The sequence below is a fragment of the Rhodohalobacter sp. 614A genome, assembly GCF_021462415.1.
Lineage (GTDB): Bacteria > Bacteroidota > Rhodothermia > Balneolales > Balneolaceae > Rhodohalobacter.
Window position 1 is genome coordinate 115,343 of sequence record NZ_JAKEDS010000004.1, and the last position, 57,671, is coordinate 173,013.

Genomic DNA, 57,671 nt, shown 5'->3' on the forward strand with positions numbered 1-57,671 from the left:
ATTCCACAGGTATAAATCAGAATGGTTCAGGTAAACGGGAATATCAAATTCCTTCAGTACTTTATGAAGGCCGAGGATATGATCGACATGGGCATGAGTCAGACATACGGCAAGCAACTCTTCTCCTGAATCTTCCAACTCACCTTTAAATGATCTGAACTCCCGTTCGTCATAAAATCCGGGATCAATCAAAATGGCATGATCATTTTCGGTGAGTAAATAGGTATTTTCTGAAAATGGTCCTACGGTAAATGTCTTTAGTTCCATCGGCAGTTCATAAAAAAAGGATGCAATGAACTTCACTGCATCCTTTAATTTGAAATTGGTGTCGCTTACTTATTCTTATTGTAACGTTTGTTAAAGCGGTCGATTCGGTCAGCTTTCTTCTGAATCTTCTGATCTTTGTTATAGAAAGGGTGATTTTTTGAATCTACCTCGCTCTTGTAAACCCCCTCCTTAACATTCATGGTACTGCGCGTTGTAAACTCGCTACCATCGCTCATTACAACTGTAATTTCTTTGTATTCGGGATGAATTCCTTTCTTCATGGCTATTTGGCTGTTGTTCAAAATCTTTTCAGACACCAAAGATAAGGATATCCTCTTCGCTATGCAATTGATTTGATTTGAGAAAATCTTGTCTGCAGTTACCGATCTTTCTTCCGGTACATAAACTTCAATCCCGACCAATCTTCATCCACCGCGCAGATTTTAATATCTACCAATCCGATTTCCAGCCCTAAACGCCGTACGTCAGATTCTAAAATATCCGTTTCCAATTTGGATGATTTTTTGATCCAGGAAACCCAAAGCATTCCGCCTTTTTCTAATCTCTTTTTTGCGATAGGAAAATATTCGTGAAGAACGGCTGCATTTTTTGCGAAGAGGTGGATAAAAGGCACCAGCCCGTCAGATTTTTCATCCGCGATGGTTACCTCTGCTGGTAACTCACCCAACAAATCAAAAAAATGTGACGGTGCATTTAGCAAAAGAATAGTATTACCAGCTTTAATACCGAGTTTTTTGACAAGAGGTGTTTTGGAATAACCAGATGGCATTGATCAACTTTTTATAAGAAAATACTCGGTTTTATATTAAAACAGAATCAATGATTCTTAAACCTGAAAGTGACTGGAATCTGCCCTTCATTGGGTGTACCGATATGATAAATCTCCCATTCGGCATCGTAATTTGTGATTCGGTCCCGCAGAATGGTTACCAGATTTTCTGAGCTTCCATTATCGGCATCGAAATCAAATTTCTCGACACGAAATCGCATCTTTCGGTTTTCTCCATTCACAAATACTTCAAGGTTCACAACTTTCTCTACATTCGGGACGGTAAATTGTACACGGACGTTTTGCATGGTTTTTCAATTTAGGGATTCATACACATGAATTTATAATCAAGAAATGTGCCAACCCTGATTTAGCGATCATATACACGGTTGTGCTGTCAAATAAAATCTATCTTGTTCGAAAACAAACAGTTACTGTTCGAAAACAAACAGTTACTGTTCGAATTTGGACACAACACCTCAAAAACTACCTGTCAACTCTTTTCAGGTAATCGCTTAACCGATGAGGCGCTTCTTCTTCAGATTCCTGCTCATCCCTTTCTATATTTTCTTTCCGATCCCACTTATCGAGAAGATATTTTACGGCCATATGCGTGCTTTCGTGGAAATGAGTTCCGCCAAGGCTTCTCGCCAATCCAGATCGGGTTAACAATTTCTGAACCGGGGTTTTCATCCCTGCAAAATGAAACTCGATATTCCAGGTTTCCAGCGTTTCCATGACAGATCGAAGAGCTTCGATTGCTGTCGTATCCAGATCGTTAATACTTTTTGCATCTACAATAACCGCACGAATTTTCTTATTTCTCTCTTCACTTTTATGGATGATAAAATCCTTGATGAATTCTGCATTGTTAAAGTTAATGGATGCATCAAACCGGAGGATCAGTATTTCCTCAATGGGCGATGCATTTGGGTTTCGGGACAGATCACGATACGTACGTGTCCCTCCTACATGGCCAAGTACAGCAAGATTAGGACGGCTGGAACGATAGAGCACCATAAGCAACGATCCGCCGATACCTAACAAGATCCCCTCCTGAATACCGATAAAAAGCACACTGAAAAAAGTAAAAATAGCGATATACCCATCTTCCGGTTTGGTTCTGAAGAAATACTTCAGCTCGTCAATATCAATCAGTGATAGCACAGCCAGGATAATAATAGAAGAAAGCGCCGCAATCGGGATGTAATAGAATAGCGGCGTTAAAAACAGAAGTGTAAGGCAAATGACCGCAGCACAAACCACATTCGACAGGGTTGTTTTCGTTCCCGCCTGCTCACTAACCACGGTCCGTGAAAAACTCCCGGAAATCGGCGGACTTTGAAAAAAGCTGCCCACAAAATTTGCCGCACCTATCGCAAAAAACTCCCGGTTTGGATTGATGGGATATTTGTACTTGCTGGCATATGTTTTACCCAGTGAAATAACTGTCATCAACTGTACTACAACGAGTGTTGTTACCGTTGGGATGAGTCTGCGGAAATTCTCAAGAGAAATATCCGGAAATTCAAAGGAAGGAAGCCCTGAAGGTATCGGACCAATCAAATCCAGATTGTATAGTTGAAGCTTAAATCCCCAAACTACGAGTCCGCTGCTAACCAGCAAAACCAATGCCCTGGGAAACATCGGTTTCCATTTTTTTAGGAGATACAGCATCAGGAAACCGGTAAGCCCGATGGCTAACGCAACAATATTTACGGATTCGATCTTTTCGATTAAATCGATTAGTAAAATTCCTACATATTGGGAGTTCTCAGTGTCGATCCCGAGAATATTCCCCAACTGACTGAAACCAATGATCAATGGTGCCGCTGCCGTAAAACCAAAAATTACGGGCTTTGACAGCAGGTTCACCAAAAAACCCATCCGCAGTAATGAAAGAGCAATGTGAACCAATCCTGCAAACATGGTAAGCAAAATCACAACAGAAACGTATCCGCTTGTACCCGGTTCCGCTATATTGCTTGCGCCTGAAACAATAATAATCATGTCGGTAGCTACAACTCCCAGAGACAGATGTCTTGAGGTTCCAAATAACGGATAAATAAGAAGTGGGATAAGCGAACCGTATAACCCGTATATGGGCGATAAACCGGCAATAACCGCGTAAGCCATCACTTGCGGGATCACAATTACCCCAATGGTTAATCCCGCTTTGGTGTCGGCCGTAAACTCATCTTTTGTATAATCTGAGATCCAGATAAGAATGGTAAATTTATTCCTGATCCAGGAGAGTACAGCCTTCAGGTCCATATCCGGTGATTGAAACCTTGATTGTTGTGATTAGGGGTTGGCTTTATGAATTAGAAATCAAATGCCTTCCATACACGTCAAAAATACAAATAATTCTTCTGATTATGCGCTCTGATTCTTTTTAATCCATCGTGAAAATAGAAAAATAGATATCGATTCCGTACCAGATATTTCCGATGCGAATATTCTCATCCGGAGCATGCTGATTGTTGTCATGATTGGCAATCGGAACGATGACAATCGGCTTTTGCATGATTTGTTCAAAATGGTACAGCGGCAGCGTTCCTCCCATCGTTGGGTACAGAATCAAATCATCTGAAGTGGCTTTTTTGAGGGCATCGACAACCTGCTGTGTCATGGGATTCTCAACAGACGTTCGCATAGCCGGATATCCGCCGCCACGTGTTACCTTGGCTATTTTTTGATGCTGAAGACGGGTTTCCATATCCGGATCATCCCGAACAATATAATATCCCTGCTTTCTGATATGAGCTTCCACTTTGTCTTTCATATCCTCGGGATTATTTCCTTTTGCCAGACGAATTCCAAGTGTTGCTGTAGCCGTGGTTGGGATTACATTTCTCGCCAGTTCGCCGGTATTTCCACTCGAAAGTCCACGAATTGTCAATGTGGGATACATGTAACTTTCGATGAGCGACCGTCCTTCGTTCTCTGTCCATGTTAATCCAAGGTCTTCCATAATTTCATCATCCACATCCGGCAGTGTGGCAAACGCTTCTTTATCGGCCTGTGTGATAGGTGCTGTGCTGTCGTTAAATCCATCAATTAAAATTTCACCGGTCTCCTTTTTCATACTGGCGAGTAATTCGGCAAGCATCTGTCCGGGAACGGGCGACCAACCTCCATAATGGCCACTATGCAACGGACGCGATGGCCCGTACACAGTTACTTCCATTCCCGTCACACCCCGTACACCAAATACAACCTGAGGCCTTCCGCTCTGATGCATTGGCCCATCAAAAAAGAGCCAGAGATCGCCATCCAGTTTTTCCTTATATCGCTCCAAAATTTGTCGAACGTGGGGCGAGCCGTTTTCCTCTTCCCCATCAAAGAAGAATTTCAGGTTTGATGTGAGTTCAATATCATTTTCCTGGAATGCATCCAATGTTGACAACATTGCTGCAAATGGCGCTTTATCATCGGATGCAGATCGCCCATAAATTCTCCATTCCGGGTTGATGGATTCATCGGCTTCAGGAAACTCAATCGGTTCTCCCTTATCTTCCATGGAAGCAGAGTACAAAGTCGGTTTCCACGGGGCATGCGTCCAGTTGTTCGGATCAGCAGGCTGGCCGTCATAATGAACATATAAAATCAGTGTTCGTTCGGCTCCGGGTGTATTCAGTTCTCCATAGATAACGGGAGGAACATCCGGCTGCCCGGGCAGTGTTAAGAGTTCCATTTCGGCACCCCGTTCTTCAAACGCATTCATGATCCACTCAGCATTTTTGTGGATATTCTCAATATCAGACGCCACATTCGGAATGCTCAAAAATTCCAGATAATTCTCAAGAATCGAATGCGCGTTATCGTCCCTGTATTCCTGTGCAACTTTCACAGCCTGTGACTGGGCAAAAAGTGAAGTGGATAAGGCTACCAGAAAAAAGATGGAAAGCGTAAAAATTCTATACATGAAAATAAATTTAATGGCGGTGATAAAAGCCTTTAAGCGTTTCGTTATCGGGTAAATTCGAAATCATCTGATCGCTTTTTAAAAAAGTATTCACAGATTGAAAGGCATCTTGTAAGATATCGTATTCGCCCTCTTTCGCAAAAACGGTAAAGCTGAACAGACGCTCTTCCCCTTCAAAAATGCAGATTCGCCCGTTGTGTGTAATATCACGGTCGAACCGGATTTCCAATCCGTTATAATCAAATGCAGCAATTTTTTTTCCAAGCGGCACTTGACCATCTTTCTCTCTCTGCTCGATTGTTGAAACGATGGTTTTGATATCGAGGTCCGGTGATTGCTCTGCAACTTTTTCCTTCTTCGAAAACAAATTTGAAAAGAAACTCATTATCTAAATCAATCTGTCACTTTTTTAGCAGAAAAATGAATGTAACGGATATCAAACAGGGAATGAAGTTTTCATTCGAAATAATTGCAAGATATCTACTCTGCGTGGTAAGGATCTTTTTCGACCAGTGCTCCGTCTTTAAGCCTTATGATGCGTTTGCTGTAAGCCGCCATTTTTTCCGAATGAGTTACCTGCACAATGGTTACACCTTCCTCGTTTAGTTTCGTAAACATTTCCATGATCTGTTCGCTCTGTTCAGAGTGAAGGTTTCCGGTTGGTTCATCAGCCAGCAACAATTTTGGACTGCCAATAATGGCTCTCGCCACTCCCACAACTTGTTGTTGTCCACCTGAGAGCTGTGGCGGAAAAAGATCTTTTTTCGCCACAATGTTAAACCGGTCCAGCATTTCGGCCACCATTGCCTTCCGCTGTTTGGATTTCACTTTTCGATAGAGCAGTGGCATCTCGATATTTTCGTATACGGTCAATTCGTCAATCAGATGATAGGCTTGAAAGACAAACCCGATATGCGATTTATGATAGTCCGATTTTCGTTTCTCGTTGAGGTTATGAACCGGATCACCCAGAAAAAGATATTCTCCTTCAGAAGCATCATCCAAAAAACCAAGAATGTTTAACAGGGTTGATTTCCCTGCACCACTGGGTCCCATAATCGTTATAAATTCGCCTTCCTTGATTTCCAGGTTAATATCTTTCAAAATGAAGGTTCGCTGGAACCGTTTGTCGATGTATTTGTAGATGTTATTTAGTTGGATCATAGTTTTTTAAGCTGTCAGTCGTCAGCTATCAGCTTTCAGTTTCACCACTCTGATGACTGACAGCTAAGTATTGACGACTTATTATTATTCACTTCTGATAGCGACCTGTTAGTTTATAGTGCTTAATCGAAGTTTGGCACATATAAATTTTATTTAGTAGAATCATAAGTTTTTAAGCTATCAACCAATCTTTACTGAAAGCTGACGGCTGAGAGCTGGTAATCATTCACTCCTTAAACTTTCCACGGGATTTACCAGTGTTGCTTTGATGGATTGATAACTCACCGTCAGCCACGCAATAGTAAGCGCTGAAATACCGGCTAATAGTATTATACCAATTCCAATATCAATTCTGTACGCAAAATTTTGTAGCCATCTGCTCATGACATACCATACGATAGGTACGGCAATCAGGAATGCAATTCCAACGAGGTTTGTGAATTCTTTATTCACCAGTAATACAATGTTGGAGGATGAAGCTCCCAGCACTTTACGAACGCCAATCTCTTTTGTTCGCCGCACAATCATCAGAGAAGCCAATCCGAATAATCCCAAACAGGCAATAACGATCGCAAGTACAGAACCAAACAAAACAATTTGGCTAAGCCTCTGCTCCTGTCGGTATTGATTATCAACCGCCTGATCTACAAATGTATAATTAAATGGAGTTCCACTAGCTACGGTTGCCCAGCTCTCCTCGATCTTGTCCATAAGCGCTGGAAGATCCTGCGAAGAAAACTGAACAGAAATGCGCGGAGTGGGAGATGCAGAGAAGTTTACATTATCAATTCCGCTGAATATTAACCCTGGATTGATGGTTAAAACCAATGGCTCCACCGCTGTATGAAGCGATTCATAATTGAAATTTTCAACGACACCTATAATTTCATGTTCTTCAAAGTTGGGGCCCGGCAACCGCATTCCAATTGGATTTTCCCAGCCGTAATCATCCACCAATGCCTGGTTGACGAGAATAGCGCGGCGCTGATCGGATGGATTTTCTTCCGAAAAATCACGCCCATTTACAATTTGAATTCCGTACGCCTCAACAAAATCGTGGTCCACGATATTAAAATGGAACTCACGTTTTCGATCATTGGATTCTTTGTAATCCGCGCCGATCCATCCTCCCGCCTGAACAGGTGTAAATGATGACATGCTGATTTGCGAAATCTCTGAAGAACCGGATAGTTCAGATTCTAGGCGATCTTTCAATTGGCCTGCCTCCCCAAGTACATTTGAAAGTGGATTTCCCGGCCCTGCATTCATATCGGTATTTAAAACAACAACTTGGTCTTTTTGATAACCCAAGTCTTTTGATCTCATGTAATCAAGCTGGTTTCCGATAATCAAAGTGCCGGCAATGAGTGCGATGGAGAGAGTAAATTGAAATACCACCATCGACTGGCGAAAAAGGTTTTTGTCACCGGCCACTTTTACTTGTCCTTTAAAAATCTGTACAGGTTTAAATCCGGATAAAATTAAGGCCGGATAACTTCCCGAAATAAAGCTGATAAAAAATGCTGTACCCAGCAGTACAAGGAAAAGATTAAAACTAAATACCATTTTCAATTCGGTGCCAGACAATGCGTTAAAACTCGGTAAAAGTAATTCAGCAATAAATATTCCAATACCGAGAGCAATGGTCGTCATCAGGAAAGCTTCACCCCAAAACTGGTACATCAGATGAGTCCGCTCGGCTCCGATTGTTTTTCGGATTCCAACCTCCTTAGCTCGTGAAGTTGAACGGCTCAAAGACAACGTCATAAAATTCACACAAGCAATGAGGAGTACAAGAATGGCAATCGCTCCAAGAATATAGGAATAGGTAGGATCGCTGACAGGAGCAATGCCCACGGGAATATCCGTATTCAAATGAATATCAGTAATTGGCTGAAGTCCAACGGTGTAGACTAAATCTCCGGGATTAAACTCGTCGCCATAACGCTCGCCCAAAACAGTGACCATCATAGAGGCCAACTTAGACTCTAATTGTTCGGCCGTTGAATTTTCCTCCAACAGAACATACGTTTCCGGAGAGACATTAAACCAACTTACATGTGCGCCTTCACTAAAAATTTTAGGGCTGTTTGAATAGGGAATCAGCGCATTAAACTGGATACTGGAATTAACCGGAGGATCTTCAACAACTCCTGTGACAAGAAAATCCTCGAATCCTTCCCCAATCTGTATGCTCAATACTTGTTGAAGCGGATTTTGATTCCCAAAATATCGATCTGCTGTTTCTTGGGTGAGAATAATAGAACCAGGGTTTTGAAAAACGACATCAGGATTTCCTTGTATGAGAGAAAAATCAAACATCTTAAAAAACGTAGGATCCACCATAGAAATCGTTTCTGATGTTGATTCATCCTGATCGGGACGTTTTACAAGGTTTGTAAGATTGCTGAATCGGCTGGTGGCTTCTACCTCGGGAATATTATTTTCAAGAGTTGAGGCAAGAATGATAGGAGTAGTCGAATTAAAATAAATTTCATCATTTCCATAATCCTCGTGAGACCAAGCCCGATAAATACGATCGGATTTTGAATGGAAACTGTCATAACTCCACTCATTTTGAACATACAACCCAATCAACAAACAGCAAGCAATTCCAACCGCCAGGCCAAAGATGTTGATAAAAGAGTACACCTTGTGTTTAAACAGGTTTCTGAAGGCAATTTTGAAGTAGTTTTTGAGCATTTTATGTGTTGTTTGTTGTCAGTTGTTCGTAGCTATCTGTGGCACGTCTACAACTGACAACGATCCACCAACCACTAACTAAATTCATTCACTCCGCAAACTTTTTACGGGATTCATAAGTGCTACTTTTATTAATTGAAAACTGATCGTTAAAAACGTAATCAGTAACAACCCAATCCCTGTTGCTGCAAATATTTGCCACGATAAATTCGTGCTATATTGGTAATTCTGTAACCATTGGTGCATCAGATAATAAGCAACCGGCGTAGCGATGAATAACGAAATAATTACCAGCATGATGAACTCGCCTGATAACAATCTCCAAAGAGCAAGGTTCGATGCGCCTAAAACTTTCCGCACACCGATCTCTTTTGTACGCTGTTCCGCAACGAAAGTGGTGAGTCCGAACAGTCCCAAACACGAAATAAAAATGGCTAATACGGCGAAAATCGTAGCAAGATTACCTAACCTCTTTTCGTCCGAAAATTTTTGGGCGTATTCAGTATCCACAAATTGATACTCGAATGGCTGACCCGGACTGAACTCTTCAAATATTTTTTTTATAGTATCCAACGCTGTACCTGCACTAACCGATGGATTTAATCGGAGATTTACGATGGGAGGTACATTTCTGTTGAGGAAGTAAAAAGTGGGCCGGATCGATGCATAAGGTGATTCCATAATCATATCTTTCACAACTCCGATCACCTTGAACGCCACCCCATCACTCCACCTGATGGTTTTTCCAACGGGATCTTCCAAGCCCATGTATTTCACCGCGGTTTCATTCAGAATAAACGCCGACGAATCTGATGGAAAATCTTTTGAAAAATCTCGTCCCTCTTTAATTTCCCAGCCAATGGTTTTTCCGTATTCATAAGAAACCCCACATGTAGGAAACATTACGGTTTGATTGGCTTCTTTTCCCTCCCAATAAAAACCACCATTTGTCCGCCAAACCTGTGTGAGCGGATTGGCAGATTCCGCCATTTCCGTAATCGCTCCCGAATTTTTTAATGTATTTCGTACCGTATCAAAATGATTATGAATATCTGCTGAATGCATTGTAACCGATATCAATCCGGCATGATTGTAACCCAGCGGACGATTTTCAGCGAATTGAATCTGGCGAAAAACAATGAGAGTAGCGATGATTAAAATCACAGAAACAGTGAACTGTACAACAACCAACAGCTTTCTCGGAATTGAGGCGAATCGTCCTGTCCGAAAGCTCCCTTTTAATATTTTAACCGTATTAAGTTCTGATAAATAGAAAGATGGATAACTGCCTGCAATCAGCCCCAGGAACAAGGCAGATCCCACCATCATCAACCAAAAGAAAATATTGCTCCAGGGAACAGATAGTTGTTTATCTGCTAAACTGTTAAAAAATGGAAGAGATATCTCGGCAAATAAGAGTGATAAAATCAACGCGAGGAAAACAACCAGGAATGATTCAATTAAAAATTGATGAATCAATTGTGTTTTAAGAGATCCGATAGCCTTTCTAACTCCTACTTCCCTGGCTCGTCTTTCACTTTTAGCGGTAGACAAATTCATAAAATTGATGCACGCCAGTAACAGGATAAACACGCCAATCATCCCAAATAACCAAACAAATGTAATTCGTCCGCCGGTATTTATTCCTCCTTTAAATTCGGAATACAAATGCCATTTACTCATCGGTTGCAGAAAAAGCCGGGGGTTGCTGGATAATTGTTCTCTGCGAATATTGTTTGACTTGACATCCGCTATCTGTGATGAGACATTCGCCAAATCAACATTTTCGGCAAGCTGTACAAAAACCTGGAATGAATTATTTCCCCACGGGTCGTCCATCTCTTCAATCCATTTGTCTATGGCAAGTTTGAGCTGCCAGGGACCAATAAAATCGATGCCTGCAAATGCAGAATTGTTGGGAATATCCTTGTAAATCCCTGAAATGCTTGCTGTTACTTTTCCCTCAATCTCAATAATTTTGTCCAAAGGATTGGCATCACCAAATATCGCTTCTGCAGCAGACTTGGAAATCAAAACAGAAGTAGGATCTGTTAATCCTGAATTTGCTCCTTCTAATATTTGAAGATCAAGCATATCCGGAGCACCCGGTTCCATATATGCTCCTCTTTTTGATATTGCTTTTTCATTGGTCTTAATGATCTGATCGTACGCACCGGAAGACAATATCACATGTTTAAAATTGCTTCCGTACTCTTTGCGAAGTTCTTCTGCCAATGGATACGGTACGCCTCCCCAAGTTGCAATATTATCATTAAGGGTCTGATTTTGCAGAACCTGGGCTATGCAGCCATAGTTTTTATTGTACTTGTCGTAACTGATTTTATTCCAAATCCAAAGACCTATCAAAATGGCTACAGCTATTCCTACAGAAAGCCCCGTAATATTAATAAAGGAGTGCGTCTTGTTTTTTACAAGATTACGCCACGCTGTTTTGATGTAGTTTTTGAACATTTTGTGTGTTGTTTGTTGTCAGTTATTTGTAGTTATCTGTGGCACGTCTGCAACTGACAACGAACCACCTACAATCAACTAAATTCATTCACTCCTCAAGCTGTTTACAGGATTTACAATGGCGGCTTTGATCGATTGATAACTGATCGTCAGCCATGCAATAAGAATCGCTGAACCGCCGGCGATGATGAACGACCAAACCGGCATATCAATTTGGTATGCGAATGTGTCCAGCCATTGAGCCATGGAATACCAGGCTATTGGCGTAGCGATGGCAATGGCCAATATCACCAGTAGTGTAAACCGGGTGGAAAGCAGCCAGACAATTTGTGAAACTTTGGCTCCGAGTACTTTTCGAATGCCAATCTCTTTAATTCTCTGTTGTGCCGTAAATGATGCAAGACCGAATAAACCCAATGCAGCAATGATGATCGCAATCATCGAAAAGAAACCAAATAACGTGCCCAGTCTCTCTTCTGAATTGTACTGCTCATCGAAACTATCCTGCACAAAAAAGTAAGTGAACGGATAGCCGGGACGGAGCGTAGCCCACTGCTCTTCGAGAAAACTGAGAACTTCTTCACGCGAGTTATCCCTGATTTTTATGGATACGTTGTTGATGAGCTCATCAGGTATCAAAAATACCATGGGGGCGATAGACTGGTGTAGTGATTCAAAATTGAAATCATTCACCACACCAATGACCCGACCCCTCCGGTTACCATACAAAAATTGCTTATCAATGGCTTCTTCGGGTGAATTCCAGCCGATGGTTTCAATAGCAGTTTCATTCAGGATAAACGCTTCGGTTGAATCACTGGCAAGATTGATATTAAAATTTCGGCCGGCAAGAAGGGTAATATCAAACGTTTGCAGATAATCGTGACCAATATGAATTTCGGCGATTCGAAAATTGATATTCTGCAATTCGCCATTTACTTCTGCCTGTGTGCCTTGCGAGTCCAATAGCCGACCGGATGGAACCCGGCTGGCGAGTGACACATTTAACACCCCCGGATGTCCCAAAAGCCTTTCCCGAATATTCTCATAATTTGATGTGATCTGTTCACTGACCGGCAATACAACGATATTTTCTTTATCAAAGCCAAGGTCCTTCGTTCGCATAAAATCGAGCTGGGTGTACACAATGATCATACAAGAGATTAATGCAATGGAAATAGCGAATTGTGTAACAACCAACACCGACCGAAATCGCTCATGGATTTTCCCGGCTTTGAATGATCCCTTCAACACAGAAGCCGGTTGAAATCCGGAAAGGAAAAACGCTGGATAACTGCCCGCAACCAAACCCACAAAAAATACAATTGCCAAAAGCCACAAAAGTTGAGCGTAGTTCTGAAGAAGATTTAACCTCAGGTTGAGATTAATAAAATCGTTAACGACTGGAAGCATCAGCTCAACGATCAGAATGGCAAAAAGCAAGGAAAGTAAGGCCATCACCACAGATTCACCTATAAACTGCCGAACCAGTGACCATCGATTTGCACCAATCACTTTTCGGAGCCCCACTTCCACTGCTCGTTTGACTGACCGGGCCGTACTCAAATTCATAAAATTGATGCATGCAATAATCAGAATAAAAAGAGCAATCGCACTATAGATATACACATATTCGATGCGGCTGTTGGCTTCAATTTCAGAGTCCAGATTTGAATGGAGATGAATATCGGTAAGTGGCTGCAGGAATAGCATAGTGCCATCGGACGCTGTGACCGGCTTGCCATCTGGCCCTAAATAAGTTTCATCGGTACTAAGATGCCGATCTATAAATGCAGGAATTTGAAGCTGTAACTTCTGATAGTCATATCCTTCAGGCAGAAGCAGATAGGTAGCGAAATTATTACTACCGTAGTTTTCCATGAATGCTTCTTGCCCACCATAAAACTGGATGACTGGCTCCATAGACGCCAAAAAATCAAACTGGAAATGAGAATTCTCGGGAATATCCTCCATAATTCCCCGAACCTGAAACTGCAAATTCGTTCCTCCTATTTCTGCCTCAAGCGCTTTCCCCATTGGATCTTCCTCACCAAAATATTTCTCAGCCATACTTTCGGTAAGAACAATTCCGTCGGGATACGTGAGTGCTGTTTCGGGATCCCCCTCAATCATATCCCAGGAAAACATATTAAATACATCCGCATCCGTGAAGAAAAAATGGTCTTCAACAAAGGAGTTCTCTTCATATCTCAGCAGTGGACTGACTTCAAAAAAACGAACCATTTCCTGAATGGTTCCTTCAAAATCCTGTTCCAAAAGTGGCCCAAACGGAGGAGCGGCATGACCAAGATGAAGACTAACCTCGCCATCTTGATTGAACCAGGCACGGGTAGCCCGCACAATCCGGTCTGAATTTTCATGATACTTATCATAACTCAGTTCATGCTGAACATAAAGTAAAATGAGAATACAGATTCCCATTCCCAGAGCCAACCCAAAAATATTGATAAACGAATACCCCGGGTTTTTTTTGAGATTTCTGAGTGCAATTTTTATGTAATTTTTGATCATATATTTTTAGTTCTCTGCTGTTTGATATCAGCTGCCAGACATCAGCTACCAGTATGCACTCTGGTAACTGAATACTGACAGCTTTTGTTGGTAATCATTGAGAACGGTAAACTCAATGTTCTTCGATCTGCCACTGCTACATGTTATGTTTATCAACTATCGTACCAATTTGTTGAAAATGGGTCACAAGCTTTAAAACAAAGCTACTTATTGAAATCTCTGTACGTATTTAAACATCGGGTGTTCGGATTCGGACAGTGTTCGTATCTCTTCAATATCATAAATATTACGAGGAAGGGTACTTTTAAAAACATGGCACCTCCTTTCAAAAATTGGCATTCAGAAAAACCAAAACTGCCATGACATACTTGTTTCATGTCCATAGAATGGTTAGTAGCAGAGCAATTTATGTGTACGCGGCGCCGTTCATCCGAATTCAATCCCAGGTATCTTTTAGATTGGATGTACAGTTTTTTTATTCACTCCTCAGACTGTCTACGGGATTCATTCTGCCAGCTTTAAAGGATTGGTAGCTAACCGTTACAAGACAAATAATGACACTGAGAATTCCGGTTGCCGCAAATACCATGATGAGGTTCCATCCCATTTCTATGCGGTAAGGAAAATCCTGGAGCCAGCGGTTGATCAGCAGGTATACAAATGGCCAGGCAATAATGTTAGCGAGCAAAATAAGTTTGATGTACTCTTTTGACAGTAAAATTAAAATTCCACCAAGTGTGGCTCCCAGAGTTTTCCGGATACCAATCTCCTTGGTTCGTTTTGAGGCTGTAAATGATGCAAGTCCGAAAAGGCCAAGACAAGCAACCAAAATGCAAAGAAGCGTGAATGCACCCGTAACTTTCCCCAGGGTCATTTCAGAAGCATAGACTTTTGCCAATTCCTCATCCTGGAACGAGAATTCAAAGGGATCCACCCAGTTAATTTCGTACCAGACAGTTTCCAAATAATCAATAGCATGAGCCATACCGCCTGGCGCCACTTTCACGGCGGCATGATCAAGGGTTCTGAGTATCGGCATTGTGCCGCTGGAAAGCCGTATCACGAGGGGTTTTACTTCCTGCTTTATCGTTGTGAAGTTAAAATTTTCTACCACCCCCACTACGGATAATGTATGACGTTCATCGTTACTATCGTCGTAATAAAAAAGTTCACCGAGGGCATCTTCAGGTGTCTCAACTCCAAGCACCTCAACCATTTGACGGTTAATCAGGACAGCCTGCTCATTGTCCGTTGTGAACTCTTCAGAAAAATCACGGCCTGCGATCACATCAATTCCAAAGGTTTCAACAAAATCGTGATTTACGTGGAGTGTAAGAGTTGATTTTTCTTCGCCCTGTGAGATGTTTGCAGGATAAATCTTCCAGCTTTCTCCATCTCTTTCCCCCAGAACGTGACTTATCCCCGTAACTGCCAGAATATTGGGGTTTTGCAACGCTCTCTCTTTAAACTGATCGTACTCCCAGGCAATCAGATTTTGACTCATTGGAAGGATAATAATTCTCTCTTTTTCAAAACCGAGATCCCTGGTTTGCATGTGCTGAAGTTGCAGGTACACCACAATGGAACCAATAATGAGAATGATAGAGAGACAAAACTGAAAAGTAACTAAACTTTTTCTGAAGAAAGCTCCTTTTGAGTCGAGCGAAGCATCCCCTTTTAAAACTCTTGTGGGTTTCAGGCCGGATAAAAACATGGACGGGTAAATCCCCGCAAAAAATCCAACTCCAACAACAATCACAGACAGTAAAGAGAAGAAAAACAGATTATCAAAGAGGTGGAGAGCCAGATCTTTCCCGATGAAATTATTGAAAAAGGGAAGCGTCAGATACACCAGGAAAACCGCAATCAGAACAGCCAGAAAACTCACCAGGATAGATTCTCCCATAAACTGCAAAAAAAGCTGGCCACGATCGGCACCCAAAGCTTTGCGCATCCCCACTTCTCGTGCCCGTTCGCTTGATCGGGCTGTAGCAAGATTCATAAAATTCACACAAGCAATAATCAGGATAAGAACGGCTACTGCGGAAAAAAGGTAAATGGAAAAAACAGAACCGTTCGCATCAATTTCATTGTCGAGGTTCGAGTAGAGATGAATTTCCGTAATGGGTTGCAATTCAAGCCTTACCGTCTCCCCTTCTGGCCGGTTGGGGTAATAATATTTATCAGCAAACGCCGGTAGTTGATCCTCCAATTCTGATGCCGTAACATCTTCGTTAAGCTTGATATACGTCCAAATAGGATTCCACCACCAGTTATCTTCATAATCAGGATTTTGTGAATAGAGGATATCGAGGCTTGTAAAAGAAGCAAGCATATTCGGCGAAATGTGTGACTCCTCCGGCCAGTTTTTCATTACACCGGTAATCATCATTTCCATTGATGAAATTCCCTTATAGCGAAGTGTTTTCCCTATCGGATCGCTATCCGGATATAAAGTAGTGGCCAGTGCTTCTGATATGACCAGGGATAGCGGTGCGTCCAATACATTCTCCGGATTTCCACGAATCAAATCGATACTGAAAACATCAAAGAAAGTAGAATCAGTAAAAAAGAAATCAGGTGTTCTGAAAGAGATATCATCCGCTCTGCTCAGAAAGGTGTGGGCGGCATCTTGTGTATCAAACAAACGCACCTGCTGCTGCACCAAATGAGGGTATTCCGCTTTTAAAAAAGGTCCTGTTCGGAAAGGGCTGCTTGCTGCCGGAAGCTGGTCACTCGATGAGGTGGGAATCTGGGTAATACGATAAATACGATCAGAATCGTCAATAAAACGATCATAACTCAACTCATTTAGTACGTAAATACTAATAAGAAGACAGCAAGCTACCCCTATTGCCAAGCCTGCTACGTTGATAAATGTATAGCCAATTCGCTTCCTGAAGTTACGAAAAGCAATCTTCGCGTAGTTCTCTATCATGTTGCCTGGAGGAAGGATCTTTTTTATAAACTTAAGTACGCAAATCCGCAAATGAATGACAAGAGGTAACTTGGCTTTTTTGACCGGCAGTCAAAAGAATTCCCTGTAATTATTTACAGTTTTCTATCAGTCTCACCCCTCTCCGAAAATGCTCATAACTGAATACTGTGCGTTTGATATCATTCGTTTCTCAAGCTTTTCACGGGATTCATTAACGCTGCTTTGATGGATTGCCAACTTACAGTTAGCAAAGCAATCACCAATGTTACAGCACCGGCTCCGATAAACATCCAGATGTTGATATCAATTCTGTAGGCGAAATCCTTAAGCCATCCGCTCATTGTATACCAGGCTATGGGCACAGCAATTGCAAATCCAATCAGCACCAAAAGTATGTAGTCTTTGGAAAGTAAAGACACAATATCGGTTACAGTCGCGCCCAGTACTTTTCGCACACCAATTTCCTTGGTTCGCTGCTCGGCACTGAAAGCTGCCATGGCAAATAATCCCAGGCATGCAACAAAAATGGCCAGTGCAGAAAATATCGTCATGATCGTTCCCATCCGTTGTTCAGCGCGATACATTGATTCGAAACTGCTGTTCATAAAGGTATAGCTGAAAGGCTGATCCGGAGCCAGTTTATCCCATTCTCTTCTTGCCGTCTGTATAATTTCTGATGCGCCGGCTGCATCAAACCGGATCGCCGCAAGTCCGCTACTTCGGCCCAAGCGAAGTCCCAGAGCACCGATATTTTGATGCATTGATTCAAAATGAAAATCCTCAACTACGCCTATCACGTGATAGGCCGTATACCCCTCATCTTCTCCAAACTCATTTAATGTGCGTATTTCTTCCCCAATGGGATTTTCAAATCCAAATAAATCTGCCGCTTTTTGATTGATCACAATAGCCGATGAATCGGTTCCCATATCCCGGCTAAAATTTCGTCCGTCAGCCATTTCCATTTTCAGAGTGGGGATGTAGTCGTAATCCACATTCCAGATTTGCATAGAAACACTATTCTCGTTCGTCATTTGAGAACCTGTATAGAAAGGTGTGTCTGTTCGCGACGACGGAACGGGCAAAAAACTGCTAATGGTTACATTCTCCACCTGCGGAAGACGTTTCATATTTTCCTTAAAGACCGGCAAATTTTGTTCCAGACCGTATGCATTTTCAACAATTAACACCTGGCTTTTTTCATAACCGGGGTTTTTCTGTTGTACAAACTGAAGCTGCTGGTAAATAACAACGGTCCCAATAATCAGGATGATTGAGATTGCAAATTGAGTAACTACCAGGCCGCTTCGGAGTTTTTTGCTTTTGGCTCCCTGCGATACACTTCCCTTTAAAACTTTAACCGGCTGAAAGGAAGAGAGGAAAAACGCAGGATAAATACCGGCCAGCAGACCAATCATCAGTGATGATGCGATCAGAAAAATCATCAATTCCGGATTGGTGAAAAGTGCAGGATCGAAGCTTTTTCCGGACAATTCATTAAAATACGGCATGGCTATTTGCACGCCGGCCATCGCGATCAAAAAAGCAATCATACTGAGTAGCACCGACTCAAAAAGAAATTGTCCTATAAGGCTGCTCTTTCCCGATCCCAGAACTTTACGAACCCCAACTTCGCGAGCACGACCCGCCGAACGAGCCGTTGAAAGGTTCATAAAATTGATGCAGGCAATCAAAAGAACAAAAATCGCGATGGCAGAGAATATGTAAACGTATTGGATACTTCCGTTTACACCCAATTCTACCGTCAGATTGGAATGCAAATGAATGTCGGTAAGGGACTGCAGGTAATAGTGAATATCCGTACCTGAAGAAGCGATATCTTCTTCAGTAACATTTAGAAGTTGTAAAGCCTGAGGCAGCACATAATTTTTTAAAACATGATTATTCAGCTTTTGCTCGAATTCAGCTGCATCGGTGCCTTCAGCAAGCAGCAAATATGTATTGTAGTTGTTACTTAGCCACCATGTGTTTTTGCTGTCGGCAAAGGTGGACATGGAAACATAGATAGGAAAATGAAAATGAGAATTTTGAGGTAGATCTTTTACAACTCCGGTAACCGTCATATCTGAAGAATTATCAAACCGGAGCGTTTTCCCTATGGGATCTTCGCTGCCAAAATATTTTTCGGCTGCTGTTTGAGTGATGACGACCGAATGTGGAGCGGTCAGCGCCGTGTTGGGATCTCCTTCAATAAACTGAAATGTTAACACTTTGAAAATGGTGGAATCGGCAAATACAACATTGTCTTCCTTAAAAACCTGCTCTTTATATCTGACTAAATAATCTCCCTGATTATTGAAGCGAGTGACTTCTCTAACTTCAGGAAAATCATCTTTCAATGTATAGGCCATCGGAGCCGGTGCTGTTGCCAACTCAAAATGATTTCCTCCAAATGTGATATCGGAAGCTACCCGGTAAATCCGGTCAGAATGGGTATTAAATTTGTCGTAGCTCAGTTCATCCTGCACATACAAAAAAATGAAAATACAGCAAAAAATCCCGACAGCTAATCCCAACACATTGATCAGCGAATAGAACTTTTTCTTCCAAAGATTTCTAACAGCAATTTTGATGTAGTTTTTTAGCATTTCTTTGTCTGTTGTAGGTTGTCAGTTGTCTGTAGTTCAGGATAGTTGCTTCCAACTGACAACGAACCACCAACTACGAACCAGTTTATTCACTCCTCAAACTTTCGGCGGGATTTATCATCGCAGTTTTGATAGAATGATAACTAACTGTGAGAAGCCCTATCAACACAGCTATTATCCCCGCCTGGAAGAAAACTTCCATACTGAATTCTATTCTATAGGCAAAGTCGGTCAGCCATTGGTTCATTACGTACCATGCAACAGGTACCGCGATGAGAAAGCCTGTGACAATAAGGATCAAAAAATCTTTGCTTAGCAAATTCACTATATCCGATATAGTTGCGCCTAAAACCTTACGAATGCCGATTTCTTTTATACGTTGGGTGGACGTAAAAGTGCTCAATCCAAATAATCCGAGACAAGATATAAGTATTGCCAGAGCTGCAAATATGTCAATCAGTTTACCCATTGTAATCTGCTGGTTATACAGTGCCTCAATACTTTCATCCATAAAATGATAGTCGAAAGGGTACTCCGGATCGAACTCTTTAAAAACGTTCCCGATAGTAGCCAGGCTTTCCTGCATATTTCCCGGAGCTATTTTTATTGAAATAAAGTTTTTAAACATCTCGGGCGAGTTTCTTAGCATCAATGGCTCTATCGGTTTAAAAGCCGATTGAAAATTAAAGTCTTTCACCACACCTACAATTTTTCCCTCTTCCAGTCTTTTTCCTACTGGATCTTTCAATTGCATTACTTTTAGCGCCGTCTCGTTCACGAGATAATATGTAAGTGTATCACCCGGATTACGAGGTTGAAAATTTTTCCCTTTCGAAATTTCCAAACCGAACGTTTCAGCGAATGAGTCATCTACTTCTAAATAATTCATCAAAAAATCTTCCCGGCCTTCAGGCATTCCTTCCCATTCAATACCTGAATAGGAGCCCTCGTGATTAATGGGCAGACTATTAGATTGAGTTACCTGCAAAACAGATGATTGCTGTAGCAAAGTTGATTTCAAACTCTCATATCTAACATCATTTCTTAATTCTGCTTTTACAGGTGTAAAGATTACATGCTCCTGATCAAAACCTACATTTCGTTCCAAAACGTAATCCATCTGTTGCCTGATGATGATAGCACCAATAATCAGCATAACCGAGAGAGCAAACTGGCTTACAACCAGTATTTTTCTTAATGAAAGACGGCGCTTTCCCAGTCCTTCGATAGTTTTGAACGACCCTTTAAGAATATTAGTGGTACTAAATGCAGAAAGGAAAAATGATGGATAAAGCCCTGATAAGACTCCAACAGAAAATAAAATGATAAGAATAAGGGGTATTAAATATTCTGGTGGAAGAAGATGTAGCGATAGAGGAATACCACTTAAACTTGCAAAATATGAAATAGATACCTGGGTAATAGCCAGAGCAATAAAAGTGGAAAGAAAAGCAAAAATCATGGACTCCCCTATCAACTGGTAAACTAACTGTTTACGGCTGGCTCCCATTACTTTTCGAACCCCTATTTCTTTACCCCGCTCGAATGACCTTGCAGTGCTGAGGTTTACAAAATTGATACAAGAGATAAAAATAATGATAAGCCCAATAGCTCCGAACAAATAAATCGTTTGGAGATCACTTGTTTTAGCAAACTCCGTATTAAAATCGAAGTCAGAATATAAATGAATATCCGTAAGTGGCTGCAAATATAGCTGAGGCTGCCAGGCCGGGTTATCTATATTATCACTGAGTAAAGGACGGATTTTTTGCTCAAATGCATCCGGATTTGCCGATTCTTTCAGTACGATATATGTGTACATCCAGTTCATTCCCCAATTTTCAAAGTCCCGGCGTCCCTGCAAGTTTTGCATAGGCAACAGGTAATTGAATGTTAAATGGATGTTTGATGGCAAATCCTCCAATACCGCCTGAACAACAACATCTTCCCGTTGATTAATTGTAATTCGTTTTCCGATAGGATTTTCATCAGCAAAATATTTATGGGCCATTTGTTGCGTAATAATGATTGAACCGGGAGAAGCAAAAAAGGCCGAAATACTTCCTTTAGATATGGAAAGAGGAAACAGTTCAAAAAAGTTGGAATCTATATGGAAACCACCATCTTCTTCAAAATTCTTGTCCCGATATTGAAATAGACGTTCACCGTTAATCCTGCTGAAACCAGTCGCAAGTTCAACCTCTGGATAGTCGGTTCCCAGTTTTTCTACAAGAGGAGCAGGCGTACTGGCTACCTGATATAAATCCCCAGCCTGGTTTTGCTCCTGGAAAACTCGATATATATGATCAGCGCGCGGGAAGAACCTGTCATAACTCACTTCATTTAAAATATAAATCCCAATAATCACCCCGCACATGATACCAATACTCAAACCCACCACATTAATGGTGGAATAGGTTTTGTTGCGGACAAGATTCCGCCAGGCAATTTTGATGTAGTTTTTAATCATAATTGTAAGCATTCAGCTGTCAGTCATCAGCTATCAGCTTACTGAAAGCTGACGGCTGATCGCTGATAGCTTGTTAATCATTCACTCCTCAAACTCTTTACCGGGTTAATTAACGCAGCTTTGATGGATTGCCAGCTCACGGTCAGTATGGCAATCAGCAGCGCGGCTCCCCCGGCGATTCCAAAGATTCCCAACCCGATGTCAATTCGGTAAGCAAAACCCGTGAGCCATTGATGCATCAAATACCAGGCAACTGGAACTGCTATGACAAATCCGCTCACTACCAACAGCAAAAAATCACGGCTCAAAAGTGTGACAACGCTATACACTGTAGCTCCCAAAATCTTACGGATGCCAATCTCTTTTTGGCGGCGTTCGGCTGTGAAAGCGGCCAGACCAAATAGCCCGAGGCAGGAAATGACAATGGCAATAATCGCAAAATATTTTGAGAGGGTTGCCACCCGATCTTCCGCAATATAGAGTGACTCGTAAGCCTGGTCTAAAAAGTTGTAGGAGAATGTAAAACCGGGATTAAATTCCTGGTAAAAACCTTCGAGTTGTTCGATGGTTTCCTGCTCCATACCGGGGGCAATTTTAGCGTATACTTTTTGAGTCTGGTCCGGATTTAAAAGAAAGAAAAGCGGGTCGACATTGGAATGAAGCGATTCGAAGTGAAAATTTTGAACGACTCCGATAAGCTCAAAATTCTTTTCTTCATACTGTATAATTTTTCCAACAGGATTGTCGAGTCCCATAACATTAATTGCAGCTTCATTAAAAATGATTTTGGACTCTTCGGCACTGAAATCCTTGGAAAAACTTCGTCCGGCCGCCATCTTCATGTCCATCATTTCTAACAGACCGTAGTTTACGAACCTGCGTGCAAATGGAAATTCAGTTGCGGGAGATTTCCCTTCCCATTGAATATCATTCACCGTATTTCCTCCTCCCAAAACTCCCCGTTCACTAATGGTGGATGCAGCCATTATTCCCGGAATATTTTCGATCTGGTATAAGAAAGTTTCCCGATTCTCCGCAACTCTGCCTTCCACATTAAAAAAGAGGACGTGTTCCTTTTCATAACCAAGGTTCTTAGATTGAACAAATGCAGTCTGCTTGTATACTACGAGCACAGCTATAATCAGAACAATGGAAACTGCAAACTGGAATACCACCAAGCCTTTTCGGGCCCACATCTCACCAGTCGATCGTTCGAGTTTGCCTTTGAGAACAGATATAGGCTTAAAGCCGGATAGGTATAACGCAGGATAACTGCCGGCGATCAACCCTGTAACCAACGTTCCACCGCAAAGCGAAAGGATCAAAGTACTGTTTAATGAAAGCGATAACTGTTTTCCGGCGATGATGTTAAATTGCGGGAGGAAAAGTTCCACCATCACGATGGATAAAATCATGGACAGTGTTACCATCAACAACGATTCGCCGAGATATTGAAAAATAAGAGAACCTCGATGCGCACCAATCGCTTTTTTAACTCCCACCTCTTTCATTCTTCTCGAAGCTTTTGCCGTCGACAGATTCATGAAATTGATACAGGCAATGAAAATGATAAAGATGGCTACGATGGAAAAAAGCCGAACATATTCAATCCGTCCGCCTGTTTGAACACCATTTTCGTAATTTCCATAGAGGTAGGCATCTGAATAATGCCGTGTGAACAGAGTTCGGTTTTCAGCGTTCTCTATTTTGGTGCTGATGTAGTTTTTTATTTTCTGATTGAACTCCTCAACATCCGCTCCCTCCTGTAACAAGACCAGGGTTTCAGGACCGGAATTCTCCCATCCCATCAATCCGGCATACATATTTTTCAACAAATCATAGGCCAAAACATAATCAAACTGATCGGATGAGTTTGACGGTGGATTTTCAAAAATTCCTGATACCTGGAACTGCTGAGCTTTCTGCCACTCCACGGCTTTTCCAACTGCATTCTCGGCTGAACCGAATAATCTTTTAGCTAGATCTTCGGAAAGTACAATAGAATTTATATCAGAGAGAACCTGCTCTTTGTCTCCCTGAATAAGCTTATAGGAGAAAATCTTGAAAAAATCCTGGCCAACAAATTTTCCATTGGCTTTGATTCTATTCTCATCTACAGAAACAGTTATTCCTGAAAACCAATCGGTAGGAGTTGCGGTGGCAGCGTATTCAACTTCGGGCATTTCACTTTTTAGAGTTTCAGCTAACAAACCCGGCGTAGAATCAGTCACCCTAATATTCCCTGTATGCTGCTGATGCTCCATCACCTGGTAAAGCCGGCTGTCATTCTCATGAAATGCATCCATGCTCAATTCATCATTTACCCAGAGAAAAATCAAAAGAGCACACGCGAGTCCCGTTGAAAGCCCAATCAGGTTGATGAAGAATGAACTTTTGAACCGAATAAAATTACGGTAAATAAGTTTTAGTGTGTGTTTTAGCATTCTTTTAAGCTTTTAGCTGTCAGTTATCAGCTATCAGCGACTGAAGTCTGACGGCTGAAAGCTGATAACTTGTTATTATTCACTCCTCAAACTCTTCACCGGATTCATCAGCGCTGCTTTGATGGATTGCCAGCTTACCGTTACCAAAGCAATCAAAAGTGCTACTCCACCCGCGATTGCAAATACACCGGGACCAATTTCAATCCTGTAGGCATAATCTGCCAGCCATTGGTTCATCAGGTACCAGGCGATAGGAACGGCACATACAAAACCGAGCAATACAAGTACGATAAAATCCTTACTTATCAGCCCTACAATATTCGTCACGGTTGCACCCAGCACTTTACGCACACCAATCTCTTTGGTGCGCTGCTCAGCCATAAAAATGGACAGACCGAAAAGTCCGAGACAAGAAATTAATATGGCAAATATCCCAAAATACCTGGCCAGTTCCCCTACTTTCATCTCACTGCGATATAAGGCGGCAAACTGTTCATCCATAAAGCTGTAATCGAACGGATAATCGGGATTAAATGTCTTATACGTTTTCTCCACATTTGCCAGCGTTCGGCTAATGTCATTAGAGTTTAAGCGCATATATCCAAAATTAGTCCCGAAACTTTCCCCTCCGTTGAGAATCATGACGATAGGTTCCACTTTGAATTGAAAATTCTGGTAGTTAAAATCTTTTAGTACGCCAATAATTTCACTGTCATCATACCAGGCATCAAGAGTTTTACCGACCGGCTGTTCCATGCCCATCACTTTTACAGCTGCTTCATTGACGATAACCCGGGCTGAATCAGCGCCATATTCTCTTGAAAATGAGCGGCCTTCGGCCAATTCGAAGTCAAACGTTTCGATCAGATCATAATCAACCAAAATTAATTCAAACAGTACGTTGGCGTCAGGATCCTTACCCGGCCAATGTACATCTGCTGCGCTCGTATATCTTCCTAAAAAGTTATGATTAGCACTTGAAATTGATTCAACACCCGGTTCTGTTTGTACTTGTTTACTAAAAGATTCCCAGTTATCAGCCAGGTTGCCTTCAATTGGAAATGCAATAAGATTTTCCTGTTTGTATCCCAGGTTTTTTTGCTGGAAGTACTGAATCTGTTTGTAGATAACAATCGTTGAAACGATAAGAATAATTGACATCGTAAATTGAAAAACAACCAACCCTTTTCGGGCAAACGCCTCTCTATTCGAAGATTTCACTTTTCCTTTGAGGGCTTTAGCTGCCTCAAATGATGATAAATACAGGGCAGGATAACTACCAGAAATCAATCCCGTAATGAATGCTATAGCTCCCAAAAATAGTAGCAGTGAAGGGTCTGTATATTGAATGGTAATCGTTTTTTCGGTTACATCATTAAAGATGGGCAAACCTAATTCTACTATCAGTAAAGTAAATCCTAAGGCTGAAAAAGCTGTAATAATGGACTCCCCCATATACTGGCCTATCAAAGAGCCACGCCCAGCTCCGATGGATTTACGAATACCTACCTCTTTGGCCCGTCTGGAAGACCGCGCCGTACTCAAATTCATAAAATTGATGCAGGCAATCAGGAGGATAAAAAAGGCGATAACAGAGAATAACCTTACATAGGCGATACGCCCTCCCACAGATTCCCCATTATCAAAACTGCCGTATAAATATGAATCCGCATACGGATATAAAAATAGCTCCGTATCGGATTGTTCACTGCGTTCTTTTACAAAATGTTTAATTTTACGGTCTACAGATTTTACATCGGCTTCCGGACGCAGCATTACTATCGTTTGCGCACTATTATTTGCCCAGTCGGCGGCCCATTCATTTTGTTGTAAATACTCTTGGAATGGAAGCACAAAATTAAACTGAAGCGTAGAGTTATCTGAAATATCGCTAAATACTCCGGTAATCGTGTAGGTACCGCCATCATCTATATCTATAGATTTGCCCACAGCACTTTCATCGCCAAAGTATTTTTTAGCAAGTTCCTCGGAAATAACTACCGAGTATGGAGCGGTCAAAAGTTCGTCTTCATTGCCGGATATTAATGGAATGCTGAGAATGTTGAACAAGTCTTCCCGGGCAAAAATCCCGTTTTCTTTCAATGATTTATCTCCCCGCCTAAAAAGATAATCTACATTCCAGGTGTAGGTTGCAGCATACTCTATTTCAGGGATTTCTTCCTTCAATGCAGGGGCTAAAATGCCGGGTGTTTCGGTGGTTGTATGAATAGAGCCTTCAGCATATTCCTGGTTTTCCATCACCTGGTAAATGTTTTCGACATTGCTATGATATCGATCAACATTCAATTCGTCCATTACCCACAAAAGTATAAATATGGTACAAGCCATCCCTACAGACAGCCCAACAAGGTTGATAAAAAACGAACTTTTAAACCGAATAAAATTACGATAAATGAGTTTTAATGTGTGTTTTAGCATTTTTAAGCGTTTGGCTATCAGTCTTCAGCTATCAGTACCTCCTTTCCGAAGGCTGATAGCTGACTGCTGACAGCTCGTTATTATTCACTCCTCAAACTGTTTATGGGATTCATTAATGCTGCACGGAGGGATTGCCAGCTTACGGTTATCAATGCTACAAGTATGGCTATAGCGCCGGCGATAGCAAAAATCCTCCATCCTATGTCAATCCTATAGGCAAAATCGGCCAGCCACTGGTTCATTACGTACCATGCTATTGGTATTGCAATTACGAACCCTATACACACAAGTTTTACAAAATCTTTGGAAAGCAATGCTATGATATCTCTGACGGTCGCCCCCAACACTTTTCGAACGCCGATCTCTTTCGTTCGCTGTTGAGCTGCATAAGCGGCAAGACCGAATAAGCCTAAACAGGCCACGAATATGGCCAAGGCTGTAAATATTCCGAAGAGAGCTCCAAATTTTTCAACTGTCTGATATTGGGCGTCAAAGGACTGATCCAGGAAACTGAACAAAAAGGGCCGGTGAGGAGCAACTTCTCTCCACGTTGCTTCAACATCAGAAAGGGTAGCTGAGATATCATCGGTTGAAACCTGAAGCACTACGTAATTGAGCCAAGGTGCAACCCGAAATGTGAGCGGACGAATTTCATTCTGGAGGGATTCATGATTGAAATTTTTTACCACTCCAATCACTTCTCCTTCCCTTCCCCATTGCTGGAATCTTTTCCCAATTACTTCAGAAGGATCGCTGTAGCCTAATTGCTCAGCGGCCACATCATTTATGATTAAGGCTTCTTCTGCATCTGTGGAATAATCTTCGCTGAACAGGCGACCCGCTGCAACTTCTACCTCAATTTGGTTTAAGAACTCAGCGTCTACCTCATATAACCCCGGGTTTATCTGCTGCATGGCTCCCTGGGCGGTTTCAATCTGACTGGTAGCATGTGGAAAGTAGCCGCCCGGTATACTGCGGGTTGCAGATACATTCTGAACACCCGGCACTCTTTCAAATTCCTGCTTTATGTTATCAATGTTATCATTTACAAGTGCATCGGCTCCATAATCGAGGACAAGTTGTTGTCGATCCTGGAATCCTAACGGCTGTTCCTGCAGGTATTGCAACTGGTTTCGAACCACCAGTGTCCCGATAATCAAAACAATTGCAGCCGTAAATTGAAAAACAACCAATCCTTTTCGCAGTGCTGCCCCTGAACCTGATGAAGAAAAGTTGCCTTTCAAGACCTGAACCGGGCGAAAAGCGGATAATACGAATGCGGGATAAAAACCCGCCAGAAGTCCTACGGCTACAGTTCCAATAATCAGAATAGCTATCACATGTATTCCGGTGAAGATGGCACCCGGGATCTCTTTTCCGGAAAGCTCCTGGAAAAAGGGCAGCGCGATTTGTGATATTGCCAATGCCAAAACTGTGGCCGTACCGGCTAAAAGAATAGCTTCTGATATAAATTGCCAGATCAGTCCGCCGCGTTTGGCTCCAATAGATTTACGAATACCCACCTCTTTTGCTCGGGTTGTTGAGTATGCCGTTGCCAGGTTCATAAAGTTGACGCATGCAATCAGGAGAATAAAAAAACCGATGAAACTAAAGATATATAGGTTAGCCTCATTCCCTTTGGGGCCAGGTTGAAATCCGGATACCACACTCAAATACGCTTCAGTAATTGGTTCTAAGTTGAAGTCCAACGTTTGCGGAGGATCTTGTAATTCATCTCCAACATATTTTTGAACAAACGCCGGAAGTTTCTCTTCTAATGCTTCAGCTGATGTATTTTCTTCGAGCAGCACATAAGTGAAAAAATCAACATATCCCCAACTATCAAACACAAAAGCCCGATCAATGGCACGCGATTCATTTTCAAAAGTACTCATGGACAGAAGCATGTTGAAGTCAAGATGCGTATTTGATGGTATATCAGCCATTACTCCAGTCACAGTAAGGGGAGTTTCCTCTGAACCAAGCTGGAGCAATTTTCCAAGCGGGTCTTCCTCTCCAAAATATCTAACAGCCGAACTTTCAGTTAAAATGATACTGTTCGGTTGAACCAATGCTGTCTCGGGATCACCTTGTATCAACGAAAAGCTAAAAACATCAAAAAAAGATGGATCTGCAAAAAAGTATCGTTCTTCCTGAAAGGCTTCATCACCACGACTAATAAGCTGTTGATGCCTTCCTGATAAACGAACGGTATGTTCAACCTCAGGAAAATCTTGTTCTAAAAGTGGTGCGATTGCTGCTGATCCCCAAGCCATGTACTCCTCCGGTGTTGCAGGAGGAAGATCTTCACCAATTCTGTGTTCGTAGGTCAGACGATAAAGCCGGTCCGATTTCTCATGAAAGGTATCATAGTTCCATTCGTGACTTACATAGATGCCAATGAGCAGACAGCAGGAAATCCCAATAGCAAGACCACCGATATTTATAAATGAATACCCCGGATTCTTCCAAAGATTTCTAAGTGCAATTTTAATGTAGTTTTTAAACATTTTGTTTGTCGTTCGTTGTCAGTGGTTAATACATGTGCCGTCAGACGGCTTGAAGTAGTCTGACAGCTAAAAATCACAAACCAATCTATTCACTCCTCAAACTTTTCACCGGATTCATCAACGCGGCTTTAATCGATTGCCAACTTACGGTTGCCAAGGCAATAAAAAGGGCGACTCCACCCGCGATTGCAAATACACCCGGGCCAATTTCAATACTGTAAGCATAATCGGCCAGCCATCGGCTCATCATATACCACGCAATAGGAACTGCTATGGCAAATCCGGTGATTACAAGAAGGATAAAGTCTTTACCCATCAAACCGACGATATTCAACACACTTGCGCCCAATACCTTGCGCACTCCAATTTCTTTGGTTCGTTGCTCAGCGGTATGGGCGGCAAGGCCTAACAATCCCAGGCAGGAAATCAGAATGGCAAGCCCGGCAAAATATTTTGATAAGGATGCAACCCGCTGTTCTGCGGTATACTGGGCCTGAAAGCTTTCATCGAGAAATTGGTATTCAAAAGGATAGCCGGGATTAAACTGTTGGTACAAGTCTCCGAGGCTTGCCAACGCCTCGCGTTCATTTCCAGCCTCTATCCTTACCACAACATATTTAACCACATCGGGCATCATTCGCAGGTATATCGGTTCAACTTTATCATGCAGAGATTTGAAATGGAAATCTTTTATAACGCCAATTATTTGTGCTCTGCCATTAGCAACTGTTTTGCCCACCGGGTCTTCGATGCCCATTGCCCTGATAGCCGTTTCATTAAAAATGATTCCCGAACTGTCTGTACTAAATTCCCGGCTAAAACTTCGCCCTGATGAAACTTCCATGCCCATCGTTTCGACAAAATCATAGTCCACACCAAAAATTTGAAACTGAAAAATATCGTCCGGGTTTTTGCCTTCCCAATCCAACGTCCCGCTCCAATTCTGTCCAATCATGCTATGGGTCGTGCTCGACGTATTCCTTATGCCCGGTAATTTTTTGGCTTCGGATTGAAACGTCCGTAACTGATTTTTTAAACTTCCCTCTACTTTAAGCTGTACAATATTGTCTTGCTCATACCCCAGGTTTTGGCTTTGCACAAATTCAATCTGTTTATAGACAACCAACACCGAAACAATCAGCACGATGGAAAGAGTAAACTGAACGATGACTAACCCTTTTCGTGTCCACGATTCACCGGAACTATTGCTATTCGGTTTTCCTTTGAGAACGGCTACTGCATTAAATCCTGAGAGATAAAGTGCCGGATAACTCCCAGCAATAAGACCTGTAAAAACCACTATGCCTGCCATTATGGTAACAAGACGAACATCGGCATTTAATACCAATTGTTTTCCTACAATACTGTTGAATTGGGGAAGAAAGATTTCTACTAACAAAACGGCAAGCATCAATGCCATAAAAGCCATTGCAACAGATTCACCCAAAAATTGACCAATGAAGGTGTTTCGTTGAGCCCCCACAGCTTTTTTTATTCCTATCTCTTTTAATCGTTTGGAAGCACGTGCCGTCGACAGATTCATAAAATTAATACAGGCAATCACCAGGATAATCAAAGCGATAACAGAGAATAGCCTCACATATTGGATTCTCCCTCCCGCCTGTGTCCCATTTTCATACCTTCCGTAAAGATAATGTTCTGAAAAGGGAATAAGCGTAGCGGTGCGAATGGTATTTTCATCCCGGTTTCTTCGAACCTGTTCGACTTTTGCATTTAATTGTTCGATATCCGTTCCTTCCTGTACCAATACATATACTTTAGGGCCGCTGCTATTCCAGGTATGTAGTGACGTCCATGGAGGCGTTTCCCTCGAAGCTTCAGTGGATAATGCAAAATCGAACTGCATGGTAGAGTTGGAAGGCACGTTCTCAAAAATTCCGGTTACCTGGAATATTCGGTTATGCTCAAATTCTACGGCTTCACCCACTACATTATCAATACTGCCAAACAGATTGGCAGCTAATTCTTCGGATAATACAATTGAATTCGGATCTGTCATGACCGAATTTTTGTCTCCCTGAATGATATCAAAAGAAAAAATATTGAAATAATCTTCACCCACGAGCTGGCCTGTAGCCTTGATATTGTTCTCTCCAACCGAAAGAAGATGCTCGCCAAACCACGATGGAGGAATGGTCGCGGTTGCATATTCTACTTCGGGCATTTCAGCCGCTAATAGTTCGGCCATGGGACCTGAAGTTTCTATAATGGTTTGAATACCATCCGTAAATTCTACATGTTCGATAACCTGGTAAATTCGCTCATGATTTTCATGAAATTTATCCACACTCAGTTCATCATTCACCCACAGATAAATTAACAATACACATGCCAGCCCTGTGGATAAACCTATCAGATTGATCAAAAAAGTACTTTTATCTTTCTTGATATTTCGAAAGAAAAGATTGAAATAGTGTTTCAGCATAATGTTGTCCGTTATTACTTGATTATTTTCTTGTCTGGCAGATACTTACCACGATCCGGCTTATTCACTTCTCAGGCTCTTTACCGGGTTTGCCAGTGCTGATTTAACAGCATGATAGCCAACCGTTAAAAGTGCTATTGCAAGAGCTCCAAAACCCGCTGCCAAAAAGAACCAAACTGAAAGCGGAACCCGATAGGCAAAATTGGTAAGCCAGTTTTGCATAATTATGTAGGCCAGTGGGGTTGCAACTACTACTCCTAATAAAATCAGCATCGCAAATTCGCGGGATATCAGTGTAACAATATGGTGTACTTTTGCTCCCAGAACTTTCCTGATTCCAATTTCTTTTGTCCGGCGGGATACTGTCAATGCGGTTAATCCCAACAAACCAAGACAGGCAATCAGCACAGAAAACATTGCTGCGTAGCGTATGATTTCACTCCATCGCCGATCATTTGCGTATTGTGTCTGCATCTGATCATCAAGAAAATGATAGGTGAAAGGAAGTTCAGAAACTGTGCCTTGCCAGGTTTCCTTAAGAAGATCCAGTGTGGAAGGAATATTATCGGGACGGATACGAACAAGCATCTGCTCAAAATACCAGTTCGGATCCAGCGTGAGCATTAATGGGCCCACTTCTTGATATAATGACTGGAAATGATAGTCTTTTACAACCCCGATTATTTCCGGCCCTTCGCCGGGTTTTGCCCAGGGGAAGGGAATCGTCTGGCCAACCGGATCCTCAATCTCTAAATCCCTGACCAGCGCTTCATCAACAATAACAGCCCGGTTGGAAGCCATATCTCGGTTCACATCAAAATCACGTCCGGCCACCAAGTTCAATCCCAGAAAATCAATGTAATAGGGATCCACACGGAAAACACTTATGGCAACATGTTTATCTTTGTATGGAAATGCCATGCCCATGGTACCTGTCCGGCCGAGTTCATTACCTGAAGCTGTTATCCCAACAATACTCGTCTCCTGCCCCAGCCTGTTTCGAAATTTTTGTGCAATTTCTCCGGCATCCAGCCCACTTGTTGGAATAACTACCACTTGTTCATTATTGAAGCCTAAATCTATCGAACGGGTATAGGCAAGCTGGCGGGACATGATTAACGTACTTGTAATCAAAAAGACCGTAACTGTAAACTGAAACACAATTAAAGATTTCGAGAAAATACCCGTCTTGCCGGTCTGTATATGTTTTGAAAGAGAATCTACCGGTTTAAAACCAGACAGCAGAAGGGCCGGATAACTGCCTGAAATAAAACTGGTGATAATAAGCAGGCCAGTCAAAACTAAAATTGTGATGCTATTGGCAGCCATGTTAATCTCAAGGCTTTTATCAGTAAGTTGATTAAACACGGGCAAGAATATTTCTGCCATCATCACACCAAGAGCCAATGCAATACTGCTCAGAAAAAAAGCTTCACCCCAGAATTGAACCATCAGCTGTTTTCTGTCTGCACCCACCACTTTACGAACGCCCACTTCGGTAGCGCGGCGTACCGACCTTCCAATAGACAGCGTCATAAAATTTATACAAGCAATAATAAGTACTGCAATGGCAATCCCAGAGAGAATAATAGAATAACTGGGATCACTATCTCTTGTGAGGTGAATCTCCTGAATGGGATTCAAATTGTAAGTATCTGTTTCGGTGCTATCATATCGGCCTGCTTCTTTTTCTTGTGCAATATCGGTCGCATGATATTTTTCATAGAATGCAGGAAGATTGGACTCAATCTGAGATTCCCTCGACCCTGAATTCAATTGAACATATGTATGAGCAGAATAAAAATGCCAGCTATCGGCATTGCTCTTAAAGGCTTCATCAAACATCAATAACCGCTGAAATGGCAGTAAAATGCCAAATTGAATGGTTGAGTTGCCGGGTATATTTTGAGCAACTCCGCTCACAACAAAACTTTCGAACTGTTGGTTAAGCCGAATTTCCATTGTTTTGCCAACAGGGTTTTCATCCCCAAAGTATTTACCGGCCATCTCCCGGGTCAGCACAACATGATCGGGGTTTTCCAGAGCCGTTAATGGATCTCCTGACTGCAATGGAAACGTAAATACGGTTAGCAAAGACGGATCAGCGAAAAGCACATTTTCTTGCAGAGCTTCGGATGAGGAGCCCTGTACCCGTACAAAAAGTTCTTTATGTTGAATCCGAATATACTCTTCAATTCCGGAAATCTCGGATTGCAATGCGGGGCCAAGTACAACAGGGCCGGTAGGCGTACCGGTAGACTGGCTTCCATCTGCGTAAAGTGTGGTTTCTTCCACCCGGAAAATCTGATCTCCTTCCTGATGAAACTGATCAAAAGTAAGTTCATCTTGTACAAAGAGATAAATCAGAATGCAAAATGCAATTCCGATACTCAAACCAAACACATTTACAAAAGCATATCCTTTTTCACGAAGAATATTACGCCAGGCAATTTTGATGTAGTTTTTAATCATATTTTTTCAGCTTTCAGCTAACAGACGTCAGCTTTCAGTTCCGCCTTTCTAACGGCTGATAGCTGATGGCTGACAGCTCATTTGTCATTCACTCTTTAAACTGTTTACGGGATTGGCCAAAGCGGCGCTTAACGATTTATACCCAACTGTTAAAGCCGCGATCAAAATGGTTCCGCCAAATGCTATGGCAAAAATCCCTACGCCGACTTCAATTTTGTACGCAAAATCGGCCAGCCATTGTTGCATTAAATACCAGGAGACCGGAGCAGCTATCAGAAAAGCAATTCCGGTGAGAAGCATCAACTCTGAGGCAAAAATCCTGAGGATATCGCCAATACTTGCACCCAAAACTTTTCGGACGCCAATCTCTTTTGTACGGGTAGCCGCCATATAAGAAACCAGGCCAAACAAACCGAGACAGCCAATCAATATGGCAACAATGGTAAATGCATTCATGATATCGGCAGTGCGCTGTTCCGATTCGTACATTTCAGCAATATTTTCATCCACAAAGCGATATTCGAAGACAAAGTCCGGAAAGAGTTCTACATATGCCTTTTCAAGTGCCATCAAGGCATCCTTGGTACGGGATGGCTGAGTACGTATGGCTCCTAAAGAAAAGGATCGGCGTGGAGCAAGAATTACAGGTTGAAGCTCTGTATGTAAAGAGGACGTGTTAAAATCTTTTACGACCCCTACAATAGGTGCCTCCTGCCCCCAAAATCGGTTTGTTTTTCCAATCAAGGCCTGATAATTATCACCATAACCAACCTGCCTGGCAAAAGCCTCATTTACTAAAAACTGATTGACCGTATCAGAAGGAGTAATATCCCGCCCGGCCAGTATGGTCAGTCCATAGGTGGAGATGAAATCTTCATCCACAAACTTGATTTCGGCATTATTTTCAAGCCGGGTGGTATCTATCTGAAGAACATAGTTTCCTCCCCAGGTGTTATTACTGGTGGTTCCGGTATTCGAGAAGGTTACATTCTGTATACTTGATTCATTCAGAAGTTGATTTTTCAGTGTGTTCAAGGTTTGTTCATTATCATTGGGAATGGAGACTTCCACCAGGGCTTCTTTGTTAAATCCCAGATCCTTCGTCTGAAAGAATTTGATTTGATTGGCGATGATAATCGTACCGATAATTAATATCTGAGTAATAGCAAACTGAATAATAATCAGACCACGGCGAAGAGTTAGCCCGCGACTGTAACTGGCATTTATTTTATTCCGGATAGCTTCCATCGGGTTGAAAGAAGAAAGATGGCGGGCTGGATACCATCCTGCAGCCAGTGTTATTCCTAAAAACAGAACTGTGATAAACAATATCAGCTCAGGATTTGAAAACAGATTCAGTTTGGGAGTAAAACCAAGAAGGGGTTCAATGCCACTCAGAACTATTTCGGTGATTGCAATTCCCAGAATAAGAGAAATAAGTGTGGTGAATGCCGTTTCGCCCAAAAAGTGAAACGTTAGCTGAAGTCTCGTTCCTCCCAATGTTTTTCGCAAGCCAACTTCTTTCGATCTCTGGGTGGCAATGGCCGTATTCAGATTTATAAAATTGATGCATGCTGTCAATAGCAGCAAAAACCCGATGATGCCCAGTGCCGTCAGTGTTTCCTTTTCGATCACGCGACCGGAATAATTTTCATAACGGCTGTCGAAGTGTATTTCTGACAAAGGCTGAAGAAGATATTCCTTCTCCTCAGCCATCTTCTGATCTGTGTACTTCACAATCATCGGATCGAACTGTACCTGCACCTGCTCGGGAGTAACGCCGGGTTGTAGTTTCACATAAGTTTGTAGTGAACTGGAACTGCTTCCCCATTCGGTATATTCTTCTTCATACGTGTATCCTGATCTTGAACGGGAATTTGCAGCTACGAAGACCGTAAATGGAAAGTCGGATTTGGCAGGCAGATCTTCCACCATGCCTGTGATTTCGAGGTCGATAAAATCTTCCGTAAAAATGACCAACTCTTTCCCGATAACATCCGTAGTACCGAACATTTTTTGAGCAAAATTTTTGCTGATAACCACCGAGTTGGGGTTTTCCAAAGCCGTATTAGAATCACCCGACAACCACGTATACGTAAAAATCTCAAAATATTCTGGCTCTACAAGTGCAAGATTCTCTTCTTTAAATTTAGTATCAGTACCCGCCCCTTCGGGAAGTGAAACTACAGGAGTGGCAAAATTAGTATTCACCAATGTTACTGATTCAAGACCCGTTATGTCCTCTCGAATGGCTTTTGTTCTGGGATAAGGTCCACCTCTATCATAATCAATTGTACCATAATCACTGTTTTCAGTAACCACACGATAGATTCGGTCGGCGTCTTGGTGAAAGGTGTCGAAGTTCAGATCGTACTGAATCACCAAAAAAATGACTAAAGCACTTACAATTCCCAGACTGAGGCCGCCAATATTTATCAGAGTGTGACTCTTATTTTTAACCAGGTTGCGTGCAGCAATTTTCAGATAATTTTTGAACATGTATTCGATCGTTGAAGGTTGTTCCGGGTTAGTTGAGGGTAGGAAAAATTTAACTATGAACTACAAACAACTAACCACATACAAGACCATTCAACTATCGTACCAAAGTGAAAAATCTATTCAAATCTCTCTAAATCGATGAGGCAAAAGTTTCCTTGTTCGGATTGATACAACAGGTGTACGATTGCGGACAGTTTTTTCAGTGTTCAATAAGCAGTAACCATTTAACAGAATTTCATGATCACTGATAATTGTTTACTGAACTCTGACAGCCGACCGCTCTTATTCACTCTTTAAACTTTGAACCGGATTTACCAGCGCCGCTTTGATGGATTGCCAGCTTAACGTCAGCCACGCGATGACAATGGCAAGAATTCCGGAGAGAGCAAAAATCCACCATTCCATTCCGGATTGATAAGCGAAATCAGACAACCATTTATTCATCAGCCACCAGGAGAGCGGGATAGCAATTCCAATAGAAATGATTACCAGCTTGGTGAAATCTTTGGTCAAAAGAAGTACCAGATTTTGTATGGAAGCTCCAAGCACTTTTCTTACACCAATCTCTTTGGCACGTTGTTCTGCGGTGAAGGCTGACAAGCCAAACAATCCCAGACATGAAATAATAATTGCAAAAATGGAAAAATACTTTGCCAAATCTCCTATTCGCTGCTCACTTCGATAGAGTGCCGCATACTGTTGGTCCATAAACTCGTACGCAAACGGATAGGTCGGATTGAATTCTTTATACACATCTTCAATTTGGGCAAGTGTACTTTGAATATTCACTGAACCGATGCGCACGTAAGCCAGGTCACTATAGTCAGCCAGCCGGAAAAAGAGCGGGGCAATTTCACTCCGAAGTGTCTGAAAGTGAAAATCTTTTACAACTCCGATGATCTCGGTTTCTTCATCCCACAACGTAATCAACTCCCCTACGGGATTTCCCAATCCCATCACAGCCGCGGCAGTCTCGTTTATAACGATTCGCGAACTATCCGCACCAAACTCCTCAGAATGCGTTCTGCCAGAGAGCAATTCGAAGCCCATCGTTTCAATCAATCCATAATCCACCCCAACATTCTCAAATAGTATCAGTGTTTCAGGATCTTTTCCCGGCCAATCCAAGCCCGACGTGTTCGAATTCCTGCCCATGAATGAGGCACTGGCCCTGGATACATTTATCACTTCGGGAATGGTTTTGAGCCTGTTCTGAAACGAGTTCCATTGATTTTGAACATCACCTTCCATGGTGAACGTAATCAGGTTTTCGTTTTGATACCCCAGGTTTTTCGTCTGTGTATATTGAATCTGTTTGTAGATAATAACCGTGGAAATAATCAGAACAACGGAAAGTGTAAACTGGAATATCACCAACCCTTTTCTCGCAAAAACTTCGCCTCCTGATGATTTCAGAGTCCCTTTCAATGTTTTCACCGCTTCAAAGGATGACAAATAAAAAGCCGGGTAACTTCCTGCAATCAAGCCGGTTACAAGAGCCGTTCCTATAAAAATCATCAACAGATTTGCTTCCAGGTAATTGACTTCTATAGCTTTGTCTGTGAGATCATTAAATATTGGCAAACTCATTTCTACAAGAAAGATTGAAATGATCAGGGAAAAGAAAGTGATGATCATCGACTCCCCGATAAACTGGCCGATCAAAGAAGCTTTACTGGCTCCAATGGATTTTCGAATGCCAACTTCCCTTGCCCGCTTGGTGGCTTTCGCCGTGCTCAGGTTCATAAAATTGATACAGGCAATCAGAAGAATAAAAATTGCAACAATAGTAAAGAGACGAACATATTCGATGCGCCCACCGGCTACCACTCCATTCTCAAACTGTCCGTATAAATAACGTTCCTTAAACGGGTAAACAAACAATTCTACGTTTGAATCATCCTCATCTTTATTCTTAATAAAATTGCTGATCTTGTTATTTAAAGCAGCAATGTTTGTACCGGGATATAACTTTGCGATGCTTCTCGGACCGTTGTTTCCCCATTGCTGTGCCCATTCATTCCGTTCCAACCAGTCTTCAAACGGCAGAACGTAATCGAACTCTATAGAGGAACTCTCCGGCAATTTCTCAAAAACTCCGGTGATGGTATGGAGTTCAGTTCCATCAATGGTGATCGATTCACCCAAAACATTCTCCCGATTGAAATACTTAACCGCCAACTCTTTGGAAATAGCGATGGTTTTAGGGCTGTTGATCAATTCATCCCGATTTCCATGAAGTAAATTGATATCCAAAATGTGAAAGAAATCGGGCCGGGCATACAAACCATTTTCTTTCAGAGATTTTTCATCTTTTGTGAACAGAAATTCCACATTCCAGGTATAAGTGGCTACATACTCAAATTCCGGAACTTCATCCTTGAGGGCGGGAGCTAAAATTCCGGGCGTTGAAAGTGTGGTCATAATTTCATCCGAATAACTTTGATGTTCCATCACCTGGAAAATCTGATCCGCATCAGCATGAAATCGGTCAACATTCATTTCGTCCATCACCCAAAGAAGAATCAGGATACTGCAAGCCATTCCAATGGAAAGGCCAATCACGTTTATAAAAAAGGAACTCTTGTGTCTTTTAAAAGTTCGGAAGGCAGTTTTAATGTAGTTAGTCAGCATGTTCTTACCCGGAGAGAATTAAAGTTATTACCGTGAGTAAGACGAGGTAAAAGAAATAACGTTACAAGGTTTTTTGTTAGCGGATGTTGGTTCGTTTTAAATCTTCATCATTTTGATTTTTTAGTTACTCACGCACAAATTTTCCGGATCAACTCTTTTCTGGCTGAATTCATACCCTCACAAAAGAGACTATTTTCACTTCTTTTTAAATTTTTTTCATTCAATTACAGAATTGATAAAAGCGCTTTTTTTATATTTTAAGTGCATCTCATCCGAAATAATAAAACCTCTTATCGATAAGCTTTTGTTATTTTTTAATCTCGGGGCTTGACATGAAGCGATATAGTGTTTAACCTATTCCCACGTTGAAAATGACTTGATGTCTAAACACTTTTTTTAATGAATCAGAAAAAACCAACCACTAACATTCTCGCTCCTGCGCACCGAAATATGTGCTGTATGATGTGTTGTATGATGATGCCGAGAAAGGTAGTGGAAAGGATATGCTGATTTAACACAACGATCTTCATACAAAGCCCGCTACCAACCAGGTGGCGGGCTTTTTTGTTTTAATCGACCCGCCTGCCTGTCTGTAAAAATGGGCTTTGTGAGAATGACTTAAACCACCAATCAAAAACACAAAGCTAAAACAATGCCAGATACACTAACTGATAAACAAGTACTCGTTACAACCGATTGGGCAGCCGATCATTTAACCGATGAAGGCGTCCGTTTTGTTGAGGTCGACGTAAATACCCGATCCTACGATTCTGGTCACATTACCGGAGCCGTTGGTTGGAACTGGAAAAAAGAACTCCAGGATCAACTGCGAAGAACCATCGCATCCAAAGAAGATTTTGAAAAACTCCTTCAAAAATCCGGAATTGCTGCAGACACCACCGTTGTCCTGTATGGCGACAATAACAACTGGTTTGCCGCATGGGCGTATTGGTTGCTGAAATATTACGGATTCAATGATGTTCGCATTCTTGATGGCGGCCGCAAAAAGTGGGAAGCCGAAGGACGCGAACTCACAACCGACATTCCCGAATACGAATCCACCGACTACACCGTATCGGAAATTAAAGGGGAATTCCGGGCCTTCAGGGATGACATCAAAGAACGACTCAACGCCGGTGACTTCGGTCTCGTTGATGTTCGCTCTCCTGATGAATTCACTGGAAAAATCCTGGCACCTCCCGGATTGGATGAACTCTCACAACGTGCCGGACATATTCCCGGAGCGTCTAACATTCCATGGTCCAAAGCCGTGAATGAAGACGGTACCTTCAAAAGCAAAGAAGAGCTCACAAAAATCTATGCTGATGAAGGAATCACACCTGACAAAGAAATTATCGCTTATTGCCGAATCGGCGAGCGTTCTGCTCACTCCTGGTTTGTCCTGAATGAACTGCTCGAATTCCCAACTGTGCGGAATTACGACGGTTCCTGGACAGAATGGGGTAACCTGATCGATGCCCCCATCGAGAAGTAACCTCAATTTCAACCACAGAATTTGCGCGTTGCGGGGCTGCTGCCTCGTAACGCTGCAATTTCTCTCCTTCAACAAAAACAAGCGATAATCAGCAATTCCAAACAGGCTTAACCCACCAATGAGCAGTAAGAAAAAGAGCAAACTTGAAAACATTAAAGAAGGCAGCAATTACCTTCGTGGACCTTTGGATGTGGAGGTCGGGAATGATGAAGATCATTTCAGTAAAGACGCCATCCAGGTTTTGAAATTTCATGGTACCTATCAACAAGATGATCGGGATAAAAGACAAGGCCGCGACCGCCACTACATTTTTATGATTCGCAGCCGTACACCCGGCGGCAAACTCACTCCCGCCCAATATCTCGCTGTTGATAACATTTCCAATACGCACGCCGATGGCACCATCCGGGTAACCACGAGGCAGGCTTTCCAGCTTCACGGTATCATCAAAAAAGATTTAAAGAAAACAATTAAAGAGATTAATGAATCTCTGATTACAACTCTCGGCGCCTGCGGGGATATTGTACGAAATGTGATGGCCACTCCTGCTCCCGACATCGACGGCCGCCAAGCCAAAGTCCAGGAATTTTCAGATGAGATTTCTGATATCCTGCTTCCGGCTACCAATGCCTATCATGAAATTTGGCTGGATGGCGAGAAAGTTTACTCAGGAAAAGAAGAGATAACCAACACCGAGCCACTTTACGACCGTTCTTACCTGCCGCGTAAATTTAAAATTGCTGTTGCACTTCCCGGAGACAATAGCGTGGATCTCTATACTCAGGATATTGGTTTAGTCGCTTTTTTTGATGAAACGCAGGAAATCGAAGGATTTAATGTTGTTGTTGGCGGCGGAATGGGTATGCACCACCGGAAGCCGGAAACCTTTCCCCGCCTGGGAGATCACCTGGGATACATCACCAAAGACAAAGTGGTAGATGTAATAAAAGGAATTATTGGAATTCAGCGGGATTACGGAAACCGTGAAAACCGTAAACAGGCCCGAATGAAATACCTGATTCACGATTGGGGACTCGCCAAATTCAAAAATGAATTGACGGACCGTCTGGGCTATGAACTCGAAGAATTCCGTGAACTTCCAAAGTTTGAACTGGAATTGTATTTGGGATGGAAAAAGCAATCGGACGGAAACTGGTTTTTGGGCATTTCTGTCGAAAATGGACGCATCAAAGATGAAGGGGATTTAAAACTGAAAAGTGCTCTTCGAAAGATAGTAGAAGACTTTCAGCCTGAAGTTCGGATGACTCCCAATCACAATGTTCTCCTCACCAATATCCCTGAAGAATACAAGCAGCCTATTGAACAGATTTTTCATGAGTATGGTGTTCAGTTGCCCGATGAAATTCCAAATGCTATCAAGTTTTCCATGGCCTGCCCTGCCCTGCCCACCTGCGGACTTGCCATTGCGGAGTCTGAACGGGTTATGCCAGATGTTATTCGCGATTTGAATGGAGTTTTGGAAGAGCTTGAACTCCAGAATGAAAAACTCTCCGTACGAATGACCGGCTGCCCCAATGGATGTGCAAGGCCATATGTAGCCGACATTGGTTTTGTAGGCCGTTCGCTGGATAAATACACTATTTTTATTGGCGGAGATCCGTCAGGAACACGATTGAATAAAGAGTACAAAGACATGGTTCCGCGGGAAGAACTAATTCAGGAAGTTCGCCCGTTACTCGAACATTTCAAAAAAGAGCGATCAGTAAATGAGTCCTTCAGTGATTTCTGGAATCGTATTGGAATTGAAGACTCACCACAAATACCAGCCTGAAAAATTATGAGCAGATTACAGCATTTGAATAAAGGAACGGTGTACCTGGTGGGTGCCGGCCCCGGCGATCCAGACCTCATAACAGTAAAAGGGTCGAAAGTTCTGGAATTGGCGGATGTCATTGTGTATGACAGGCTTGCCAATCCAGAACTTCTGGGGCTTACCCGTGAAGATTCCGAACATATTTATGTGGGTAAAACCCCGGATAAGCCATCGGTATCCCAGGAACAGATTAACCAGATATTGGTATCCAAAGCGCTGAGTGGCAAACATGTTGCACGACTCAAAGGAGGCGACCCGTTTGTTTTCGGACGAGGCGGAGAAGAGTGTGAGGCTTTACGTGCCCACGGTGTTCCCTACGAAGTGATACCCGGTATCAGCAGTTCAATGGCTGCTCCCGCATTTGCTGGGATTCCAGTAACGCATCGAAAAATTGCCCGATCGTTTACCGTGGTTACCGGACATACCATCACAGGCTCGGATGATTTTGAAAACTGGTGCCATCTCGTTCACGCCGATACCCTTGTCATTTTGATGGGAATGCGGAATCTCGCCAATATTTCTGAAACACTCATTCAACTGGGGAAAAACGCAGATACACCGGCTGCTGTGATTCAGGAGGCTACTTTTGAATCCCAACAAGTTGTCGTCGGCACGCTTGCTGATATTTCTCAGAAAGCTTCGCACTTATCCTCTCCGGCCACAATCGTTATCGGGGAGCTTGCCTCGCTGAGCCATGATTTGGCATGGTTCAACAATGAGAATGAGTTAGAAACCGTGACTGAATCTCAACCCCAACTGCTTGCCAACTATGCAGGATGAAATTCGGAAGAATATGCTGGACGTTCTTGAACCGGGTAAAACAGAAGTGAAATTTTCAGAAAACGAACTGGATCAGTTAAATCAACAATTCGAAAATGCTGATCCCATTGAAATTCTCTTATGGGGATTTGAAACATTCGGAGGCGAAATGGTTTTGGGAACAGGTTTTGGATCTTCTGGAGTTCTCCTGATTCATTTCCTCCGGGAACACAACATTGACATCCCGATTTTTTATCTGGACACAAATCTCTTGTTTGATTCTACCTATGAATTGCGGGACATACTTGAAGCTCGATATAACATCGATATTACGAGAGTCACTCCCGAACTTTCTCTTCAGGAACAAGCAGAACGATTTGGCGATGAACTCTGGAAAAAAAATCCCAATCAGTGCTGTTTTTACCGGAAAGTGCTGCCTTTGAAAAACTATCTCTCAGACAAAAAAGCCTGGGTGACAGGACTCCGGCGCAGCCAATCTGAAACCAGGACACAAGCCCGTATCATTGAATGGAATGAAGAAAACGAAGTAATCAAAATCAATCCACTTGCAAACTGGAGCGGAAAAAAAGTCTGGGATTCTATCCATCATCTGGATTTGCCTTATAATCCGCTTCATGATGAAGGTTATCCAAGCATCGGCTGTATTCCGTGTACCCAACCGGTGGATGCCTCCAAAGAAAGTGATGACCGAAACGGCCGCTGGAATGGCACGGATAAAACCGAATGTGGAATTCATTTTCCAGATCATTATAAGAATGGGAGCTAAAATCCCCCTTTGAAGGGGGAATTTCAAATCGATATCAATCAAACCTTTACAAAACTTAAACATGTCAAAAGCTTTAGACGTCTACCCCATTTACCTGCGCCGGTTGAGTGAACGAAAAACTGTGATCATCGGGGGAAACTGGGAAGCGGAAGGAAAAGTGAAGGATTTTCTGGATCGCGGTGCGTGGCTGACAGTCATCAGTCCCGAATTAAATGAACAGCTTCAGGAGTGGGCAGATGAAGATCGGTTTGAATGGATTCCACGGCAATATCAATATGGGGATTTTGAAGGTGCTTCGGTTGTAATTGTAGCTGAATATGAAGGTAATATCAACGAAAAAGCTTATCAAGAAGCCGAAGAACGAAATATTCTCATCAATGTGATGGATGATCTGCCGCACGCCAATTTTGCGTTTGGGTCGATTGTAAAACAAGGTCCGCTGACAATCTCCATTTCAACGGGAGGTGCGGCTCCCGCTTTGGCTGTTCGACTCAGACAGCGATTCGAAAAGGAGTTCGGAAAAGAGTATGGCGAATTCCTGGAATTTATGCAGAGCCTCAGAAAGCCAATGAAAAAACACATCCATGAATTTGATACCCGAAAAAAACTCTGGTACGAACTGATCGATTCTGAAATCCTTACCCTCTTCCGTGAAAGAAAAGTTGATGAAGCGCATCAACGAGCAAAAGAAATTTTGGGTAATGAACTCGTGGAAGATGCGCTGGCTGATTTGAGCTATTAGCCATAAGACTTTAGCTATCAGGTCTTTTCTGAAGTCTGATAGCTGAATGCTGACAGCTCGTTCATCATTCACTCCTTAAACTTTCGATTGGATTTATTGATGCTGCACGAGCAGCCTGCCAGCTAACGGTAATCAAAGCAATGACAATAACGGCCAGCCCTGAGATTAGAAACGGCCAGACGGAGAGATCTATCCGGTAAGGAAAATTCTGGAGCCATCGGTGAGTAAAAAACCACGCCGTTGGCCAGGCAACGAGACTTGAAATTAAAACGAGATTCAAGAACTCTTTTGATATGGGCCGAACGATTCCAAAAACCGAACTACCCAGAACTTTACGAATGCCGATCTCTTTGGTTCTGAATTCCGTTTCGATGGCTACGAGGCTATACAACCCGAGAAAAGCGATAAAAAGTGCCAACATTGTGGAGTACAAAAAAAGCTGTCCCATTATATTTTCCCGACGATAGAGTGTATCGAAAGCATCATCCAAGAACCAATATTCGAACGGAGCAGAAGGAAGTACTTCTGCAACCGCATTTTGTATTTGCGGGATTGCCGTGCCGGAAGTGATGGCATTATTGTCAATGCGAAGAGCAAGTTGGCCAAGATATCCGGCAGTTCCGCTGTTTGCGATAATTAACGGTTCGATTTTATCGTGCATGGAAGCAAAATGAAAATCCTTTACAACGCCGAGCACCTCATGAGTTCCACTTCGTTCAATCGTTTTCCCAAGGGGATCTTCCCATTGCAGCATGTTAACAAGTGCTTCATTGATTACATAAGCATCCCGATCCGCTTCCATGTCAGCACGAAAAATTCTGCCTTCAACAATGTCAATATCAAACGTTTCCAGAAAATCGCTGTCTGTGTGAATAACATGCACGAGCTTGTGCGAATCAAAACCTTCCGGAAGATAGCCGTTTGCTTCCACTCCCCGATACGGTATTTGTGAACAGAGTGTAGCACCTTCCACGAATGGAAAATTCAGAACCTCTTCTTTGATGAGTTGATTATTGGCTTTCATTTCATCTGTCGGCAGATTCACCACAAGAATATTGTTTTTATTGAAACCAAGAACTTTGTTTTTCATAAATACCTGCTGTTGATAAATCACCAGGGTTCCAAAAATCAAAAGTACCGAGATAAAAAATTGGACAAACAAGAGGCCATTTCGAAAACCTCCTTTCCCATGACCGGATAGCAATGAATTCTTTAAAATTTTTACCGGTGAAAGGGATGCAAGATAGAATGCCGGAATGCTGCCGGCCGCAATGCCAACTAATCCCGCAATGGCGATCAAAACAAGGATAAAATATGTAGAGTAGAGAGATGAACGCGGTAACTCCTGCCCCAAAATTTCGGAATAGGTGGGAAAAACAAGCTCAATCAGTAAAATGGCAACAGCGGCGGCGATTGCCGTGGTCAGAACGGATTCAGCCAGGAATTGAAAAACAAGTTGTCTTTTCTCCGCTCCCATCACTTTTCGGACGCCGGTTTCTTTCGCCCTTCGGGTCGATTGTGCAAGAGAAATGTTAATAAAATTAGAACTGCCCATGATTAAAATCAGCAGGGCGATAGCACCAAACTGAAGGATTCTCCGGAACAAGAACCCCGGATCATAAAAAAGGTGAATATCAGGAAGAGGTTCGAGTGTTAAGTGATAGGTAATGGCAATGCTTTCATCCAAATACTTTCCTATAAAATCATCCAAAAGATCCTCAAACTGTGAGGGATCGACCTGCTCCTGAAGTTGAATAAATGTTGTGTACTGATTTCCGCCATTCCAGCCCATAAACATATTTGGATCCTGGTATAGAGTACTGAACGAAATAAGTGCATCAAATTGAATAGAGGAGTTTATGGGCGGGTCTTGGACAACGGCTGTAACTGTATATGTTTCGCCACTTTCCGATTGTAAGGTGTTTCCCAGAACCTCTTCACGACCCCAGATATCTTTTGCTTTTGAACGGGTAACTACAATTGAATAAGGTGAAGCCAGAGCTGACTTTGGGTCTCCCGAAAGAATATCAAATGAAAAGATGTCGAAAAATGTGGAATCGACATGATGAATTTCGTCAATTCGATAGGGATTATTTTGTGAATAGAAATATTGGCTGACGGGCTGACGCACCCGGGTAAAATTTTCGACCTGTCGAAAATCATTTTTCAGGGCCGGTCCAACGGGAGCCAGAAACGTGTTGAATTTTCCGATACGCCCTTCCCAGTTTTCCTCCACAGCAACCCGGTAAATGTGATCTCTGTTTTCATGAAAACGGTCGTAACTCCACTCAAACTTCAGATAAATAAAAATCAAGACCACAGCCGCAATCCCGATGGATAGCCCAAGTATATTTATAAATGAATACTGCCTGTTTTTCCACAGATTTCGTAATGCAATTTTGATGTAGTTTTTAAGCATAATCTTAAGCTTTTAGCCATCAGACTTCAGCTTTCAGCTTCTCTTTTCTGAAGTCTGATAGCTGAGTGCTGACAGCTTGTTTTTTATTCACTCCTTAAACTATCCACCGGATTGGCTCTTGCCGCACGGATTGCCTGCCAACTTACGGTCAACAGGGCGATTACCAATGCACTCATCCCGGCGAGGATAAATGGCAATACGGTCAACTCGATGTGATAGGCATAATTCTGTAGCCATTGATTTGTGGCTAACCATGCGATGGGCCATGCAATCACATTGGCTATTACAATCCATTTCACGAAATCTTTGGTCAGCAGGCCAACAATTCCTGAAACAGTGGCTCCTAATACTTTTCGAATTCCGATCTCTTTTGTCCGCCGATCCGCAATAAATGCGACAATACCAAGTAAACCGAGAGAAGCGAGTATAATTGCCAAAACGGTAAATAATCCCACCAACGTTTTTGTATTCTGTTCCGCCTCATAAAGTTGGCGATATGCTGATGAGACAAACTCGTATTCAAACGGAATACCGGGATTGAATTTTGCCCATGTGGACTCAATTGAATGAAGTGATTCACTGACATTATCAGGTGACAACCGAACCAGTAAAACGGCATTATACCACGGCAGCATATCAAACGCCATCGGTTCGATAGGTACATTCAACGGGCGATAGTGAAAGTCTTCCACCACTCCAACAATTCTCCCAACTTTGCCATACAGCGAGAACATCTTTCCGATGGGATCTTTCAGTCCCATTCGTTCAACGGCAGTTTGGTTCAGTATAAAATTTCCGCCATCTCCATTATTTACATCTCCCGGATAATCACTGGAAAATCCTCTTCCTTCAACAATATCAACTCCCAGAGTTTCAAAATAATCAAACCAGATGCTGTTCCAATGAATCTGGACGGATTGTCCGTCTTGCTGACCTTCCCATGAAGCATCACCCGCAGAGGTCTCAATATTTTCCGGAGATGCCACCGTCATGGTCACATTCTGAACGCCGGGATATCTCCTCAGTTCATCGCTAAATGCATCAAAACGTTCTGATCGTATGCCGCTTCCCAAAGGCATTGTCATCGGGATGGAGACAAGTTGGTCACGGTCAAACCCCGGCGATTTTTGCTGCATAAAACTGATTTGATCCTGAATAACCAGGCTGCCGGTAATCAAAGCAATTGTGAGGATAAACTGGACTAAGATTAACGGATGAAATATTTTATTTGATTGTGTAATGCGACTTTTACTTCGAAATGTTTCTCCCACTCTCATTCCTGAAAACCTGATTGCAGGAAAAATTCCAACAACAATTCCCATAAGAGTGGCTAAACTAATTACCAGAATCATTGCATCTGTTGGAAACTGGTCAACATTGAAAACAGCCTGGGATGTTAGCTGGAGAAATACAGGCCTTGTCAACTCAATACAGATGATCGCGATACCGGCAGCAATACCGGTATAAAGAAACGCCTCTGTTAAAATTTGTTTGATAATATGTCTTCTTCCTGCTCCATACACTTTCCTCAAGTCGATTGCACCCCGGCGTTTTAAAGTCATCGCCGATGTAAGCGTTACAAAATTGATACAGGCCATAGCAAAGACCAAAAGGGAAATCAACGCCAAACTATACATCGTTCGCTTGTCCGTGTGATTCGCAAAATCATGGAGAACATTCGAGGCAAAATGGATGTTCTTGAGAGGCTGAAGGTACAACTGATCGCTGGATTCCTGTACATATTGGTCATGAATCGGTGCGATTTTCTTTTCCAATTCGCCCCAGTCAGCATTTTCATTTAAAAGAATATATGTGTGAATTTCATCAAAACGGTGCCATTGTTCTTGTGCGATTTCCCGTCCCATTTGGTCAGCCAGTTCCAAAGGAATCAGGGCCTCAAAATTTAGATGAGTGTTGACCGGCAGATCTTCAAAAACCGCTGTAATCACAAGAGACCTTTCCTCTTCAATATCCAGTCTCTCACCAACAGGGTTGACGTCTTCACCAAAATATTTCTCGGCAAAACTTCTATTAATAGCGATTGAATTATCCACATCCAGCGAATGCTCCAGGTTGCCATGCAGAGCCTTGAGAGAAAAGATTGAGAAAATAGACGGATCTACCGCCATGATTTGATTTTCTGAGAAGCTCTGCTCACCATGATGAAGTGTGATATCTGCAAATGGATGAAGCCGAACAGATTCAACGACTTCAGGAAATTCACGCTCCAAAAGGGGCGCCAGCGGCGTTGGGGTTGCTGAACCGTAGTGGATTCCGTCAGAATCGTTCATTTCAAGCTCAACCCTGTAAATCCGGTCGGCATTATCGTGCACATTTTCAAAACTAAACTCCTGGATCAGCCAGTAGAACATCCAGAAAGAAACGGTAAGTCCAATCGCCATTCCGGAGATAAGAATGAAAGTCTGCATTTTCTGTTTCGCCATGGAGCGAAAGGCGGCTGTAAGGTTGTGTTTGAACATATTATTATACTCCCATTCAATTATAAAAGCCTCTTTTATCTTTAATAACTAGTATCTCAAAAAACTATTTTAAAGGAACTTTCTAAGGACTTTGCTTCTTCCCTATTATTCAATAAATACTTCCTCTTTTTTAGAGATCAATAATCATACCAAACTGAAGAATGCAGCTTCTTTTTAAAGATAGAAGGTTTGTATGATTTAAGCTGTCCGATACCAGACAGGGATTGTTCGAAAATGAACGGTTTTATTTGTTGTAAGTTGTTAGTAGTCCGTTGTTTGTGCCGGGTCTTAACAACCAACAACAGACCACGAACCACAAACTAAAAAGTCATTCACTTCTCAAACTGTCTACGGGATTTTCAAACGCGGCTCTGATGGATTGCCAGCTTACGGTAAGAATTGCAATCAGTAAGGCAGCTCCTCCGGCCAACACAAATATATCAGCACCAATATCAATGCGATAGGCAAAATCGGTTAGCCATTGATTCATGGCATACCAGCCAACAGGTATGGCGATCACAAAACCAATGATTACTAACAGTACAAAATCTTTGGAGAGAAGAGCCATAATATTTGATACAGAAGCTCCCAATACTTTTCGAATCGCCAGTTCCTTGGTTCTGCTCTGAATAAAATATCCTACCAAACCAAGTAGCCCCATTCCCGCGATAAACACAGCCAACAAAGTGAAAGAAGTAACGATCCTAAGGAAATTCTCATCGGCCCGATAGTATTCAGACAGATAATCATCTACGAAATGATATTCGAATGTGGAGTTCGGATTTACTTCGTTAAAAGCATCTCTGATAAAACTTAGAGCAGATTGAGTTTGGCCTTCGGCAAACCGAACAATCATATTCACGTTGAAGCCGATCTGATACATAACCAAAGGCTGTATGGTTTCTCTGAGTGATGCAGTATTAAAATCTTCAATTACGCCTACAACTTCATACATCGGTCTTTCGTCAGCCCTTGGGTCTGTTCTGGTGATTTGTTTCCCGATGGGATTTTCTCCCAAACCAAATCTCTGAACGGCTGTCTCATTGATGATGACGGATTGCTGATCATTCTCGGTAAAGTCTCTCCCCTCTTTGATATTCATTCCAAAAACATCCACAAAGTCAGGCCCCACGAATCCCATTTCTGCATATTCTCCAACTGTTTCACCCGGCAACCAATGTTGTGCATTTGCATATTCCCCTCCTGGGTACATAGGCGCGGAAGTAATACCGAGGATATTTGAATTTGCAAGGAGCTTATCTTTTAAAGCCTGGAAACCGTTCCGTTCTTCACCAGTTCCCAATGGAATAACTATCAAATTGCTTTCTTCAAATCCTAAATCTTTTTGCTGAATAAACCGCATCTGTTTCAGAATAACGAGAGATGAAACCATCAGGGTGATACAAATCAAAAACTGGAAAACCACCATCGATCGTCTGCCCCAGGAAAATGAATTTTTTGTGTTGACTCCGGCATCTCCTTTCAAAACTTTCTTTGCTGAAAAAGAGGTCAGATAAAATGCGGGATAGATTCCTGCTAATAGAGCCGTTAAAACCATCAGACTAACAAAAATACTCATGCTGACCGGTTCAAACAGCATACTTGAATTCAACTCCTGGTTGAAAAGAGTATTAAAGCCGGGGAGAATCGTTTCAATAATCATTAATGACAGCAAAAAAGAGATCCCCGTTAAGGCAAAGGCTTCACCCAAAAATTGAAAAATCAGGTGAGCTCTTCCCGAACCAAGTGCTTTTCTGATGCCTACCTCTTTCGCTCTTTTTCGAGCCCTGGCTGTCGACAAATTAATGTAGTTCACGCATGCATTCAGAAGAATCAAAAAGGCAATGGCAAGAATAATCTGAATGGTTCGAATACTGCCGTTCTGTTCCAGTTCTCCCTCCAGGTTGGAATAGAGGTGAATATCGGTCAGCGCCTGAGGTGTATATGTAAACTCAATACCCAATTCTTGTGCCTGCTCCCCAAATTTACTCTCCAGGATGGATGGAAGCTTTTGCATTAAAGATTTGATAGATGCTTTTTCTTCAAGCAAAAAATACGTTCGGTTATTGAAAGAAAACCAACTGTCGTCCTCAGAAGAACCAAGGGTATTGAAGGTTGCAATAAACTGGGGACGAAAATGAGAATTGGCCGGCCAGTCATCAACGACTCCCGTAACCCTATAGGTATCGTTACTAAGTTGAATAGTTTTTCCCAATGGATTCGCGCTATTAAAATAAGTTTCGGAGACCGATTGTGTAATGACAATAGAATTGGGATTACTTAAAAACTCAGGCTCATTCCCTTCTATAACAGAAACCGAAAAGATGTCGAAGAAATTCTGATCCGTCCAGTAAAAATCTTCAATGGTAACCGTTTGATCCTCAATTTCTATTCTTGCACTATTTGTCCGGCTGAGGTGAGTGGCCATTTCCACTTCCGGCAGTTCGTCCTTTAATGCTTGAACTAACGGAACTGGTGTATACGCTCTCTCAATCACTTCATTCTCCGTTTCTGCAACAGAGGTCATCCGGTAGATTCGGTCTGATTTTTCATGAAACGTATCAAAACTCAGTTCATACCTCGCAAACAGAACAAGCAGAAGGCAGGCAGACAGACCAATGGTTAAACCGGCTATATTGATAAAAGAGTAGGTACGGTCGCGAATTAAATTCCGCCACGCAATTTTGATGTAGTTTATAAGCATGTCTCTCGGTTTTGGTGAAAAAAATATATGATCAGAGATATTTAGAACATCACTGATTATTTACCTGAACTCCCGTACCACTATGTATAACAAATTAGCTGTCAGACTCCAGCTCTCAGTTCTACGCATTAATACTCTGATAGCTATTGGCTGACGACTGAAAGCTACTTAAACATGAAACCCTTCCTGCATATTCTCCGTCACAACATGGCCATCGAACAGGTGAATCACGCGTCGGGCATAGTCGGCATCGTGGGGGGAGTGAGTTACCATGACGATGGTGGTTCCGGCATCGTTGAGTTCCGCCAACAGTTTCATCACTTCGTCGCCATGATCGGAATCGAGGTTTCCGGTCGGCTCATCGGCGAGGATTAATTTAGCATTCGCTACAACGGCACGCGCAATGGCCACCCGCTGCTGCTGACCACCGGAAAGCTGCTGTGGAAAGTGATTGCGCCGATGCATCATTCCCATTCGTTCCAGAGCTGTTTCTACTTTCTCTTTTCGTTCTTTGGAATCCACACCTAAATAAAGAAGAGGCAGTTCCACATTTTCAAAAACGGTCAGTTCGTCAATCAGGTTAAAGCTTTGGAAAATGAATCCAATATTTCCTTTTCGGAGCTGGGCTCGTTCTCTTTCCGAATGGTTGGAAATCTCATGATCCATAAAATAATATTCTCCTTCAGAGGGATTATCCAGCAGCCCCATAATATTCAAAAGAGTCGATTTCCCGCATCCTGAAGGACCCATAATGGCACAAAATTCACCTTCTTTAATTTCAAGATTCACATCATTCAAAGCAGTCGTTTCCACTTCTTCAGTGATGTATACTTTTCTAAGATTCTTTGTTTTAATCATGGCTTTGTTCGTTTTGTTGTTTTGTACGTGTATAAATTTTTGTAAGGAATTCGTGGTTTTGGGCTCTTATAAATAAGAGTTCGTAGTCAGTGGCTTGTTGTTAGTTGTAACTATTCATCAAAAAATTTAAATAATGTCTAAATCTAATTTTGAGACGCTTGAAGTCTATCAACTTTCCGAAACGTTGGCTGATAAAATTTGGAGTGTCGTTATAGTCTGGAATTACTTCGCTAAAGATACCGTTGGCAAACAACTTGTCCGTGCTGCTGATAGTATTGGTGCCAATATTGCGGAAGGAACTGGCAGAGGTACTTTTAAAGAAAATAAACGATTTGTTAAAATCGCCAGATCTTCTCTTTATGAAACCAAATTCTGGCTCAAAAGAGCTTCCAAACGAAATTTGATTAGTAAGAAAGAACTTCATGAACTCGCTCCTTTAATTACTGAATTAGCACCAAGATTAAATGCATATTTAAATTCAATAGGGAATTAGTCAGTTGTTGGTAGTATACTTGTTGAAAACCACCACTAACAACCTACAACTAACCACATACAACTTATTCTAACACCAAAACCTCATTATCACCAAATGTATCATAGCTTGAGGTGATGACTTTATCTCCGGGCTCAAGACCGGACAATACTTCGAAATACTCGGGGTTCTGTCTCCCTAAACGGATTTCGTGACGCACAGCCCGCGTTTCCTCTTCATTCAGCAGGAAGACCCAATTACCACCGCTGGTTTGATAAAATCCGCCACGTGCCAGACGAACGGCCTGGGCAGATTCTCCCAGTTCAAGCCGGATTCGAACAGTCTGGCCGCGCCGTAATCCTTCAGGTGCATCGCCCGGAAATTCCATATCCACTTCAAATTGCCCATCTGTAATAACCGGATAAATTTTTGTGATCTCCAGTTCATGATCTTCCCCATCAAAAGGAAACGACCCTTCGAGACCCGGAACAATCCTGGACAAATGAAACTCATCAATATTCACTCTCACTTTGTAATCATCCAGATTGTCAACCTGTCCAATTCGCTCTCCCGCAGAAATGGATTGCCCCTGGTTCAGCTCAATCGTACTCAACTGACCCGATGCCGGTGCGGTAACCGTTAAATTCTCCAGAATCTGCTGAACAGCTTCCAAATTTTGGTACATTCGCTGCTCCGAGTTATCCAACTGGCGGGATTGTGTTATGGTTTGAAGTGAATCCTTTTGGTATGATTCGTACGTCAGTTCATACCGTTTCTTCTGATAATCATAATTTGCACTGGTCTCTTCAAATTCCTGTTGAGAAATTAAATCATCTTCCCTGAGCTTCCTTTGGCGCTCATACTGGGCTTCTAAAATTTCCATCTGAGATCTTGCATTCGCCAGCTGTTCTTGAAGTTGCAACGTGTTTTGTTCGAGATTCAACCGCGAATTCCGAACATTGTTAATCTGATCATACAGTGCAGATGTCTGTTGCATTACCTGGAGTTGCAGGTTCGAATTAGACATCGAAAGAATCGTATCTCCCTCCTCAACCATCGTACCGGATTCGAGATAAACCTGCTTTACAACCCCACCTTCAATCGCATCAAGGAAAATGGTTTCGATCGGCTGAACCGTCCCCGTTACCTGGATAAACTCCTGGAATACATCTTCCTGAACCGTAGAAACGGTTATTCGCTCTCTTTCTACATTTAACGTCGATCGTACATCCATAAACCCGAGCACATACACAATCAATGCAACCAACAGTACTCCTCCGGCAACCATCGAAATCCGTTTGGTTGTCCAGGTTTTCTTCTCAATTTTTCGATCCATTCCCATATTTAAAAAGTAATTCTTTTGTTTTGAGTAATTTTAGTTCAACAAACGTGCCAAACTTCTAAATCGCGGTTTGAACAAGTTGAGCAAATATTCTATCCATTTATCTGTACGGAATGCAACAGGCAGTGTTCGATTTCGTACACTTTTTTTGATAGAACATGCAAATGCAGTTACTAATCAGCTATTTTACCCCACTGGTACGATTTTTGATTACTTTGGTGTGTCTCTACGTGATGTTAAGGAAAATGTTTAAGTATAAGGGCTATGAATAAACAGTTAAAAATGGGTCGGGTTCTTGTTGTTGATGACGATAAAGATGTTTTGCATGCAGCCCAGCTTTTCCTCAAACAACATGTCCAAAAAGTTCATGTTGAATCTAATCCCAAGGAAATTCCCAAACAACTTCAGGAGAACGATTATGATGTGGTTCTTCTCGACATGAATTTTCATGATGATGTAAGCAGTGGTGAGGAAGGATTTTACTGGCTGGATAAAATTCTGGAAATCGATTCTTCTTTGGCGGTTGTACTGATAACCGCCTACGGTGATATCGAAAAAGCCGTAAAAGCGGTTAAAAAAGGCGCCTCTGATTTCGTGTTGAAACCCTGGCAAAATGAAAAGCTTTTGGCAACCGTTCATTCAGCCGTTAATCTTAGCACATCCAAACGAGAAGTTCAGCAGTTAAAAAGTAAATACGACACGCTTCGCTCCGATCTTGAACAGCCCTATCAAAATATAATTGGTACAAGTCCGGCTATGCAGAAGGTCTTTCACACCATCGAAAAGGTGGCAAAAACCGATGCCAATGTATTAATTACGGGAGAAAACGGAACCGGTAAAGAATTGGTAGCCAGGGCGGTTCATCGCCGGTCCAACCGCAATGAGAATACCTTTATCACGGTCGACATGGGTGCCCTCCATGAAAATCTCTTCGAAAGTGAACTGTTTGGACACGAAAAAGGAGCATTTACCGATGCGCGGGAATCGCGCGTGGGACGATTTGAAATTGCCAACGGCGGTACACTTTTTTTGGATGAAATCGGAAACCTTCCCCTGCATCTTCAACCCAAATTATTGTCCGCTCTCCAAACTCATAAAATTGTGCGAATCGGCTCCAACAAACCGATTGAGATTGACATACGGCTTATTTGTGCCACAAATGAATCCCTTAAAGAAAAAGTGGCCAACAACACGTTCCGACAGGATTTACTTTACAGGATTAACACGATTGAAATTCACCTTCCGCCTCTCAGAGAACGAAATGAAGATATCGATCTTCTGGCCGACCATTTTCTGCAGCAGTACAAAAAGAAATACAAAAAAGAGGATCTAAAACTATCAGATAAGGCGTTGGCTCATTTAAAATCGTATCATTGGCCGGGGAATATTCGTGAACTGGAACATGCTGTTGAAAGGGCTGTGATTCTTTCAGACGAGTCCGTTTTATCACCCGGCGATTTTCTGCTCACATCCGGAACAGGAGCTTCTCATGAAATTCCTGTAGACGATCTGAATCTTGAAGAAATCGAGAAAACCGTGATCCAAAAAGCACTCGAGAAACATCAGGGAAATATCTCACGCGCAGCGGATGATCTGGGCCTGACCCGAACCTCGCTGTACCGAAGAATGGAGAAGTATGAGTTGTGAGTTTGATTGTTGTTAGTTGTGTGTTGCCAGTTGCCAGTTGCCAGAAATCATGTTAACAACTAACAACTGACCACGAACAACAAATTTGTAAATTGAAGAGTAGACAACTACGAAAGCAATTATCCCATAATAGGCAATAGGCAAAACAATGATATCAAAAATATGATTAAACGCTTTCGTTTGGGCATTTTAATCCGGGTACTGTTGCTGACAGTAACCCTCTTTCTCCTTTTGTACTTGTTGATGGAAACTCAATATTACATCAGCATCGGCTTCCTGGTTATTCTGACGATTCTTCAAATCATTTTTCTGATCCAGTTTGTTGAAAAGACCAACTTGCTTCTCACGCGGTTCCTGGAATCCATTCGCTATTCTGATTTCACCGGCACTTTTCAAAATCATGGTTTGGGAAGTAATTTCAAGGAACTGAATGAAGCTTTTGCACGCGTTATCGATAAATTCAAAGAGGAACGGGGAAAAAAAGAAGATACACTCCGATACTTGGAGACTGTTGTTCAGCATATCGGTATCGGGCTGATTTGTGTGAATGCAGACGGAGAAATTGTTCTCATTAACCGGGCTGCAAAACGCCTCTTCGGTTCTTCAAATCTGAGAACCATCAACTCCTTCAAAAATATTTCAGGGAAGCTTGCCGAAACGATTACCAAACTGGAAGGTGGCGGCAGATCACTTCTAAGGATCTCTGTTGCTGATGAGATTCTGGAGCTCGCCATTGATGCAACTGAATTTCGAATGCGGGGTGAAGCCTTTAAATTGGTTTCTTTCCAGAATATTCAAACCGAACTTGAACAAAA

34 protein-coding genes (2 of these 34 running past the window's edge) are annotated in these 57,671 nt (G+C 42.3%); 8 read left to right on the plus strand and 26 right to left on the minus strand.

The window, feature by feature from the left end:
* The 21 genes from L0B18_RS17505 to L0B18_RS17605 all read right to left on the minus strand — a co-directional run.
* Positions 1-303: the 5' portion of an MBL fold metallo-hydrolase gene (locus L0B18_RS17505; RefSeq protein ID WP_234573159.1), read on the minus strand. 372 nt of this gene lie to the left of the window's left edge; the window shows 303 of its 675 coding nt (coding positions 1-303); it begins with the start codon at positions 301-303; its stop codon lies off the left edge, out of view.
* Positions 304-332: 29 nt separating this feature from the next.
* On the minus strand, positions 333-548 hold the full coding sequence (gene rpmE, locus L0B18_RS17510) for a 50S ribosomal protein L31 (RefSeq protein WP_234573160.1): 216 nt from the start codon (positions 546-548) through the stop codon (positions 333-335).
* A 98-nt stretch (positions 549-646) separates the two neighbouring features.
* Positions 647-1,057 carry a hypothetical protein gene (locus L0B18_RS17515; protein WP_234573161.1) on the minus strand — a complete coding sequence of 137 codons (411 nt, stop codon included), beginning with the start codon at positions 1,055-1,057 and terminating at the stop codon, positions 647-649.
* A 47-nt stretch (positions 1,058-1,104) separates the two neighbouring features.
* The gene (locus tag L0B18_RS17520) at positions 1,105-1,365 is read right to left on the minus strand and encodes a hypothetical protein (protein WP_234573162.1); all 261 of its coding nucleotides are present in this window, start codon (positions 1,363-1,365) and stop codon (positions 1,105-1,107) included.
* Between the two features lie 178 nt (positions 1,366-1,543).
* Positions 1,544-3,331: a SulP family inorganic anion transporter gene (locus L0B18_RS17525; RefSeq protein WP_234573163.1), complete on the minus strand. Its 1,788-nt coding sequence runs from the start codon at positions 3,329-3,331 to the stop codon at positions 1,544-1,546.
* A 121-nt stretch (positions 3,332-3,452) separates the two neighbouring features.
* Complete coding sequence (locus L0B18_RS17530; protein ID WP_234573164.1) at positions 3,453-4,985, minus strand: M20/M25/M40 family metallo-hydrolase; 1,533 nt, start codon at positions 4,983-4,985, stop codon at positions 3,453-3,455.
* Positions 4,986-4,995: 10 nt separating this feature from the next.
* Positions 4,996-5,370 carry a hypothetical protein gene (locus L0B18_RS17535; protein WP_234573165.1) on the minus strand — a complete coding sequence of 125 codons (375 nt, stop codon included), beginning with the start codon at positions 5,368-5,370 and terminating at the stop codon, positions 4,996-4,998.
* A 95-nt stretch (positions 5,371-5,465) separates the two neighbouring features.
* Entirely contained in the window at positions 5,466-6,149 is a 684-nt protein-coding gene (locus L0B18_RS17540; RefSeq protein WP_234573166.1) for an ABC transporter ATP-binding protein, read from the minus strand.
* 222 nt (positions 6,150-6,371) lie between these two features.
* Entirely contained in the window at positions 6,372-8,852 is a 2,481-nt protein-coding gene (locus tag L0B18_RS17545) for an ABC transporter permease (RefSeq protein WP_234573167.1), read from the minus strand.
* 84 nt (positions 8,853-8,936) lie between these two features.
* Positions 8,937-11,324: an ABC transporter permease gene (locus L0B18_RS17550; protein ID WP_234573168.1), complete on the minus strand. Its 2,388-nt coding sequence runs from the start codon at positions 11,322-11,324 to the stop codon at positions 8,937-8,939.
* 84 nt (positions 11,325-11,408) lie between these two features.
* Positions 11,409-13,856, minus strand: coding sequence for an ABC transporter permease (locus L0B18_RS17555; protein ID WP_234573169.1), 2,448 nt, complete (start codon positions 13,854-13,856; stop codon positions 11,409-11,411).
* A 475-nt stretch (positions 13,857-14,331) separates the two neighbouring features.
* Complete coding sequence (locus L0B18_RS17560) at positions 14,332-16,794, minus strand: FtsX-like permease family protein (protein WP_234573170.1); 2,463 nt, start codon at positions 16,792-16,794, stop codon at positions 14,332-14,334.
* Between the two features lie 179 nt (positions 16,795-16,973).
* Complete coding sequence (locus L0B18_RS17565) at positions 16,974-19,403, minus strand: ABC transporter permease (protein ID WP_234573171.1); 2,430 nt, start codon at positions 19,401-19,403, stop codon at positions 16,974-16,976.
* 85 nt (positions 19,404-19,488) lie between these two features.
* Entirely contained in the window at positions 19,489-21,873 is a 2,385-nt protein-coding gene (locus L0B18_RS17570; protein ID WP_234573172.1) for an ABC transporter permease, read from the minus strand.
* A gap of 77 nt (positions 21,874-21,950) precedes the next feature.
* Positions 21,951-24,317, minus strand: a complete 2,367-nt coding sequence (locus L0B18_RS17575) for an ABC transporter permease (RefSeq protein WP_234573173.1) — start codon at positions 24,315-24,317, stop codon at positions 21,951-21,953.
* Between the two features lie 75 nt (positions 24,318-24,392).
* Positions 24,393-26,756, minus strand: coding sequence for an ABC transporter permease (locus L0B18_RS17580; RefSeq protein WP_234573174.1), 2,364 nt, complete (start codon positions 26,754-26,756; stop codon positions 24,393-24,395).
* Positions 26,757-26,836: 80 nt separating this feature from the next.
* Positions 26,837-29,266, minus strand: a complete 2,430-nt coding sequence (locus tag L0B18_RS17585; RefSeq protein WP_234573175.1) for an ABC transporter permease — start codon at positions 29,264-29,266, stop codon at positions 26,837-26,839.
* An 85-nt stretch (positions 29,267-29,351) separates the two neighbouring features.
* Complete coding sequence (locus L0B18_RS17590) at positions 29,352-31,712, minus strand: ABC transporter permease (protein WP_234573176.1); 2,361 nt, start codon at positions 31,710-31,712, stop codon at positions 29,352-29,354.
* A 60-nt stretch (positions 31,713-31,772) separates the two neighbouring features.
* Positions 31,773-34,184 (minus strand): ABC transporter permease, encoded by a 2,412-nt coding sequence (locus L0B18_RS17595; protein ID WP_234573178.1) that lies wholly within the window; start codon positions 34,182-34,184, stop codon positions 31,773-31,775.
* 84 nt (positions 34,185-34,268) lie between these two features.
* Positions 34,269-36,683 carry an FtsX-like permease family protein gene (locus L0B18_RS17600; RefSeq protein ID WP_234573180.1) on the minus strand — a complete coding sequence of 805 codons (2,415 nt, stop codon included), beginning with the start codon at positions 36,681-36,683 and terminating at the stop codon, positions 34,269-34,271.
* 282 nt (positions 36,684-36,965) lie between these two features.
* Positions 36,966-39,317 (minus strand): ABC transporter permease, encoded by a 2,352-nt coding sequence (locus tag L0B18_RS17605; RefSeq protein WP_234573181.1) that lies wholly within the window; start codon positions 39,315-39,317, stop codon positions 36,966-36,968.
* A gap of 652 nt (positions 39,318-39,969) precedes the next feature.
* Between L0B18_RS17605 and L0B18_RS17610 the strand changes: the two genes are divergently transcribed.
* The 5 genes from L0B18_RS17610 to L0B18_RS17630 all read left to right on the plus strand — a co-directional run bounded on the left by L0B18_RS17610 (position 39,970) and on the right by L0B18_RS17630 (position 44,934).
* A complete protein-coding gene (locus L0B18_RS17610) occupies positions 39,970-40,812 on the plus strand; it encodes a sulfurtransferase (RefSeq protein WP_234573183.1) in 843 nt (280 codons plus the stop codon).
* Positions 40,813-40,930: 118 nt separating this feature from the next.
* Positions 40,931-42,604, plus strand: a complete 1,674-nt coding sequence (locus tag L0B18_RS17615) for an NADPH-dependent assimilatory sulfite reductase hemoprotein subunit (RefSeq protein ID WP_234573184.1) — start codon at positions 40,931-40,933, stop codon at positions 42,602-42,604.
* A 6-nt stretch (positions 42,605-42,610) separates the two neighbouring features.
* Entirely contained in the window at positions 42,611-43,426 is an 816-nt protein-coding gene (cobA, locus tag L0B18_RS17620; RefSeq protein WP_234573186.1) for a uroporphyrinogen-III C-methyltransferase, read from the plus strand.
* Entirely contained in the window at positions 43,416-44,192 is a 777-nt protein-coding gene (locus L0B18_RS17625; protein ID WP_234573308.1) for a phosphoadenylyl-sulfate reductase, read from the plus strand. Before cobA ends, L0B18_RS17625 begins: the two co-directional genes overlap by 11 nt.
* 61 nt (positions 44,193-44,253) lie before the next feature.
* Positions 44,254-44,934 (plus strand): precorrin-2 dehydrogenase/sirohydrochlorin ferrochelatase family protein, encoded by a 681-nt coding sequence (locus tag L0B18_RS17630; RefSeq protein WP_234573188.1) that lies wholly within the window; start codon positions 44,254-44,256, stop codon positions 44,932-44,934.
* A 64-nt stretch (positions 44,935-44,998) separates the two neighbouring features.
* Here the strand turns inward: L0B18_RS17630 and L0B18_RS17635 are convergent, their stop codons facing one another.
* The 4 genes from L0B18_RS17635 to L0B18_RS17650 form a co-directional block, all read right to left on the minus strand.
* A complete protein-coding gene (locus L0B18_RS17635) occupies positions 44,999-47,353 on the minus strand; it encodes an ABC transporter permease (RefSeq protein ID WP_234573190.1) in 2,355 nt (784 codons plus the stop codon).
* An 83-nt stretch (positions 47,354-47,436) separates the two neighbouring features.
* Positions 47,437-49,797 carry an ABC transporter permease gene (locus tag L0B18_RS17640; protein WP_234573192.1) on the minus strand — a complete coding sequence of 787 codons (2,361 nt, stop codon included), beginning with the start codon at positions 49,795-49,797 and terminating at the stop codon, positions 47,437-47,439.
* Positions 49,798-50,161: 364 nt separating this feature from the next.
* Positions 50,162-52,537 (minus strand): ABC transporter permease, encoded by a 2,376-nt coding sequence (locus L0B18_RS17645; protein ID WP_234573193.1) that lies wholly within the window; start codon positions 52,535-52,537, stop codon positions 50,162-50,164.
* Between the two features lie 168 nt (positions 52,538-52,705).
* Entirely contained in the window at positions 52,706-53,395 is a 690-nt protein-coding gene (locus tag L0B18_RS17650; protein ID WP_234573195.1) for an ABC transporter ATP-binding protein, read from the minus strand.
* A gap of 133 nt (positions 53,396-53,528) precedes the next feature.
* Here L0B18_RS17650 and L0B18_RS17655 point away from each other — a divergent pair, with 133 nt between their 5' ends.
* A complete protein-coding gene (locus L0B18_RS17655) occupies positions 53,529-53,888 on the plus strand; it encodes a four helix bundle protein (protein WP_234573197.1) in 360 nt (119 codons plus the stop codon).
* A gap of 64 nt (positions 53,889-53,952) precedes the next feature.
* Here L0B18_RS17655 and L0B18_RS17660 read toward each other — a convergent pair whose 3' ends face one another.
* Complete coding sequence (locus L0B18_RS17660) at positions 53,953-55,203, minus strand: efflux RND transporter periplasmic adaptor subunit (RefSeq protein WP_234573198.1); 1,251 nt, start codon at positions 55,201-55,203, stop codon at positions 53,953-53,955.
* A 270-nt stretch (positions 55,204-55,473) separates the two neighbouring features.
* Between L0B18_RS17660 and L0B18_RS17665 the strand changes: the two genes are divergently transcribed.
* Entirely contained in the window at positions 55,474-56,856 is a 1,383-nt protein-coding gene (locus tag L0B18_RS17665; RefSeq protein WP_234573200.1) for a sigma-54-dependent transcriptional regulator, read from the plus strand.
* A gap of 162 nt (positions 56,857-57,018) precedes the next feature.
* Positions 57,019-57,671, plus strand: the beginning of a protein-coding gene (locus tag L0B18_RS17670; protein ID WP_234573202.1) for a sensor histidine kinase. The gene runs 712 nt beyond the window's last position; only the first 653 of its 1,365 coding nucleotides appear in the window; its start codon is at positions 57,019-57,021; the stop codon falls past the right edge of the window.

Coding starts and splice junctions, on each gene's coding strand:
- rpmE (WP_234573160.1), bottom strand. CDS start 548: ATGAAGAAAGGAATTCATCCCGAATACAAAGAAATTACAGTTGTAATG.
- L0B18_RS17515 (WP_234573161.1), bottom strand. CDS start 1,057: ATGCCATCTGGTTATTCCAAAACACCTCTTGTCAAAAAACTCGGTATT.
- L0B18_RS17520 (WP_234573162.1), bottom strand. CDS start 1,365: ATGCAAAACGTCCGTGTACAATTTACCGTCCCGAATGTAGAGAAAGTT.
- L0B18_RS17525 (WP_234573163.1), bottom strand. CDS start 3,331: ATGGACCTGAAGGCTGTACTCTCCTGGATCAGGAATAAATTTACCATT.
- L0B18_RS17530 (WP_234573164.1), bottom strand. CDS start 4,985: ATGTATAGAATTTTTACGCTTTCCATCTTTTTTCTGGTAGCCTTATCC.
- L0B18_RS17535 (WP_234573165.1), bottom strand. CDS start 5,370: ATGAGTTTCTTTTCAAATTTGTTTTCGAAGAAGGAAAAAGTTGCAGAG.
- L0B18_RS17540 (WP_234573166.1), bottom strand. CDS start 6,149: ATGATCCAACTAAATAACATCTACAAATACATCGACAAACGGTTCCAG.
- L0B18_RS17545 (WP_234573167.1), bottom strand. CDS start 8,852: ATGCTCAAAAACTACTTCAAAATTGCCTTCAGAAACCTGTTTAAACAC.
- L0B18_RS17550 (WP_234573168.1), bottom strand. CDS start 11,324: ATGTTCAAAAACTACATCAAAACAGCGTGGCGTAATCTTGTAAAAAAC.
- L0B18_RS17555 (WP_234573169.1), bottom strand. CDS start 13,856: ATGATCAAAAATTACATAAAAATTGCACTCAGAAATCTCAAAAAAAAC.
- L0B18_RS17560 (WP_234573170.1), bottom strand. CDS start 16,794: ATGATAGAGAACTACGCGAAGATTGCTTTTCGTAACTTCAGGAAGCGA.
- L0B18_RS17565 (WP_234573171.1), bottom strand. CDS start 19,403: ATGCTAAAAAACTACATCAAAATTGCTGTTAGAAATCTTTGGAAGAAA.
- L0B18_RS17570 (WP_234573172.1), bottom strand. CDS start 21,873: ATGATTAAAAACTACATCAAAATTGCCTGGCGGAATCTTGTCCGCAAC.
- L0B18_RS17575 (WP_234573173.1), bottom strand. CDS start 24,317: ATGCTAAAACACACACTAAAACTTATTTACCGTAATTTTATTCGGTTC.
- L0B18_RS17580 (WP_234573174.1), bottom strand. CDS start 26,756: ATGCTAAAACACACATTAAAACTCATTTATCGTAATTTTATTCGGTTT.
- L0B18_RS17585 (WP_234573175.1), bottom strand. CDS start 29,266: ATGTTTAAAAACTACATTAAAATTGCACTTAGAAATCTTTGGAAGAAT.
- L0B18_RS17590 (WP_234573176.1), bottom strand. CDS start 31,712: ATGCTGAAACACTATTTCAATCTTTTCTTTCGAAATATCAAGAAAGAT.
- L0B18_RS17595 (WP_234573178.1), bottom strand. CDS start 34,184: ATGATTAAAAACTACATCAAAATTGCCTGGCGTAATATTCTTCGTGAA.
- L0B18_RS17600 (WP_234573180.1), bottom strand. CDS start 36,683: ATGTTCAAAAATTATCTGAAAATTGCTGCACGCAACCTGGTTAAAAAT.
- L0B18_RS17605 (WP_234573181.1), bottom strand. CDS start 39,317: ATGCTGACTAACTACATTAAAACTGCCTTCCGAACTTTTAAAAGACAC.
- L0B18_RS17610 (WP_234573183.1), top strand. CDS start 39,970: ATGCCAGATACACTAACTGATAAACAAGTACTCGTTACAACCGATTGG.
- L0B18_RS17615 (WP_234573184.1), top strand. CDS start 40,931: ATGAGCAGTAAGAAAAAGAGCAAACTTGAAAACATTAAAGAAGGCAGC.
- cobA (WP_234573186.1), top strand. CDS start 42,611: ATGAGCAGATTACAGCATTTGAATAAAGGAACGGTGTACCTGGTGGGT.
- L0B18_RS17625 (WP_234573308.1), top strand. CDS start 43,416: ATGCAGGATGAAATTCGGAAGAATATGCTGGACGTTCTTGAACCGGGT.
- L0B18_RS17630 (WP_234573188.1), top strand. CDS start 44,254: ATGTCAAAAGCTTTAGACGTCTACCCCATTTACCTGCGCCGGTTGAGT.
- L0B18_RS17635 (WP_234573190.1), bottom strand. CDS start 47,353: ATGCTTAAAAACTACATCAAAATTGCATTACGAAATCTGTGGAAAAAC.
- L0B18_RS17640 (WP_234573192.1), bottom strand. CDS start 49,797: ATGGCGAAACAGAAAATGCAGACTTTCATTCTTATCTCCGGAATGGCG.
- L0B18_RS17645 (WP_234573193.1), bottom strand. CDS start 52,537: ATGCTTATAAACTACATCAAAATTGCGTGGCGGAATTTAATTCGCGAC.
- L0B18_RS17650 (WP_234573195.1), bottom strand. CDS start 53,395: ATGATTAAAACAAAGAATCTTAGAAAAGTATACATCACTGAAGAAGTG.
- L0B18_RS17655 (WP_234573197.1), top strand. CDS start 53,529: ATGTCTAAATCTAATTTTGAGACGCTTGAAGTCTATCAACTTTCCGAA.
- L0B18_RS17660 (WP_234573198.1), bottom strand. CDS start 55,203: ATGGATCGAAAAATTGAGAAGAAAACCTGGACAACCAAACGGATTTCG.
- L0B18_RS17665 (WP_234573200.1), top strand. CDS start 55,474: ATGAATAAACAGTTAAAAATGGGTCGGGTTCTTGTTGTTGATGACGAT.